Raw genomic sequence first — 57,091 nt, 5'->3', positions numbered from 1 at the left:
TTGGCACTGGCCCTACCCGTCTCGCCCGCCGGACGACGACACCCTCGAGATCTTCCGTGCAGCGGCCGCGATCGTGGCGGATGAGGGCGTGCGCAAGGCCCATGCCCAGGCCGAGGACATGGACGTCCACTGGCGGCTGGAGCGCGGCTGGCCTGGCGCCGTGCTGCAGCAGGCCGCCCGTGACGCCGAACTGGTCGTACTCGGGGCGCGGGGCCACGGCGGGTCCGAGGGCCTGTCAGTGGGCTCCACCGCTGTGCAGGTCTCCGCCCTCGCTGCCCGGCCAGTCATCGTCGTACGGTCAGGCCTACCGCAGGCCGGGGGGCACGGTGGGCGGCTGGTGGTCGGCGTGGACGGCTCGCCGGCCAGTGCGGCGGCCCTCGGTTTCGCCTTCCAGGAGGCCGCGTTGCGGAAGGCGTCGGTGACGGCGGTATGCAGCTGGTGGGACCCGGCAGTGCTCCCCGGCCCGGACCGCGTCCCCTTCACGGATCCACAGGTGATCAGGAGCGAGGCGATGGCGCGGTTCGACCAGGCCGTCGCGCCGTGGCGACGCCAGCACCCCAAGGTGCCGCTGGAAACCGAGTTCGTCGTCGACCCGCCGCGTCAAGCCCTGGTCGATGCCGCCCAAGGCGCCGCCCTGCTGGTGGTGGGCGACCGCGGAATCGGCGCGGTGCCTCAGATGCTGCTCGGTCCGGTCACTCAGGCCGCGCTGCAACAGGCCCCCTGTCCGGTCGCGGTTGTCCCGGTACAGCAGGCCGAATAGCCGGAAGGAACTTCGGAGGAGCGAAGCAGAGGAGGCGCGGCCGGGATCTTTACACGGGGACTGGACCGGAGGACGACACGACAGCCGACGTTGCCGGACGGTCCGCTACACAGATCGGAATGAGGAGAGCTCGATGTCCGCACCGATCGCCATCGGCACCGATGGTTCGGACGAGTCGGCGCGTGCACTCGATTGGGCGGCGGCCGAGGCGGCCTTGCGCGAACGTCCGCTGCACATAGTCCACGCCCTCCAGAGCTGGCCGTCCGCGACGGCGCCCATCGCGCAGGCCGAGATCGCCGAACTCATCACCCGGGCCGGTAGGAAGATCTTGGCGGCCGCCCGCGAACGCGTCCGGGAACGGTGGCCGAACCTCGCGACGACGACCGCTCTGGTGAGCGGGGAGGCCTGGCGGGCTCTGGGCGCTCAGTCGGAGAAGGCTTTCGAGCTGGTGCTGGGAAGTCGTGGTCAGGGCGGTTTCTCCGGACTGCCGCTGGGCTCCACGAGCCTGCGCATGGCCGAACTCTCCACCGTCCCGGTGGTGGTCGTGCGCGGAGACGCAGCCGGTCGCGGCGAGATCCTCGTGGGTGTCGACCCGGTGCGGGATCTCGGCGCGGTCCTCGGCTACGCCTTCGACTCCGCCGCGCTCCATCGTGTCCGGCTCCGCATCGTCCACGCGTGGCAGACGCTCGCGACCTTCCTGGAGGCGGGTTACTCCGACGCCGAGCACGTCGAAGCGGAGCTGAGGAAGGAGGTCCTCAATGCGTGCCGACCACTGCGGGGGCGGTATCCGGGAGTCAACGTCGTCGAAGAAATCGTTCTGGAGCATCCGGTGACCGCGCTGGCCAAGGCCTCGCGCGAGGCCCGCCTGCTGGTGGTCGGTACCCACGACTGGCATTGGAGCTCGCCCCAACTCGGTTCCGTAGGGCACGGAGTCCTGCATCACGCGCAGTGCCCGGTCGCGGTCGTTCCGGCCCGCTGATCTTCAACTCGCGCGTGCGTCGCTCGCCTGGAGGCCCGCAGCCGGTGTGCGGCTCCCGGCAGGGCCTATGTCCCCCGTGCCCCGGGACCTTCGCCCTCTGGTTCTACCAGCGGCGTCCGACCAGCCTCGATTACGAAGGGACATCCTGGAAGGGAGACCGTTCAAGATGAAGCGACCGACAGTGGGGACGGTCATGACCTCCGATGTCGTGACGGTATCGCCCGACGCCTCCTTCAAAGACGTGATCAGCGCTCTCGCCGATCGCGAGATCAGCGGGGTACCCGTCGTGGACGGGGAGGGCCGTGTCATCGGCGTGGTGACCGAGGCTGACCTACTCCGCAAGGCGGCGCCCGGCCAGAGCGGCGAGCCGCACCGGACATCGCGCCTCATGAGGGAACCGCCCAAGGCCACCACGGCCGGAGAGGCCATGAGTTCGCCTGCGGTCACCACGACCGAGGACACCTCGATCGCCGAGGCGGCTCGATCCTTGTGCCGCCGCGGTTTCAAGCGGCTCCCGGTCGTGGACCGCGACGGCCGGCCGGTGGGCATTGTCAGCCGCGCCGACGTGCTGCGCGTCTTCTTGCAGACGGACGCGCAGATCCGCAACGAGGTGACCCACGAGATCGTCGTCCAGAGTCTCTGGCTCGACCCCGCCGAGGTGGAGGTCAGTGTGCGCGACGGCGTGGTCACCCTGCGAGGCCGTGTGCCGCTGGCGAGCCTCGTCCCGATCGCCGAACGCCTCACAGCCTCCGTCGACGGCGTCATCCGGGTGATCAACAAGCTCGACTACGACGAGGACGACAGCGTACGCCCGCATCGGCGTCGCACAGACCTGCGACGCTAGAGACCCGGCGCGGCGGGAGGTGCGAACTGGAAGCCGAGCAATGAATGGCAAAGTCGGGGGCGGCCAGGAAAGATGATCAACGCTGATGCACGAGCGTTTCAAATGCGGTATGCAGGTCGAAGATGTCGCGACGCAGTTCGGTGATGGCGACGTCCAAGTCGTCCAGAGCTGCTTGGACCTGCTGCGCGGCGTAAGGGTCCTGGATGTGAGCTAGCGCATCCTGCAAGCGAAACGCCACGCCGAACAGACGGCGATTGAGCCGGTCGGTCAGGTCGCAGGCGATGTGCTGCGGGTCAACTCCCGGCCGGCGGGCCACTTCGGCAGTGGCGGCCACGGCGCCCTCCGTCTTCCGTACCGCCTCGTACGGCTTGTAGATGGACCCTGGAACTCGTGGTCGTTCAGGCATCGTGAACCGCCTTCCGATGTCCCATTCATCCCTTCATACACCGTTACCTCCTCAACGGGTCAACTTGACTACAATTTGCCCTATTTTGGCGATCTTGAGAGACAGAGATGACACGTGCCAAGCCAATCCCCGTGGCCGGGGACCGACGGAGCTGTTGCCCCTGCGCCAAGGGGGCAGGCTCCAACGGGACGCGTACGAGGGCGCGGCGGGACCACCTACTCCCTGAGGAGGATTGAGGCCGATGCCGGGCGGATTGTTGACGGACCTGTACGAAGTGACGATGGCGGCGAGCTACCTGCGGCGAGGTTTGAGCGGGCCGGCAACATTCAGCTTGTTCGTCCGCAATCTTCCGCCCGGCCGCGGCTTCCTGATCACCTGCGGGCTGGCCGACTGCCTGTCATTCCTGGAGAACTACCGCTTCGCCCAGGACGATCTCGACTACCTCGCGACGGAGCAGCGTTTCGACGACACGGCGCTTCGGGCGCTGGAACGGCTGCGGTTCACCGGTGATGTCCGGGCGGTCCCGGAAGGACGTGTGGTGTTCGCAGGCGAGCCGCTGCTGGAGGTCACGGCACCGATCGCCGAGGCGCAGTTGGTGGAGACCGTCCTGCTGAACCACATCAGCTTCCAGACCACGATCGCCACCAAGGCCGAACGATGCGTGCAGGCGGCCGGTGGTGCACAGGTCGTCGACTTCGCCTTCCGCCGTACTCAGGGAATCGACGCCGCGCTCGCGGTCGCCCGCGCCTCCTACATCGCCGGCTTCGCCGGCACCAGCAATGTCGAGGCCGCCCGCCGGTACGGCATACCGGCCACCGGCACCATGGCCCACTCCTACATCGAGGCGTTCCCCGACGAAGACGCGGCCTTCGCGGCCTTCACCGCCGATTTCCCCGACCGCACCACACTGCTGGTCGACACCTACGACACCATCGGCGGCATCAAGGCGGCCATCCGCGCCGCCCGCCGCGCTGGACAAGCACACCTCGCCGGGATCCGCCTCGACTCCGGAGACCTCGGCGCCCTGGCCGTCCAGGCTCGGCGCCTGCTGGACCGGGAGGGCATGGCGTTGACGCGCATCGTGGCCAGCGGCGGATTGGACGAATACCGGATCGCCCAGCTCACCGCCGCCCGAGCACCCATCGACGTTTACGGTGTGGGCACGAAAATGGGGGTGTCCGCAGACGCCCCCTATGTGGACAGCGCCTACAAGCTGGTGGCTTACGGTGACAGGCCCGTAATGAAATTGTCCGCCGGAAAGGCCACCGCGCCGGGTGCGAAGCAGGTGTACCGAGGAGCGCTGGGCGACCTCGTCACGCTCCTCGACGAACCCGCCCCCGCGGACATGGAGCCGTTGCTCGTCCCCGTCATGGAGTCCGGACGTCGCATCGCCCGCACCGAGTCGCTGCAGGCCGCCCGCGACCGGCGCGCCGCCGACGTCGCCGCACTGCCCGACCAGGTCATCCGGTTCCGCGGTCCCGAAACCGTCACCGTCACTCTCAGCCAGGAGCTCAGGCGCTGCCGCGACCGCCTCCGCGCGGAGCTCACCTCCCGCATGCCGCCCGCGAGACGACCGCGGCGCGGCACGGCATCCTGACCGCCCCCGTGCCTACGAGACACCCGCCGGAGACGTGCGGGGGGACGCGCCCCGTTGCGCCTCCCGCGCATCGGTCCGGCAGCTCTCAGCTCGGAGAACTGGTCGCCGGGTGCTGTTCGATGACGGCGTCCGAGGAAGGGTAGAACGTGCTCGTGTGCCCGTCGTCCCATTCGACGACATAGGGCGGTGCCCCATCCCGGCCGTGCACCTCGGTGATCAACGCCTTGCGGTCCGGTTCCCCGACCTGGTGGCCGCGGACTATCACCCAGTCACCCTTCTTCGCCTTCATCGGAGATCCTCTCGAAATATCGTCCTACCACCAGTCTCATCAGGCGCAGCCGTCCGCGGCAGGGGCGAAGGACTTTCTTTACGTCTTCAAGGGGTCCACTCCGCCGGCGCCCACCCCGGCGCGCCGAGCATGCGGCCTGTCCCGTCCGGTCTCACCGCGCCGCGCCGCTCGTCCGCCTCGCACGTGAGGCGGACTCATTGCCCAGCTGCAGCGTCTGACAAGTGTCTGGCCCTGCGCACGCGGGGATGGTTCGGTCTCCGAAGCGTTGGCCGAGGCACCCGCACGCCCCGCTCGACAACCCGGACGCCGTCACCACCCTGCCGGGCCGCTGCGCGAGGCCGGGGCTGGCGGCGGTGAACAGGGCGGAGGCGGCCGGAAGCATCTGGCCGGGGAAGAAGCCGGGCCGCGGAGGCTGACGACGGGGCCGGTGCCGTAGGCGTCCACGGGCGGCGGAAGAGAAGCCGGGTCCAAGATCGACGCTCGACCCGGAACCGGCGCCGGTGATGTTGCAGCTGTCCAGGCCACCCAACCCGGGGCGCTCCAGGTGGTCGCTAAGGACGTCGCACGCCGTACCCAGCAGGAGCGCACGAGGGCGACCACGAGGGCCTCGTCGCGGCGGCGCGCGAATTGTTCGCCGCCGAGTGGTACTCGGGCACGTCGCTGAACGCGATCTGCGACCGAGCCGGGGTGACGCGCGGCGCCATGTACCACCACTTCAGCCATCTTGTTGTACGCGATGCTCTGGCGGGTGAAGACGTCCACCGGGTTGACCCCCGCCGCCATCACCCGGAGCCGCGCCTCGCCGTACTTCGGCTCCGGTTTCTCGGTCTCGTCCAGTGCGCTCTCGCACAGCCGAGGCCCGCCGGCTAGCGGGCCTCGCGCTGCCGCCATTTCTCGAACAGCGCCCCCGCCTCGTCGGTGGACAGCCCCGGCCATTCGCCGCCCAGCTTCTGATAGTGCTCCTCCTTGTCAGGGGGGCTGCTCGTCGCGCGGCTGCAGGACTCGCCCGGGCATCAAGACATCGAAAGTTCAATACTTATTGTCTGAGTCAAACCGTTCCGGCGGGGTTGCCCGGCCGCAGACCGGGAATAGGGGCTCGAGCAGGGAATATGCGGCATACGAGGGGTTGAAGATGGCGGAGCGCGGCGCACCGGAGGCGGCCGGCGCGCGGATTCCCGACCAGGTGCTGACGACGGCCGCCCGGCTGTTCTCCGAGTTGGGGTACGACGAGGTGACCACGCAGATCATCGCGGACGCCTGCGGCGTCGACGCCGCCGTGGTCGCCGGCGAGTACGGCGGCAAGGGCAGGGTGTTCCTCGCCGTCCTGGAGCGGCTGAGCCGGGAGCGGATGGACTACCTGTCCCCGGCCGCGTCCGCCTTCACCCCGGACGCCGAGGGGATGGTCCGGCTGATCGACCGCTACCTGGACTACTGCCTTGACCACCCGGAGCTGCCATCCATCTGGATGCACCGCTGGATGTCGGACGCCACCGACTTCCCCGACCTGGAGCCGCGGTACGGCACGCCGCCGATCATCCTGATGAGCGAGCTGATGGGCGAGGCGCTCGACGACGAGGTGGACCCGGACCTGTTCACCTGGCAGATCGTCTGGGCGGTTCACAGCTTCACCAGGGGCGGCATCGTCGGGGCGGACGGCGTCCGCCGCCGCGCCGACGATCTCGGCGTCCGGAAACGCTTCCGGCGTTCCCTGCACCAGATGGCACGGCGAGCAGCGGCGCGCTGAAAGACCAGTCGCCCGACAGATTCGCCGCGTCCCGTCCCCTCCCTAGGATCGATGTTCCGGCCGGATCCCGGCCGGCGTCGACCAGCAAGAGCACGGAGTGCGACCTCCGAACCCCAGGAGCCCCCCGGATGACCAACCAGACGCTCGTCTTCGACGAGGTGCAGATCGGCATCGGCCTGCGTCCCCTCGCCCAGCACGGTTACATCGTCGTGGGGGAGGGGATGCTCATGCTCCTCGGCAACCGGCAGGAATCGATTGACCAGGCGCCGCTCGGCGCCATCGTCGCCGCCCCGGTCCGCTTCAGCCGCGGCCAGGTCGTCTGCCTCACCATGAACGGGACCAAGTACAACGTGTCTCCCGGCTGGGGCCGGTACGTGGGCACGCGGCCGCCGATGGGCGCCGGGCGAGAGGTGAAGAAGGCGGCGCAGCACCTCCTCAGCCTCTTCAAGACGTCGCGTGCGCCCTAACCGGCGGCGCGCAGGCGGGACGCCAGATCGCGGAGCTCGCGGTCTTCGGTGATGCGGCGCGGGCGCTGCGATCGCACCTGCGCGGCGGCCGGTCATTCGAGCGCGGGCCGTAGGAGCCGCATCTAGATCTCCCGTTCGCCGGAGCAGGTCGCGGATCTCGTCCGAGCATGCGGGCGATGCGACACCGGACAAGATGCAGACCCGCTGCAACGCGCGAAGTGGGACACGATGACGGTGATGCGGTCGCGATTCTGGACGAGTCCGGCCAGGAGAAGAGGGGCACCGCCACGGTCGGGGCGAGGCGGCACGTCGACCGGCGTCGTACGGTGGGCACCGGGGGTGGCGTCGAGCTGTCGTCGATCGACCCCGAGGCATTGCTCTTCGGGTTCGACCTGGAGGTTCACGGGTGGGGCGCTCGGGAGCCCAACACTCCCCCTCTCCTTCAGCAAGTACGTGACCAACGACGAACTGGACGCCTTGACCCGCGAATACACCGAGGCCGTGATCGGCGCCGACCCGGGTGATGGTGAGACACCAGCGCGGCGACACGGGACCGTCTATACGCCATGGCCGGATGTGCCGCACCGACTCGGGCGGTACAACAGCTTCACCTCCCCGGGCCAGGCCAGACCTCACCTGGGGGAATGCACGGTGTCAGCCGACCGGATCGACGAGCTGGTAAGGGTGGGACGCGACTACGTGGTCGGTCCGGGATGGCAGGATGAGGAGCTGGCGGTGGTCCGCACCTTCTTCGCGGCTTCCGGCCCGGACGGCGCCCGGTCTTCGCCGTCGACGCCCGCCGGCACGGCAACCTCGCAGTTGCGCGGTCGGCGGTCACCGAGGCCGATCAGCGGCTGCGCGCCCACGGGATCGTGGCAGATGCCGAGGACGGCCGGTTCGCCGCCGGGCAGGTGCCGCTGCCGCAATGGCACGAGTTCGCGCACTGGTACCTGACGCAGGCGCCTCACGCGGTCCAACGGATCCTCACGGTCGCGTGCTGTCCGGCCATACCCTCGAACAAGATCCGGCGCGGATTCGTTGACGGCGTACGCATGCCCCGGGTCATGCGGCTGGAGCCCGGCGACGTGATCATGACGGGCGCGCCGCCGGGGGTGGGGCCGGTCCAGGAAGCCGCATGTCGAGCGGCACGAGCAGGTGCGGGTCCGCGCGACCGTCCCGTACCTGAGGACCGTCCGCGAACTGAAGCGCGGCAGCGTGGGCGGACCCATTGACGCCCCGAGAAGACTGGCCTAGCTTTAGGTATCTACATACCTAATTTTCTGCATAAATGCGGAAAGGGCGGCGGGCATGACGAACCTGGCTGCGTACCGGCCCTACTGGCACCCGATCGCCATGAGCGAGGAGGTCACGGACAGCCCCCGGCGCTTCACCCTCCTCGACGAGCACCTTGTCGCCTTCCGCGCGGGAGGGCGCGCCGCCGTGCTGAAGGATCTGTGCATCCATCGCGGCAGCGCGCTCTCCCTCGGGCAGGTCGTCGACGGGCGGATCGAGTGCCCGTACCACGGCTGGCAGTACGACGCCGACGGCGCCTGCGTCAAGATCCCCGCGCTTCCCGAGGGCCATTCGATTCCGCGCAAGGCCCGCGCGCAGGCGTACCAGGTCCGCGAGGAGGCGGGCCTGGTCTGGGTCGCGCTCGACGAACCCGTGGCCCCGTTCCCGGAATGGCCGGAGGCATGCCGGTTCGGTGACGACCGGTACCGCTCCCATGTCGTCGCCGCCTACGACTGGACGGTCGGAGCGGGGCGCGCGGTGGAGAACTTCCTCGACGTGGCCCACTTCCCGTTCGTCCACGAGGAGTTGCTCGGGTTCCGGGAGAGCCCGCTGGTGAGCGAGCACGACATCGACCACGACGAGTTCTCGATGCACTACTTCTACTCGACCGTCCAGGCCAAGCCCGAAGGCGGCCGGGAGAAGGTCTCGCTCGAGTACTTCTACCACGTGCCGCTCACCTGCCATCTCAAGCGGCAGGTCCCCGACGGGCGGTGGCTGTGCGTCTCCCTGCTGCCGTGCCCGGTCAGCGCCGGCACCTCCCGGCTCTTCGTGACGTGCGTGCGCGACGCCGACCTCGACCCCGAGTACGACGCCGTGTACAGCCGGTTCCTCGACGACGTGTTCAACCAGGACAAGGCGGTCGTGTCGAGCGTCCGTCCCGAGGAGATCCCCGTCGACCTCCGCGAGGAACTGCATCTGAAGGTCCCGGACGCGGCCGGTCTGCTGCTGCGCCGCTACCTCGGCAGGATCGATGGGGTCGGAACGGTCGCCTGATTCGGGCCGCCCAGTGGGTTGGCCGCCTAATTTCCCGCATGAGGAACAAAAACTCTTCAACCGAGGAATCAGAGTGGTCGTGCGAGGGGCGGGGCGATGCCGAAGGCGGGACGCAGACGGGGCCCGAGCGACGCCCGGGCGCGGCTCGGCGCGCGGCTGGTCCGGTACTTCCTGGACCCGCTCGGCGACGTCCAGGCCCAGGCCCGCTGCTCGGCCCGATCTCGCCGGCGTCGACTGCTGCCTGATCGACCGCGCCGAGGAGGGCGGGAACTACTCGCGCGCTGTGGGCACGCCGCCCCGGTCGCTAGAGATGCTCCGGCAGATCGGGGTCGGCGAGCGGCCGGCCGAGGCGACAACCACGCCCGCCAGATCCGGATCTTCTCCGGCGACCGCGACCGCAACATCGCCACCCTTAGGAGTCCAACACCAAGATCCAGCACAGGGTCAAGGACGCCGTCGGCACGACCGAGCTGCTCAACAGGCTCGCCACCGAGCGCACCGCGTGGAAGGGCACGGCCGCGACCGGGTCCTGCCGCTCCCGGCGCTCCCTCCGGTGAACCGGAGAATGATCTACCGGTTCAGCCGACTGGTCGATCGCTGACCCGGGGCAGGTCGCATGACAGATGCGTGCCCGGCCGACCCGTCCTAGCGTCGTAACGGCCATCGAGTCTACGGAGGACATCCATGAGCGAAGCCGTTGTGGTCACCGGCGCGTCGAGCGGTATCGGCCGTGCCACCGCTCTCCGGCTCGCGGGGGCCGGCTACCACGTCTTCGCGGGGGTGCGGAAGGAGCCCGACGGGGACGCGCTGGTCGGCGCCGCGAACGGGACCCTGACCCCCCTGATCCTCGAGGTCACCGCCGAGGCCGACGTGCAGGCGGCCGCGGCCAGGGTCGGCGAGTCCGGCCTGCCGCTGGCCGGGCTGGTGAACAACGCCGGCATCGGCACCGCCTGGCCGATGGAGGCGATCCCGCTGGACGAGCTGCGGTGGCAGTTCGAGGTCAACGTGTTCGGGCAGCTCGCCATGATCCAGGAGTTCCTGCCGTCGCTGCGCCGCTCGCGCGGGCGCATCATCAACATCGGGACGGTCGGCGACCGGCTGACCATCCCGTTCGGGGCGCCGCTGACCTCGTCCAAGTGGGCGCTCGCGTCCATCACCGAGGCGCTGCGCATGGAGCTGCGCGCGGACGGGATCCAGGTGGTACTGATCGAACCCGCCACGATCCGCACGACGGCCTCCCACAAGGTGCAGGAGCAGGCGGAGCGGGCGCTGGCGCTCATGGGCGACGAGCACCGCGCGAGATACGAGAAGAGCCTGCGGTCCATGGTGGCGAAGGCCCATTCCAGCGAGCAGGCGGGCAGCGATCCCGACGTCGTCGCCCGCGTCGTGCAGCGGGCGCTCACAAGCGCCAGGCCGTCCACCCGGTATCTGGCGGGCAAGGACTCCCGGAAACTGGCGTTCATGGCGCGCTGGCTGCCCGACCGCGCCTTCGACACGGTCCGCGCCAAGCTCTTCGGACTGCCGACCAAAGCGCAGCCCCCGGCCTGACAAGGGAGTGCGCCGCCGGAGGGGACAGGGCGGAGGACACCGGTCCGTGTCCTCCGCCCTGTCGGCTCAGGCGTCGGTCAGCATGAGCCGATCAGAAGGAGCCGATCAGAACGAGTGGGTCAGCTGCTCGGACCGGCGGGTGATCCACTGCCATTCGGTGAACGCGTCGGCGTCGGCCGGGCCGCCGAAGGCGTCGCCGTTGCCCGAGGCGCCCATCCCGCCGAACGGCGCCCACACCTCGTACGCGATCGTCTGGTCGTTGACATGCACCACGCCGCTGCGCAGCCGGTCGGCGACGGCGGCGCCACGGGACTCCGAGCCGCTGCGGACGGCGGCCGTCAGCCCGTACTCGCCCTCGTTGGCCAGGGCGATCGCCTCCTCGTCGGAGTCGACCGCGATCACGGGCGCGACCGGCCCGAAGATCTCCTCGCCGTACGCGGGCATCGCGGCGGTGACCTGGCCCAGCACGGTCGGTTCGAAGAACGGGCCCTCGTGCCCGCCGCCGGTGAGCAGGGCCGCGCCGGCGGCGACGCTCTCGTCCACGATGCGCTGGACGCGGTCGATCTGCACCTGATTGACGATCGGGCCGAGGTTCACCCCCTCCTCGCGCGCCGGGTCCCCGACCCGCAGGCTCCGCGCGCGGGCGGCGAGCTTTCCGGCGTACTCCTCGGCGACCGAACGGTGCACAATGTGCTTGCCCGCCGTCATGCAGACCTGCCCCTGGTGCATGAACGCGGCGAACGCCCCGGCGGACGCGGCCGCGTCGACGTCGGCGTCGTCCAGCACGATGTAGGCGTTGTTGCCGCCGAGTTCGAGCACGCACTTCTTCAGCAGCGGGGCGGCGGCCTCGGCGACCCTGCGTCCCGTCGGGGTGGAGCCGGTGAAGGAGATCAACGCGGTGCCGGGGTCGGTCACAATCGCCTGGCCCACATCGCCGTCACCGGGCACCACCTGCAGGACGCCGGGCGGCAGCCCCGCCTCCTCGAACAGCTTGGCGAGCAGGACACCGCCCGTGACGGGCGTGTGCGGGTTCGGCTTCAGCACGGCGGCGTTCCCGGCGGCGAGGGCCGGGGCCAGCGTCCGCAGCGCCAGCACGAACGGGAAGTTCCACGGCGTGATGATGCCGACGACGCCGCGCGGGACGCGGCGGCCGATGCTCAGCACACCCGGCGCGGCGGGCAGGACCTCGCCGACCGGGCGGGTTGTCGTCGCGGCGGCGTGCAGCAGGTTCTCGCGGCTCTTGAACAGCTCGAACTCCACCTTGGGCCGGATGCCGCCGGTCTCGCGCAGCAGCCAGTCCGCCAGCTCCTCATGGTGCTCGGTGACCAGCCCGGCGGCGCGGATGAACACCTCCCGCCGCCGCGCGGCGGGCATGCCCGCCCAGCGCGGCTGCGCCTCGTTCGCCGCCGCCGTCGCCCGCGCCACGTCGGCGGGGGTGCCCGTCCCGACCTCGGCGAGGGTGTCGCCGCTCGACTTGTCGAGGACGGGCAGGTCGGCGCCGCCGCCCTCGCACCAGCCGCCGCCAACGTAGATCTTCCCCCGCCACGCCGCGGGCTCCAGGAGCCGGGCCCGGTTCTCGGCCGTGATCGTCATGGCGTCCTCCTTGATCTGAATGGGCGAGGCCGCTTCACGCATCGGCCAGGATGTCCCGCAGCGCGGCGAACGCGCGCCTGGCCTTGGCCACGCCGAACTCGGCGACCAGCAGCAGCACCGCGCGGATCTTCTCCTCGCCCGCCCCGCCGTCCAGCGCGAGCCGGACGTGCTCGCGGAACAGGACCTCCAGCTCCCCGTTCAGCACGTCGGTGGCGATGGTGCACAGCGCACGCTCGGCCATCGTCAGGGTCGGCCTCCCCCATCGCTCCTCGAACTGCTCCCGCAGGAACGCGGCGAAGTGCTCGTCCAGCGCCTCCGCGTCCCGCAGATAGTTGTCCGGTACCTTGACCGGCGCCGCGTCGGCCGCGTCCGCGCCGCCCGCATCGGCGCCCGCCCCGCCGGTCGCCGCCTCGATCTCGCGCAGGCGCATCAGCGCCTCGGCCGCCGTGGGATACCCGGCGTATGGTGCCAGATGGCGGACGGCCTCGCGGATCACCTCCAGTTCCACGCCGTTCGACAGCGCCATCGTCACGTGCGCCTGCAACGGGAACTGGAGACCGCGGGAGCACAGGTCGGCCGCCACGAAGACGATCGCCTTCTCCCTCATCGTCAGGTCCGGCAGCCCCCACGCGTACCGCCCCCGCTTCACGGCCATGGCGCCGAAATCGGCGTCCAGAGCGGTGATCTTGTCCTGCGCCGCGAGCTTCACGATCATGAACTCCTTCGGTAGAAGTGCCCCCGGCCGACGCTAATCCCGGACCGTCGACCTGCGAATCTGTCACGCGACCGGTCTTGTGGGACGGTTTGCCGCCCCGTCCGCCCCGTCCGCCCGCCCGCGGACCAGTCGTCCGACAGATTCGCTCGGCGGGCCCCCTGCGTACGATCGTCGGATGGGCGGACGGCTCGTCGGACGGACCGCGGAGCAGTCGGTGATCGAGCGGCTGCTCGCGCGGGCGCGCGGGGGCGGCAGCGGGGCGCTGGTCCTGCGCGGCGACATCGGCATCGGCAAGACGGCGCTGCTCGACCAGACCGCCGACCGGGCGGGCGGCAGCATGCGGGTGCTGCGCGGGGCGGGGTTCGAGTCGGAGGCGGACCTGCCGTTCGCCGGGCTCCACCTGCTGCTGCGCGGAACCCTCGACGCCATCACGGACATGCCCTCCCGGCAGGCTAGGGCGTTGCGCGGCGCTCTCGGCCTGGAGCAGTCCGCCGAGGAGGATCGGCTCCGCGTCGGATCGGCCGTCCTGTCCATGCTGGCGGGGCTCGCGAAGCCGCGCCCCCTCGTCTGCCTGGTGGACGACGCGCAGTGGCTCGACCCCGGCTCGTCCGCCGTGCTCCAGTTCGTCGCCCGCCGCCTCGGCGCCGAGGGCGTGGCACTCGTGTTCGCCGCCCGCGAGGACTACAACGCCTTCCCCGCCGAGGGCCTGCCCGAGCTCCGGCTCGGCGGCCTGGACGACGCGTCCGCCGCGAGGCTGCTGGCGCGCCATTCCCCCGGCCTCGCACCCCGGGCCCGGGAGCGGCTGCTCGACGAGGCGCGCGGCAACCCGCTGGCGCTGCGCGAGCTGCCCGCGCTGCTGACACCAGAGCAGTGCGCCGACGAGCTGCCGATCCGCCACCTCGGCGTCGCGCCGGGCCCGGTGCCGGACCGCGTCCTGCGCGCCTTCCGCGACCCGATCGCGCGGCTGCCAGCCCGGTCCCGGACGCTGCTGCTTGTCGCGGCCGCCGACGACACCGGCGCCCTCGACGTCGTGCTGCGCGCGGCCGACGAACTCGGGGCCGGGATCGCGGACGTGGACACCGCCGAGGCGGCCGGGCTGGTCGACGCGTCGGACGGGCGGATCGCCTTCCGCCACCCGCTCGCCCGCGTCGCCGCCTACCGGCAGGCGCCGATGGCGCGGCGGCTGGCGGTGCATCGCGCGCTCGCCGACGCCCTGCGCGGGCGGCCCGCGGACGTGGACCGCCGCTCCTGGCACCTGGCCGCGGGCACCACCCGTCCGGACGAGGAGACGGCGGCGGCGCTGGAGCTCGGCGCCGAGCACGTGCGGGCGGAGGGCGGGTACGCCGAGGTGTCGGCCCTGTACGAGCGCGCGGCGCGCTTCTCCCCCGACCCGGGCGAGTCCGCGCGGCGGCTGGCCGCGGCGGCGTCCGCGGCGGCGGACGCCGGGCAGTTCGCCCGCGCCACCACGCTCGCGGCCGAGGCCGAGCCGGACGCCGCCGACCCCACGGCGCTGGCGGGGCTGGCTCGCACCCGCGCCATGGTCGCGATGGCCGAGGGGTATCCGGAGAGCGCGCACCGGCTGCTCACCGGCGCGGCCGACGCCGTCGCCGGCCACTCCCCCGACGCCGCCGTCGCGCTGTACTTCGAGGCGCTCATCCCCGCGTGGACGGGCGGCGACTACGCCGCGATGGCCAGCACGGCCCAGCGCGTGTCGGACCTGGACGTCGCAGGCGGGCCGTCCCCGCTGGTCCGGGCGCTGACGGGGATGGGACGGCTGGCCGCCGAGGAGTCGCCGACGGACCTGTCCTGGCTGCGCGAGCTGATCGGGGGCTCGCGCGACAGCACCCGGGTGCAGGCGCTCCAGGACCGCGCCAGGCTCGCCATCTGGGACCTGGTGGTCGGCGACGACACCGCGTCGTACGCGCGGGCCGCGGCGATCGAGCGCGAATGCCGTGCCCGGCGCGCGGACGGGCTGCTGCCGCTCGCGCTCGCGCTGCTGGCCCGCTCCCAGATGTTCCTCGGGATGCACGCCGATGCGCTGGCCAGCGCCAGGGAGGGGCTGCGCGTCGCCCGCCAGACCGGGCAGCGGCAGTACGCGGCCCTCCAGCTCGGCGTGATGATGTACATCGCCGCCGTCGAGGGCGACGAGGAGCGGTGCCTCGTCCTGGCCGAGGAGATCGGGTCCACGCGCGACACCGCCGCGAACGGCCTGCGGTGCGTCTCGCTGAACCTGCTCGACCTCGCGCTCGGCAGGCCGGAGGCGGCGCTGCGCCGCGCGGCGGAGTTCGGCGTGTTCGGCCCGGCGGCGCGCACCGTCATGGTCATGCACCGCCTGCCGGACCTGCTGGAGGCGGCGGTGCGGGCCGGCTGGGACGACTTCGCGCACGCGGCGGCGGAGAGCGTCCGGGTGTGGGCCGCGCAGACCCCGCAGCCGTGGGCGGAGGCGGTCGCGCTGCGCTGCCGGGCGATGCTCGCCTCGGGCGAGGAGAGCGAGCGGCTCTACGAGCGGGCGCTGCGGGCGCATCTGCGCGGCGGCCGGTCGTTCGAGCGCGCCCGGACGGAACTGCTCTACGGCGAGTGGCTACGCCGCGCCCGGCGCCGCGCGGACGCCCGGCGGCGGCTGCGCTCCGCCGCGGAGATCTTCGACCGGCTCGGCGCCCGGCCGTGGGCGGACCGCGCCCGCGCGGAGCTGCGCGCCGCGGGCGAGGGGCAGGCCGCGGCCGGGCACGCCTGCGGCCCGCTCGACCGGCTCACCCCGCAGGAGCTGCAGATCGTCCGGCTGGCGGGAAGCGGGCTGAGCAACCGGGAGATCGGCGTGCGGCTCGCCCTGAGCCCGCGGACCATCGGCTATCACCTGTACAAGGCGTATCCGAAGCTCGGCGTGGCGTCCCGCGCGGAGCTGTCCCGGCTCGATCTCGGGGGAACCGCCGACAACTGACACTTGATTTTATGTTGATTCAATATCTAGTATCAGTGTCATGGCTTCGGTTGAGGATGTCGCCCGGCAGCTGCTGGCCAGGGCAGAGGAGGCCGGCGCGGGCCCGTTGAGCGCGCTCGGCCTGGAGGAGCTCGCGGCGCTGCACGGGGTGTCCCGGTCGACGCTGCTGCGCCAGATCGGCAGCCGCCGGCGGCTCGACGCCGCGCTCGCCGAACTCGGCGTCGCGGAGGCGCCGCAGCAGCGCGTCGCCGACCGGGCGGTCGCCGCCGCCGCCGAGCTCATCGCCCTGCGCGGGGTCGGCGGCATGACGCTGGAGGACGTGGCCGCGGCCGCGCAGTGCAGCGTCCAGGCGATCCACGCGCAGATCGGCGGCCGCGACAAGCTGCTGATCGCCGTCTTCGCGCGGTACAGCCCCATGGACCGGATGGCCGCCGTGCTGTCGCGCCCCTCGGACGACCTCGCCGCCGACGCGCAGGCGCTCTACCTCGTCATCCTCGACTCCCTCCACGAGACCCCGGCGATCGCCGCGATGGCGGCGGAGGCGCTGGCGAGCCCGCACAGCCCGCTGGCGCGCTACGTCCGCGAGACGTACGTGGTCAAGGGCGTCGGGCTCATCGCGCGGTGGCTGGACGTTCATGTGCGCCGCGGCGTGGTCCGGCCCCTGCCCCACCGCCTGCTCGTGTCGGTCTTCGGGGGGCCGATCACCGCCGAGGCGCTGTCCAGGGCCGCCGCCGGGGAGCGGCCCAGCGCGGACCAGCGAAGAACCACCGCACGAGAACTCGCCGAGTCCTTCGTGCGGGCCGTCCGTCCATGACCACGATGGGAGAACCCCCAATGCGCACCATAAGCGACAACACCTTCCAGCTCGGCGTGTTCGCGCCGAACGTCTGGGGCGGCCTCACCAAGACGACCTCCGAGAAGCGCTGGGACGCCACCTGGAACAACAACGCCGCCATCGCGCGCCTCGCCGACGAGGCCGGGCTGGAGTTCATCCTGCCGCTCGCCCAGTGGGGGATGCTGAAGGGTGCGTCGCCGACCGACGGCCACTCCTACGAGGCCATGTCCTGGGCCGCCGGGATCCTCGCCTCGACCGAGCGGATCACGGTGTTCGCCACCGTGCACACCCCGTTCGTCCACCCCCTGTACGTCGCCAAGCAGGCCATGACCTGCGACCACATCGGCGGGGGCCGGTTCGGCCTGAACATCGTGTCGGGGTCGGCGGCACCCGACTTCCGGATGTTCGGCGTCGAGATGCGCGACCACGACGAGCGCTACGCCTACACCGAGGAGTGGACGACGCTGCTCAAGCGCCTCTGGGAGGAGCCCGAGCCGTTCGACCACCACGGCCGGTTCTTCGACCTCAACGGGGTGTGCGCCCGGCCCGCCCCGTTCGGCGGCGGGCGCCCCATGCTGATCAGCGCGGGCTCGTCTCCGGCGGGCCGCCGGTTCGCCGTCCGGCACGCCGACTCCCTGTTCATGCCGATCCTGACGGCCGACGACCTCGCCGGGCAGATCACCGCCATCCGCGCCGACGCCGGGCGCCCCGTGCCCCTGTACGGCAGCGGCCATCTGATCTGCCGCAAGACCCGGCAGGAGACCGAGGAGTACTACCACCACATCGTCCATGAGAAGGGCGATTGGGAGGCCGCCGAGGAGGTCAGGCGCACCATCTTCGGCAAGGGCCAGAAGTCGATGCCGCCGGAGGTCGCCGACCGCATCCGGGAGCGGATGCTGAGCGGCGGCGGCACCTTCCTCGTCAAGGGCGACCCCGACGACGTCGCGCAGACGTTCAAGCGGTTCAGCGACGCGGGCCTAACCGGCATGGCCGTCGCGATGGTGAACTACCTCGACGACCTGCCCGTCCTGCGCGACGAGGTGCTGCCCCGGCTGGAGCGGCTCGGCCTGCGCGCACCGTTCGCCGGAGCCGGCGATGAGCGTTGACGTCCAGGACTTCAAGGCCGCCCTGTCGCGCTACCTCACCGGCGTCACCGTCGTGACGACCGTGGACGGCGCGGGACGCCGCTGGGGGTTCACCGCCACGTCGTTCAGCTCAGTCTCCCTGGTCCCGCCGCAGATACTCGTCTGCATCGCCCGCTCCGCCCAGTGCTACGAGGCGTTCCTCGACTCCCCCGGGTTCGCCGTGAACGTCCTGAACCGGGGGCAGGAGCAGGTGGCCGAGCGGTTCGCCCAGCGCGGCGGCGACAAATTCGCGGGCCTGCCCTTCGGCACGGGATCGGGCGACCTGCCCGTCCTCGACCACGCGCTGGCCGTCTTCGAATGCGGCACGCGCGACCGCTACCCCGCCGGGGACCACACCATCCTCCTGGGCGAGGTCCACCGCGCGGAGGTCGGCGAAGGCACCCCCACGCTCTACTACAACCGCCAGTTCCGCCCGGCTCTCTGGCCCGATCCCTGACACGGCCGCTGCCTCGTCGACCAGGGCCGCGGTGCGCCCGAGCGTCCCTGTCTCGTGGCTCATCGAGATGGGGACGTCCGCGCCCAGTTCCGCTCGGACGACCGCCGCCGCCTCCAGTGCCGCCCACAGCCGATCGCTGGGGGCCGATCCCAGTGTTCACCGTGTCGCCAGGACCCCGCGCCTGGCGGAAGCGGCGCGGTCCATGCCGCTGGCCTGATCGGTCCAGCCGCTCGGGCGCTACGGCTTGCCGAAGGTGATCGTCCATTGGCCCCGGGCCTGGACGTGCAGGAGTGCCGGGCCGTCGAGCCATCCGTGCGCAACGGAGGCGCCCTTGCCCGACAGCACCCTCTCGTCCTCGTCGAGCCGCTCGGTCAGCGCCGTCAGGGAGAATCCGCGCTTGCCCTGGTGTTCCATGGTGACTGACGTGGGGCCGCCGTGGTAGCGGAAGACGAACGTGCCCCTGGACCCCAACCGACGGGATGCGAACGGCAGGGTGTCCACCGGCTGGAGCCACGCCGACCAGGACCCCACAGCCCTGATCCGCACCTGAACATCCGCTTTCCCATCCGCCGGCACGGGAACGACGGCGCGAACCGAACCTTCACGGCCCAGCAGCGGCATCGCCGGCTGCACCAGGTCGACCCGCTTGTACGCACGGCCATTGACGCGGACGACAAGCACGGCCGGGCCGCACGAATCGGGCCTGCGCAGCTTGACCAGGGCGTCGCCCAGCCCCGTGGCGCGCTGCGCCTCGTCCAGATCGGGTGGCCACGTATCGAACTGGCCCACATTCTTGGCGGCACGGGAGGGCGCTCGCTTTGCATGCCCCCGTCGTACCGCTGGCCCGCGGGCGCCCCGGCGGTTGGTGACGATCGGGGGCGTACCCCCGTTGATTCTGATCGCGTCCGCGGCGCACACGTCGATCATCCGCGGCGCACCCTCAGGCGGCGTCCAGCGGACCCGAGCGGTGGAGGGGCCATGCCGGTCGTCGAAGAAGCACAACGGTCGGGGCGGCGGAGGCACCTCCCCCGCCAGCCGAGCGTCGACTCCGGCCAAGGCGAGGCGGCCGACGTCCAGCGCCCACAACGCTCCAGCCGCGGTCGCGCGGTCGCGGGCACCGTCGATCTCCCGCTTGGCCTGCTCGTAAGCGTCCAGAGCCCGCTCGTAGTCAGCCAGCACCGCAGCGTCGGTACCGTGCTCCTGCGGGACGAATGAGTGCCGTGCGAGGGCCTCGCCGAAATCGGTGATCTCCGCGTGGATCGACTCCAGGTCGTCCGTGCGCCGCCGGAACAGCCGCCCCAGTGCCTTCACCCGTCCACCCTTCCGACCTCGTCCAGACTCGTCGCCAGCACTCGTGTCAGCAGTTCCCCGCGTACCTTTACCACGCCCCGGAGGCTCGTTCGCGTGGACGATCAGTCCGACGGGTAGGGGGCTGGGGTCTGGGGGCTGCGAAGCCGCGCTTCGCACTCGCCCAGCCCGTCCAGTACCCCAGTTGAACCCATGCGCGAAGATGCTGCACATGGGCCGGTGACAGTCGCATTCCCGCCTTCGAGGACGCGCCATGGCACCATGGCGAGGCATGCGGCGCGAATGCGGCGCCTCTAGGAGGGTGGGGCGCGTCACGCATCTGTCGGACGACCTGCCTCGGAAGATGAGCGGGCCTGCCCAGGGGCGGCCCGCCGCCGTGGCGGGGAAGGAAGGGTCACCGACCCGGCCGGATCGCACCGGGGAGAGGTCTTGCGGCCGACCAGTTCGATCCAGCCTTCGTGCTCGGCGATGAGCACGGCGTCGAGCTGCGTCTTCGCATCGAGCTTCCGCATGATCGCCGAGATGTGGTTGCGGACGGTTCCGACCGAGAGGACGAGTTCCGTGGCGATCTCCTTGGCGTGCACTCCCCGCGCCATCAGAGCCAGGACCTCGTGTTCCCGCGCGGTGAGCGGGCCGGTGGCCGGGCCCCCGGCCAGGCGCTCCAGTACCGGGTCGAGGTACGGCACGCCTGTGGCGACGGTCCGGACGGCGATGACGAGATCGGCCGCGTTCGCACTCATCGGCAGCAGCCCCTCGATCCCGGCGTCCATCGCCCGGCGGACCGCACCGCCGGTGGCCCCGGTCGCGACGACGACGACCTTGCAGTCGAGGGCGGCCGCCTTGAGGCGGCGGAGGGCTGCGACGACGCGCACGTCCAGTACTCCCACCAGTCCGAGGACGACGACCGCCGGACGGTGGTGGAGGGCCGCGGTGCACAGGGGCCGTTCCGTGATGGGGGCGACGACCACGTCGAACCCGCCGGCGGCGTTGAATATGGCGGAGAGTCCGTCCAGGAGCAACGGGCGGCTCCCGGCCAGAAGCAGCCTCGTGGCGTCCGCCCGGTACGGGAGCCCCGCCGCGAGAGGCCGATGAGGCGCGGTGACCTCGATGCCGTGCGCGAACCCGACCGAGGTACCAGAATGTGCCGGTGCGGTCGGCGGAACCGGGGAGACGGCCTCAGTACGTGAACCCATGAAACGTCCAATCTGGCCACGGCGAGCCGGACGGCAGGCGGCATGGCAAGGACGAGGCCGCCGCTGACGGGATTGGAAGATGCCTGGAAGTGCTGGAGGGCCGGGACAGGAGAGCCGCACTCGTCGCCTTGCGCATCGCCCGACGGTCACCCTCCCGCCAATAAAGGGCTTTCTTCTACCACCGCAGTATAAAGGGCACCTAGAACATGCCCTCTTTTGCATCTGAAGTGATAGAAATTGTCCGTGATATCCTCCGCTCCGAGCGGCCGCGGGACCGGCCGGGGATGTCGAAAGGCACTGATTCACGGGAGGACTGCATGCGGGCGGACGCGCTGCGCAATCGCGATCGGATTCTGCGGGCCGCGCGCGATGCCCTCCTGAAGCGAGGGCCGGCCGCTTCGATGGAGGAGATCGCACGGCGTGCCGGCGTCGGAATCGCGACCGTCTACCGCCACTTCCCCAGCCGCGGAGACCTCGTCCGGGCCCAGGTCGTCGCCGCGTTCAACGAACTCCACGACATCGCACGGGCGAGCACCCGGGAGGAGGACGAGCCGTTCGAGGCCCTCCGGCGATTCATGCACGGCGCGCTCGACATCGAACTCTGGGCGATTCTGCCGATCATGTCCGGTTGGCTGACGATCGAGGAGATCCTTGCGGAGAACGGCGACGACCCGGTCGACCCCATCCAGGAATTGATGACCAGAGCGCGAACGGACGGTTCGCTGCGCGGGGACGTTGTCCTGGGGGACATCGTGTTCGCCATCACGCGGCTGTCCCGCCCGCTGCCCGGCGACATCGTGCCCGAGGACCGTGCCCTCGCCCATCGGCAGCTCGACGTGTACATCGCCGGGCTGCGGCGCTCCGCGGCCGGGGCGGGCGCAGCGCCGCTGCAGGGCCCCGCGATCAACGTCCGCTGGTTCCGGCAGATCCGGCAGCGCTTCACCGCCGTCCAGGCGGGCCACGTTCGCGTGTCCGATGCCAGGCGCGGGTCCCGCCCCGGCCTGGCGGGCACCCGGTGGCGCGGAACGGCCGGCCGATCCGGCGGCGGACCGGCACCGGCCGCACGGGACTGAGTCCGGGACGCCGGCCGGCGTCCCGGACTCATGGCCGGCGGCTACCCCAGGATGGTGTAGCCGGTGAACTCCGTCGAGGCGACCTTCGACATGGCCGGATGATAGGAGCCGGTGCTCGCGTCGTAGTCGCCGACGACCCGGAGTGTTCCCGTGGACCCGACGACCCAGATGTCCGGCTTGCCATTGCCGTTGGCGTCGGGTGCGGTGGTGAGCAGGGGCGCGTTGGAGGTCTGCCAGCCACTGCCGATCGGGAACCGGTGGTCGGCCCCGACATAACCCGGATAACCGGGCGCGTCGGGGTTGATGAGGTCGTACACGTACAGGCCGCCGGCCGTGTCGAAGCGCACGATCATGTCCACCTGGCCGTCGCCGGTGAAGTCGCCGGGCGCGGCCAGGGTGACGTCGTCCAGGCCGGTGTTGTCGCCCGCGGCGAGCAGGACGGGATCCCGGTAGGAGTCGAGCCGGTAGTCAGGCGACCCGTAGTACAGCCACAGCGCCGTGCCGGTGTTGACCAGCAGGTCCGGGAAGCCCTCGGCGTCGACGGTTCCGTCGCCGTCGGCGTCCAGCGGCCCGTCGACGTCGCCGATGGCCAGGATCTGCCTGACTCCTCCCTTCCAGTGGTCGTTCGCGGGATCGTAGACGGTGAGTTCCTGCTTCCCCACGCCCGTGCAGGAGGTGCAGGCGAACCCGGTGCCGTCGTTAGAATGGATCCACAGCCGGTCGGCGTTCAGGGCGGTGTCCCGCCGCAGCGCGAGCAGGTCCTCATAACCGTCGCCGGTCCAGTCCCCGCGGTGGGTGATCTTCGTTCCGTTCCAGCCGTCCGTACTCGCGGCGTCGGCCACCGGGGAGACGGTGCCGTCACCGTTGCCATAGAAGCGGCGCAGTTCACCGGCCGAGTTCGCACCCCAGATGTCGGCTTTTCCGTCGCCGTTCAGGTCACCTGGCTTGTCCGGGACGCGCGGACCGTTGGCGTAGAAGAGATAGGTCAAGGTGTCGGAGACGTTCCCGGCCCGGTCGTGGCTTCTCACGTAGACCCGGTTGGGGCCGGCGACGGTCGGGGTGAGCTTGACCTCCACCGAGCCACCGGCGGACGCGGGGGCCGCCGTGCGGTGCGTGGAGTCCCAGCTCGTCCAGTACTCGTACTTGACGACATCGTCGACACCGCCGTTGGAGACGGCGAAGGTCCCCTCGGTACGGACCGACCCGGTGCCGGCCGGCCAGCCCCCCGAGCCGTCGGGGAACTGCTGGGACGCCACGCCCGGCGGAGAGCTCGGGCGGAGTGGGTCGAAGACGAACCGGCAACCTGCTATGGGCGTCCACGCCGAATACAGCGAACCGTCGCTGATCCGGACTCTCCACGAGAAGTTGCCGTCGGCCACGTCCAGGTGCGGGATGAGCGTCGTCTTTGGAACCTTCACCCTCGCCACCGTCCCGGAGGTCACCGAAACGGTCTGGTCGAAGATGACACCGGCCCCGCTGTCGTAGTGGTCGTACGGCCACAGCGTGAATTGGGCGCTCACCGTGCCTCCGTCAGGATCGGAGGCCTTCGCGGTCAGGTAGATGTCGGTGTTGCCGACCAGGGCGTAGGGAGGAGCGACATGGCAGCCATCGGTGCTGGGCACCGTGTCCAGTTGCGTCGGTGCGTTCGGGACGGTGTTGTACTCCGTGGAGAGGACGGCCGTGGTGGCGTCGAACTTCTTCCATGTGAAGACGTCGTCCTCCTCCAGGTAGTTGGCGCGCATGCCCAGGGTGATGTTGTTCCACTTGTTGGTGACGGCCTTCTTTGCGGCGGCGGTCACGTCGAAGGCAAGGTTGCCGGCCGGGCAGTTGGCGGCGCTCCAGCCCTTGGACTCGACCTTGTAGTCCAGTTGGTCCGCCCACGTCGGCTGCTTGCTCCAACTTGTGGACGAGCTGATCGCTCCGGTGAGCCAGACCTCCACTTTCTTGTCGGTGCATGACCAGGACCAGACGTTCTTGATCCTGAAAGTGGAGCCCTTGATCACCTTGTTGGTGTTCCACAGGTTGTTGGAGTCCATGCGGAAGAAGGAGCGGGCCAGCCCGTTCGTCTCATTCTCATAGCCGATCCGGGCGAGTTTGGATCCGCCGTCCCAGCCGGCGCCGTTCCAGAACGTGGCATCGGGATACTTCTTGTAGGCGATGGTCCATGCTTCGCGCGCACCGGAGACGAACGGGTCGATGTACACCGGGTAGCGGGTGGCTTTGCCCTTGAGTATCTCGGCGTCCGGGGTAAGGGAGAGCTTGCCGCCCCCTGCCTTGAGTCCCATCCTGGCGTTTCGCGCGCCGTACGGCTGTTCGAACTCGTCGGTCCGCGGCGGTCCGGTCCGCTGAGCGCCCGGCGGAGGCGCGGCCACGGTGCTGTCCCACATCAATGGTGTCGGGGAGGCGAAGACCGTCTGACCGGCGGGGTTCTTGGCGCTCATGTTCCCGTGCTCGTCGGCGCCGACCGTGAGCCCGCTCGTCTTGACACCGAAGGTGATCTCCTTCAACGCCGGGTCGGCAGCCGCTCGCGCGTTCTTCACGACCAGGAGCTGGCCGAAGCCTCCGGAGTTCGCCTGCAGCTTCAGGTCCACGTCTTTCAGCACACCCGGGTAAGTGACGGTGTCGCCCGCCACCACGGGCGCCGGCAGCGGCTTCGGCCAGGTCCAGGACATGGACCGCCCATCCCGGACCACGGTCACCAGCGGACCTGCGCCGCCCCCGGAGAAGCGAACGCCGATCTGTGCGGCCTTGGGCGATAGTGAGCCGTCGCTGTTCTTATGCAGGGTGGTGTCGATCCGCACCAGCTTGCCGCCCTGCCGCACCCACTGCGGCACCACGTAGCTGTCCTGGGTGAACGTGCCGTTCGGATTGGCGAACACCTGTGAGGTCTCGGTCCGCTTCCCCATCACCTCGACCCGCGCACCGCTCTGCCTGGCCTTCGCCAGTGCCGCCGACTCTTCCGCGTTCGTTCCCTGTCGGCCGGTCCCGGACGGCGACAGGGTCTCGGCGGCCGCGTCCACGCGCAGCGGCATGCCGAGCGCTGAGGTCAGAGCCGGGAGAAGTCCTGCGGCAATCCCAAGGGAGAGCGCTGCCGCGATGTTCCTTCGACGTCGCGAAGCGCCTTCCGTCGCGATTCGCACTTTTCTCATACACGTTCCTCTGGAATATTTCAGCCGTAATTTCGAAAAGCATTGAGTCCTGCAGGGACCGCATTTGTAAGGGTGTATACACCGTGCCAGGCCCCGACTCCCGTGGCGTTCGGCCCCCTCATCTGCCAGCCGGAAGGTCTATAGATCGGAGGGGCGAGGTTCTGAATGTGAGGAGGCCTGCGCCACCGGCTGAGCTGTCCGAACTTGGCGTACTCCATCGCGGTCGTGATCTTGAGCGAAGAGATCGTGAAGACCATGTCAACGGCGTTATCCTCGAGCGAGGCGTCGAATCCTTGCTCGTAGATCCTCTCCGATGATCGAACCCCGTACGCGAAGCTCTGAGCGGCGACGCAGGTCGCCCATCCGACGCCGGGAGCTATGCACGAAACCGTCGCCCCCACGGTGACGATCGTGCTCCTGTTCTTCCAGACCCATTTGCCGGCGTTCTCAGCTCCGCGCCCTATTGCCTTACCCGCGTCGGCGCCTATGTCCTTTGCCTTGGCGCCGACCTTCTTGGCCTTGCCCGCGCCACTCTTGATCTTTCCCCAGATTGTGTTGCTCTTCTGCCTCTTCTTGGCCGCGGCGCGCTGCTGCGCCTTTTGCCTTGCCCAGCTTCCGCTATAGCTGACGCTTGTGCCGCCCTTGCTCCAATAAGTGACCGACAGGGACCGCCTGTACACATATCGCCGCCCATTTGAAGGTCTTCCGTAGCTGTAAGTGCTGTGGTGTTTCGTGACGACGTAGCCCCAGCCCCTCTTGCGGCTGTACGTCCAACGGGACTTCTGGCGGCGCTTTCGGTCGTAGTCGGCGTCGCCGCCGCTGAGGTAGCCGCGGTCGGTCGGCCCGATCGGACGTAGTCCGTCGGGGTCCGAGAACGTGACCGGGCTGCCCGCACCGTAGGCGTAGGCGTTCGTCTGGGCGGGATCCTGAGGGTCGATCAGCGGGTCGACGGAGAGGAACGACCCCAGCGCCGGATCGTAGTCGCGGGCGCCCAGATGGGTCAGGCCGGTCGGTTCCTCCACGCCGCCCACGAAGCCGCGGGTGCCGGGCCAGCCGGTGGGCCGCTCGGTGCGGTCCCCTCCGAACGGCAGCTGCCTGCGGCGGATGACGCCCTGGCCGTCGCCGGCCCGGACGGCGGTCAGCGACGTGCCCTGATGGTCGGAGAAGGTGTGGAACAGGCCGGCGGCGGTACGGACCGCGACGGTCCCGCCGCCGTGGGAGTAGTAGCGGGTGAGGCTCTCGGCACCGTTCGAACCGGTCGTCAGCTCGTCGCCCTCCGGAAGGTAGAGGGTCCTCGCTCCGTCGGGGCCGAGGGTGAGCAGCCGCTCGCCGTTCTCGTCGTAGACGTACCTGGTGGTCTTGCCCGCCTCGGTGACGCTCGCGAGCCGGCCTTCGGGGTCCCAGGTCAGGCTCTGCTCCCGGTTCCCGGCCTTGCGGTCCGTCATGTTGCCCGCCACGTCGTAGCCGAAGGCGTCCCGCGTCCCGTCGGCCGCACCGCCCTGGTTGTCCACGGCGGTGACGGCGTGCGGGCGGTCGGCCCCGCCCGCGGGAAGGGTGTAGGTGCGGACGGTGTCCTCGGTCGTGGCGGTGCCGGGGACCGCGTGCCTGGTCTCCTTCTTGCGGTTGCTCACCGCGTCGTACTCGTAGGAGTGCCAGTAGCCCTCTGTGCCGCCCACCACGGAAGCCGAAGGCCCTTCCTCCTGGCAGGCTCCCGCCGTGGTCGTCCATGCCTCTGTGAGCCGCCGCAGCGCGTCCATCTTGAAGCACTGCCTGTCGGTGACCTGGCCGTCGCCCGAGCCGGAGACGGTCGCGATGGAGGTGATGTTCCCCGCGGGGTCGCGGCGGTAGGACGTGTCGTCGACGCGCTGCGGGGCGGTGTCGCGGTCGATGATCTGCTGGACCAGGTCCCCAGTGTGCTCGTCATAGTCCAGCGTTCTGTACGCCTTGGAGCCCAACGATCCGTGCTCGGTGCGTTGTATCCGGCCGTACGAGTCGTACACGGTGCCGCCGACGACGATCGTCTGTCCGGCAGTGGTCCGGCTCGGCAGGCCGCCCTCGCCGTAGACGGTGGTCACCCGCTCGGAGGGCAGCCCGCCGGCCGCCGGGCGCAGCACCCATTCCCGCTGCCCGGTGTAGGTGTTGTAGCCGTAGGAGTAGGCATACGACTCGGTTCCGCCACCGACCGGGATCGTCATGGTGAGAGACGTGGGCTGGTCACGGTCGTTGTAGCCGCCGATGGTGGTCGTGTACGTCTCACCGTGGTCGATGCGGGCGCTCGAGGACAGTTCGCCCTTGAGGAGGGTGTCGTACGTCCAGGTGGCCCGCACGATGGATCCCTGTTTCAGGGCGGTCTTACGTCCGAGGTCGTCGTAGCTGGTCGTCAGCGTCACGCCTCGGGCATCGGTGACGGTGACCGGCTGATCGGTGTCGTCGTAGGTGAAGCGGGCGGTGCCCTTGTCCGGATCCTTCGCGGTAATCTTGCGGCCGCGGGCGTCGTAGGTGTTGGTCCATGTGTTGCCCGCCGGGTCGGTCATCGTGGCGAGTTGGTCGTGCTTCTCATAGCCGTAGGTCGTCTTCTGGGCCGTGCCCGCGGCGGGGTCGGTGTACTGCAGCAGTTCGACGACGCGGTCCCGCGCGTCGGTGACAGTGGTCTGCTTGATTCCGCCCCGGGGCGGAGTCACGGTCACGCGATCGGCGCTGTAGGCGGTCGTCGTGCGCCGTGTTTCCTCCCCGTACTTGCGGCTGATCGCCGCGACCACCTGGCCGAGGCCGTCATGAACGTTCTCGGTCATGTTCGGGATCGTGTTGTCCGACGCCTTGACAAGCGTGCCGGACGGGTTCCCGGAGGTGTAGTAGCCGTTGTAGGTCTTCCACGCGAAACCCCGTGTGTCGTAGAGGGTCTCGCTCACGATCCTGCCGCCGCCGATCGCCGGCACCTGCGACTCCCGCTCGCGCAGCAGCCCGTCATAGATGGTGTAGGCGCTCCGGTAGCTCCCGTCGTGCTGGATCGTCTTGGCCGCGACCACCGTCGGCGATGTCTTGGCCACCGTGTAGGTGTACTGCGCCGACGGCTGGTCGGCGTGGTCGGCCTTGGGCCAGCCCTGCTCCCAGACGCGGACGACCCTGCCGAGCGCGTCGAGTTCGGCGTCGGAACGCCTTCCGTTCGCATCGATCTCTGCCACCGGGGCACCGCGCCGGGGGTCTTCCAGGACGGTGTGCGTGTGGCCGAGCGCGTTGGTCACCGTCGTGCGGGTCGGAGCGGCTCCCGTAGCGGGCGTGTACGCCGTGGTCGTCGTGGTCCCGGATGCGTCGGTGGAGGTCAGTGGCCGCCCGTACCGGTCGTATGTGCTGGTCTCGGTGGTGATGTAGCCCGTGCCTTCGCCGTCCTGCTCGTCCTTGCGGGTGGCGTCGCCCTTGGTCGGGGCCGCGCCGAGCGTGCCGGATCCGTCGTAGTAGGTGCGTTCGACGGAGATCAGATCCCGCGGCAGGTCCGGGTCGTCACCGCACCCCTTGGCGACCGTCCGCACCTCGGACACGTAGTCGAGCATGTTCGCCGCCGTGTTCCGCGCATAGGACGTCGTCACGCAGCGTTCGTCGCCGGACGCGGCGAGGTCGCCGCTGTCGGAGACCGCGATGACCTGGCCGATGGAGTCGAAGGTATTGGTGACCTTGGCACGCCGCCAGCCGCCGTCCGCCTTGAGTTCCCTGGTCGTCTCGCTCGCGGTGCCGACCCTGTACGCGACCTGGTCCGGCAGCCCGGGGCGGGCATGGGTCGCCGTGGCGGCCGAACGCCAGGGTGTGGACGCGGCCGCGTCGACGATCCGGCCGCCGTCCTTGTCGTAGGTCGCCTCCTCGCGGGTCATCCCCGCGAACGCCTCGTGGTCGGCGGCCGTGTTGCCTTCCCCGTCGGCGACCTGGGCGCCATCAATCCCGCGGAAGTAGCGGTGCTCGGTGAGAGTCCTGGCGTCGGAACCCGCACCCACGCGCTCCTGGACTCTGCCGTAGCCGCGCCGCTTGTTGTAGGTGCGCTCCTCGCTCTTCGTGAGCTCGTCGTCGTCCTTCCCCCAGGACAAGCCGTCGAGGTAGGAGAACGACGTGGTCTTCACCGGGGCGCCGCCCACGTTGTCGGACTCCAGCACCTCCTTGACCTCATAGGAGTGGAACCAGTCCTGGTAGGGCTTGTAGTCGGGGGCAGGGGCGTCCGGCGGTGACCACACCACCGGATAGCAGCGGCGGGTGTTGGTCGACGGCGACGGCAGGTCCGCGGCGGAACAGTCCTCGGCGGAATAGGTGACGCCGACGGTGCTGCCCGTCTCGGTCTCGATCCCGTACACCCGGTAGCGCACCAGCGGCGGTACGGGGTCGGTGACGGCACCGTCGACGCGGTTCTTCAACTGCTGGCCCTGAAAAGTCACCGGCGGCAGCGTGACGGGGGTGGCGGCGCCGTGGCCGGTGCGGGTGATGGACGCCAGCCACAGTGCGGGGTCGGTGCCGTCCCCCGGCGAGGGGAACTGGTGGGTCAGCGCCCAGGAGTCGACCTTCTCGTAGGCGGAGCCGACCAGCACTTTGGTCGTGATCGAAGTCAGCCGTTTGCGCGTCCAGAAGGAGGGTGAGTAGCTGGTGCACGCGGCGGCTGTCGTGCAGTACTGGTCGAACGGCACGTCCGGCCAGTTCGCGGCGTGGGCCTTGTCGAAGGTGCCGCAGTCGGTGAGGCAGCGCTCGGAGACGCCGAACTCGGCCACCGCCGCCGCCCCGTTCGCCGCGTACACCGCGTCGGACCGCAGCCCGTAATCGATCCGCTTGAGGTAGCCGCCGCGCACGTACGTGGTGTCGGTGCCCTTCCCGGTGTCCGCGTTGACGTTCAAGCCGTAGCGGTTGGTCTCCTTCTCCCAGAAGTAGGCCATCGCGTTGCCGCTCGGGTCCTCGACGTAGTCGAGGTTCCACCGCCATGCCTGCTGGCACCACGATGCCGCGAAGGTGGCCGCATGGCAGGGCTCACCCGACTGGTTGCCGAAGACCGGGGCCGTCCAGGTGGAGCCGGTCTCCTCCTTGCCGCTCGCCCAGCCGGGCAGCCGGTTGTAGCCGAAGTAGAAGCGCGTGCCGTCCGGCGTGGTCAGCCGCCAGTACTCGCCATTGTCGTCCCCGTTTCCCCGCTGCGTGTCGGCCAGCTTCTCGACCTTGGTGCCGTCGTCGTCCTTGAGACGCCACTGCTTCGTGGCGTCGTCCCTGACCAGTTCCTGGGTCGAGCCGTTCAAGGTGACCGTGGCGTTGTCGGTCTTCCAGCACTGGTCGCCGACCTTGAGCGCCGAGTTGTTGCCGTCGGTCTTGTCGTCGTCGCAGGCCACGTACTGGCGGGTGATCGAGCCGGCCTCCATGGACCAGCCGTCACCGATCCAGTTGGCCTGGTTGTTCGTCGACGCCGTCCGGCCGTCCACCGACTGCGAGGAGTACGACAGGTTCAACTCCGGGTCCAACTCGCTGGGCACTTCGGGGAAGGCCAGGTCGTAGGACCAGGTGAACGCGCCCGTGGAGCCACCGGCGGTCCAGCCTCCGGAGGCGCTCGGCGTCGTCGCCGTGAAGTCGCCGGTCGCACCGGACGCCGCGGACGTGACCGCGAGGAGTACCGTGCCCTCCTCGGCCGCGAACCCGGTCACCGCCGAGCGGGTTCCGGTCACCGGCGCCGCGGCCCTCTCTCCCCTGGCCGGTTTCGGCTCCACTTTCGCGAGTCGCACGGCGGCCGAGAGGGTGCCGGCCTTGGGATCATTGGCCGCCCGGATCAGGGTGCCCGTCCCGCAGCCCTTGGTGCCGGGAGTGGTCAGAGCGCAGGCGGGCAGCTGGCGGAGGTTCAAGCGCGACGCCCAGTCGCCCCCATAGAGGTGCCGGAAGCCCCGGTAGTCGAGCTTCAGGCCGACACCTCCCGGGGTGCCGCCCACGCCGCGCACCGCGAGCAGGACCCCCTGGACACCGGCCTTGCGCGCGGCGTCCTGGCCGAGCACCTGCACCTGCGCCCCGGCGGGCCCCGCTTGGGCGGCGGATCCTCGGCCTCCCGCTGCTTTCCCGATCCACACGGGGAGGGAGCCCGCGACCAGTCTGGTCGCCTGCCCGGCGGTGGCCGGAAGCGCTCCCTGCGCGGTGCCGGGCTTGGGCATTGCCGCCGGTCGCGGCCTCTCCCATGCGTTCCCGGCCGCCTGATCGACACGCCGGAGCGGTTTGTGACGTACCTTCTCGACTCGCACGGGCTTCTCGTCGCGCAATTTCGGGAGCGAGAGGTCGTCGGCCGATGCCGTCCCTCCAGCGATAAGACCCACCAAAAGCGCAAAGAAAAGAAGTGTGGAAAATCCGCGCAGCCGTCGTGCCCGCCGCGAAACTCCGACGATTCTGTCCAGCATCGACCTCTCCCAGGGGAAGCAGCCGCAGGCCCCACCGGGGCCTGGCATCCGGAAACGTATCCGACGCCTTTGGGACAGGGCCATGGCCCGCACCCGTGAAGAACTCACGTCTTCCGCGGGGATTCCACGCACAGCATCGCGATGACCCGGCAGGCGTTCGTTCGTCCGCGCGGCATGGCCCGCTTCCCCACGGCAGCGGACCGGCCGCCTGTCGCACGGCACCGCGTGCGGCAGGCGGCCAGGAGCCGGCGTCCGGTCGGTTACCCGATCGTCACCGTCGCGTTGGAGGTCAGGATCCTGTGGTCGGAGCAGGGCCGGTCACGGTATGCGCCGCAGAAGTCGCCGATCGGATGCGCGTCGGCGTCGTAGGAGATGAGCCGGTCGGCGTTGGCGAATGTCAGGTCGAGTTTCCAGTACTGGCCGCAGGAGTAGTCCGAGATACTTCCCTCCTCGGTGGTCGCCTCCCCCCAGCCGGGGCACTCCTGGGCCTGGTCGTCCAACTCGTGATAGGAGCCGTAGTTGTTAGGGTTACTGGGAGTGTCGACGGCGGGAGAATACCATTTGTTCAACACGGAGGCATTCGGGAAGAGATTGAAGTCTCCGGCGATGATGACGGTGTCACCGTCGGTGCGGAATCCCTCGAGGACGTTGTGCACGTAATCAGCTTGCGGGCCCTTGTACTCCGTCACGATACTGAGATGGGTCGTGCAGAACTTCACCGACGGCTGAGATTTGGGGGGTACACACGTCAACTTGCGTTCCTTGTCCGTCCCGTCGTAGGGCAGGGTGTAGCGCATCGAAACACCCAGCGCATGGCGACTGAAGATCGCCATGCCGTACGCCGTACCGGCACAGAGACCACTAGGCCGCATTGTCTCGAAGCGGGCGAAGTTAGTGGGGTCCTCCGGCCACCCTATCCCGCGCAGTTCCTCGATCAGCGCTCGGTACTGGCTGTAGCACATCTCGTTGACCGACACGAAGTCTGGATTGCGACCGCCGATGGATCCGCGCATGGCCTCGATGATGCCCGTGTTGGTAAGGCCCTTGTGAATGGCATGGCCGGCGATGTTCCAGTGCCATATCTTGTAGTTCGCCGTTGTGGACGCGAACACAGAGTGCGGCGTCAGCATCATCATGGCCGTGATTATGAGCACTACGGCCGTGGCCTGAAACCGGCGCATGCCACCTCCCGAAGCGGGCGTACAAGACGGTTCAGTATGCAAGCAGGCGGTCGCGCGATGTCAAGGAGTCTTCACTCGCGCACGGACCGATCGTGCCACGAAAGAGCATCGACATGACGCCTTATCGAGTATCGGTAGACGCCTTCCCAAGCGCCGAAAAAGCGGCACCTCCGCAGGTCACGGCATCCTGATCGTTTCGGGCGGCATCGGCGCTCTGGACTCCCCGTATGCGCGGGAGTTCGTCATGGAACGAGCCTGGACCGCCGCCGCGCCCCGGGCGAGCCCCATGGCTCGGGATCCGTCCAGAGGCGCCGGTACCCGCCCGTCGCGGCACCCGCGCTGACGTACCCGCCGTGCCGGTTCAGTGCGGCGACCCCGCCTGGGTCGAAGACGGGCAGGTGGGTCACCAGCATGAGCACGGCGACGGCGAGCACGATCGCGGGCGTCCGGGCCAGGCGACCCGGGAGGCAAACCCCAAGGCCCGCAGACGCACTCCCTACAGGACCGGCTCCCTGGACTGGCCTAAGCCGGAAAGGCCGGGAGAACGTGCCGAGCGGAAGTCGATTCTGGTCGACCATCTCTCCGACCGTGTTGCCGACGAACAGCGTGCCGCAGAAAGGCTCGACGCCCATCCCGCAACTTGGAACCGGTAGTGTCGGCCCTCGAATGTCGAGTCGTTGTGCTCGACGTACGTCCACTCCACACGCGAGCGGTCGGCCGTCGAACTTCATGGTCCATTCCTCTGTTGGGACGGGGATCCGGAGTCAGCCGGGCCGCAGGCCAGGGCCGGGGAGGAATCGGCCGGTGCGCCCGTCGGCGGGTTCGCCGTTCTCGGCGACGACCTCGCCGCGCAAGTAGGTGCGGACGACGCGGCCGGTGAGCGTCCGGCCGGCGTAGGGCGTCCAGCCGGCCTTGGAGTGGACGCCGGCGTCGCGGACGGTCCACTCACGGGACGGGTCGACCAGGGCTATGTCGGCGTCGAATCCCGGTGCGATGCGGCCCTTCCGGGGCCACAGCCCGTACAGCCGGGCCGGGACCTCCGCGTACAGTCGCGCGACGTCCTCGTAAGCGATCATCTGCCGGGCGGCCGCGTCGAGGAGCACGGGCATCGTGGTGTCCAGCCCCGGGAGCCCGAAGTGGACGTCCCAGATGCCGCCGGAGGTCTTCTGCTCCCGTGTCGAGGGAGCGTGGTCGGATGAGACATGGGTGAGCAGGCCGTCACGGAGTAGCCGCCACATCTCCCGCTCGTCGGCGTCGTGCCGGGCACGGGCCGGCGGCGTGAACTTGCGGAACGGGCCGTGCTCCAGGACCTCGTCCTCACGGAGCAGCATGTACTGGGGACAGGTCTCGGTGAACAGGCGGGCGCCGCACTCGCGTTCCCGATGCAGGTACTCGGCGACCTCGGGATGGCTCACGTGAGCGACGGCCGCCCGCGCCCCGGCCTTCCGCACGAGCACTCCCGCGACCATCGCGGCGACGACCTCGGCCTCGCGGTTTCGCCACTGCGGGATGAGTCCGCCGTCACCGCGGCCTTCGTCCCGCAGGACGGCGCCGGCGGATTCGGTCAGCGACTCGTCCTCGCAATGCAGCAGACTCACGGCGCCGGCGGCGGAGCTGGCGCGCAGATGCCGCCACAGGGCGGCTGCGTCATGACCGGGCACGCCGTGGGTGGTGCAGGTGAATACCTTGAAGAACGCCGTGCCCGCCTCCCACAGCGGCGCGACCTCCTGCTCCGCGCCCGGCCAGGCGTGCGCGGCGAGAGCGAAGTCCACGTTGGAGCGCCCGCCAAGATGGTCGATCTTCGCCCGGAGGTCCCGGCATGTCCGGACGGGGTTCCCGTGCGCGTGCTCGATGACGGTCGTCGTCCCGGCCGCCGCCGCGGCGCGGGTACCGTGCGGGAAGTCCTCCCGGTCAGTGGCGCCGGGGTCCATGAGATGGACGTGGGTGTCGACGCCTCCGGGAAGCAGGAGCAGCCCGGAGGCGTCGACCGTCCGCTGCGCCGACAGTCCGCCGTTGCTCAGTCCGACGATCCGGCCGTCGCTCACGGCGACGTCGGCGCGGCGGCGGCCCGCGGAGGTGACGACGGTGCCGCCGGCGATCACAAGGTCGAGAAAGGTCACGGAAGCCCTCAGACCCGGTACTCGTCGACGGCGGAAGCATCCAGCCGAATCCCGAAGCCGGGTGTGTCGGACAGCTCGATGTGGCCGTCCACCATCCGCACCGGCTCCTCCATGATCGGCTGCCACCAGGGCTGGTACTCCTGCCACACCGCGTTCGGCACGGCGCAGGCGAGATGCGCCGAGTGCTCCATGAACAGGTGCGGGGTGACGGGCAGCCCGAACGCCTCGCAGACGTGCGCGGCCTTCATCCACTCGGTGACGCCGCCCATGCGCATCAGGTCGGGCATCACGTAGTCGGCGGCCCGGGTGCGGGCGAGCGACAGCAGCTCGTCCTTGAAGTAGTTCGATTCGCCCGTGCACAGCGGCATCGGGATCTTCGCGGCGACGACCGCGTAGTCCTCGACCTGGCCGTGCGGAATGGGCTCCTCCAGCCAGAAGACGTCGTGCTCCTCGAACAGCCGGGCCATGCGGAGGGTCTGCTTGAGGTCCCACGCCTGGTTGGCGTCGATCATGAGTTTCACGTCCGGGCCGATGGCCTCGCGCACCGAACGGACGCGCAGGACGTCCTCGCGCGGGTCGGGCAGCCCGGCCCGCATCTTGACGGCCGTGAAGCCCTGGTCGACCAGGTCCCGCGCCTCCGCGGCGAGCTCGTCCACTGTCCGGTCGAGCCAGAGGCCCTGGCTCGCGTAAGCCTCGATGCGTGTACGGGACCCGCCGAGGAGCTTGTGCACGGGGAGTCCTGCCACCTGTCCGGCGATGTCCCAGCAGGCGGTGTCCAGTGTGGACATCGCCAGGGCGGCGACGCCCCTGCGGCCGATGAACCCGGATGCGTTCGACATCCGCCGCCAGTGGGACTCCATGGCGAGGGCGTCCTCGCCGACGAGGGACTTGGCGAGGTCCTCGATGAAGGCGACGAGGGAGGCGACACGGCCACGGCCGAAGGCGAAGCTCCAGGCCACGCCCTCGTGGCCGTCGCGCGTCCGCACCCGCACCAGGGCCGTGTCGATCGCCGGGATGGGGAACGCCGCGGTGACGAGCGGCCGGTCGAGCGGGATGGACAGGAAGTCCGTGCGGACTTCGGTGACCGTCGTTCCGCGGGTCATGAGGTGCTCCTCTCCTGGGCTGGGCGGCGCCGCCGGAAGGGGCGCGTGAGCGCTGCGAGCAGGCGCTTCAGCAGCGACTGCCCGGCAAGCCCCAGTACGTCGATCGAGTCGTCGACCGGGCGGGCATGCCTCCCGCCGCCCGCGCCCGCCGGGGATGCCGTCGTCTGCGCCGCCGCAGCGGCCCTCGGGTCCGCCACCGGGCGTTCGGCGGTGAGCTGCTCGGCCAGCGCGTCCGCGAACTGGCCGATGATCTTGTTGCCGACATCGGTGATGACGCCGCGTCCGAGCTGCGCGGGTTTCCCGGTGATGTCCAGGTCGGTGTGCACCTGGACCCGGGTGATCCCGTTCTCGCCGGCGAGCCGGACGGTGACCGCCGCTGCGGCGGTGCCGGCGCCGCGGGCGTCCTTGCCCTTGGCCGTGAGCGTCGCCGTGCGCGTCGCGGCGTCCCGGGACGTGAACTCCGCCCGGCCCTTGTAGGTGAGGGTCACGGGCCCGACCTTCGCCTTGACCCGGCCGGTGAAGACGTCGCCGTCCACCGATTCGAGCGTCGCGCCCGGCATACAGGGCGCGACCCGCTCGACGTCGAGGAGGACGGCCCACGCCTCATCCACCGCGACCGGGACTGTGAAGGTGTTCTCAATCCGCATGTCAGCCTCCGTGACCGGCAGCGGCGGTACCCGCCAGCCAGCGATAGGTCAGCAGGACGTTCAGCCTGTGGTTCGACCGCACGAGCGCTGCGAACCGGTCGTTCTCCTCGGCGGCGGCGTCCGGGACGACCTCCGACAGCGGCAGCGGGTCGTCCAGCAGGACCTCGTCGAGAGCCTTCTCGACGCTCGCGCCCTCGTCCCGCAGCCGGGAGACCGATGCGGCGACCTGGTGCAGGTAGTGCAGGTGCCAGGCGATACCAGGCTCGGCGGCGGCGAGCGGCCCGTGCCCGGGGACGAGCGTGTCGACCCGGATGGTCGCCTTCAGCGCCTGGATGGAGCGCGCATAGCCGACCGGATCGCCGGCCAGCAGCATCGGCGGGATGCCGTGGTGGCGGAGGAAGTTGCCGACCCAGGCCACCTTGGCGTCCGGGACGTGGACGACGGTGTCGCCTGATCCATTGCCGGGCCCGAAATGCCACAGATGGACAACGCGCCCACCGAGGTCGATCTCGCAGAAGCGGTCGAAGACCAGGTCGGGCTGCCGCCAGGTGACGACCTCGTCCAGGCCTTCGTCGCCGTACATGCTGCTGAGCCGCAGAGCCTTCTCGTGCTCCAGCGAGATCGTCGCCATCGACGCCTTGTTCAGCCGGGAGGAGACCAGCGCGACGTCGTCGCCGAACGCGGCGTTCCCGAACGTGTGGTCTCCGTGGAAGGTGGTGTTGGCCAAGTACCGGACGGGTTTGTCGGTGAGATCGGCGACGACCTCTTGCAGGTAGCGGCCGACGCCCGGGGTGATGCCTGAGTCGATCACCATCGCGGCGCGGTCGCCGACGATCAGCCCGTTGTTGTCCTTGGGAATCTGGTTGGCCATCAGCGCGTACACGCCATCGGCGAGTTCGGTCGGCTGCAACCTCAGCCCGCGCGGGCTGAGGTTCGGGGGGACGAAGTCCTCCTGTCGTTCGCTCATCTCATGAATCACGGGCAACGGCCAGCAGACCACTTCGCTGTCCTTTCTCCTGGACGCACCTTCCCGCACGCCGGGAAGTGTGTTCTTATTTAGGTATCGATATACGTAAACGCTAGCCTGGTGCTGTCGCGGCCGTCAAGGCCGGTCCAGGACCCGGCCCACAGGAGGTGGCCCGCATGATCCCCACTGCGACGAGGAACAGAGTCCATGTGCTCGCACTCGGCGGAACGATCGCGATGACCTCGCCCGGCGACGGGCACGGCGTACGGCCTGCTCTCGACGCACGTGCCCTGGTGGCCTCCGCGCCCGAGATCTCCGCCGTCGCCGAGGTGGGCTTCGACGCCTTCCGCCCGGTGCCGGGCGCGCATCTGCGGCTCAGCGACATGCAGGCGGTCGCCGCGCGGATCGATGACCTGCTGGACGGCGGCGTGAACGGGGTGGTCGTCGTCCAGGGCACCGACACGCTGGAGGAGACCGCATTCGCCCTGGACCTGCTGTGCGGATCCGATCGCCCGATCGTGGTCACGGGCGCCATGCGCAACCCGACGATGCCCGGCGCGGATGGCCCGGCGAACCTGCTCGGCGCCGTCCGGGTCGCCGCGAGCTCGACGGCGTCCGGTCTCGGCACCCTGGTGGCGATGAACGATGAGATCCACGCGGCGCGCTTCGTGCGCAAGGGGCACACGTCGCGGCCGTCGGCGTTCGGTTGTGCCGGAGTCGGGCCGATCGGGTGGATCGCCGAGGAACGCGTCCGCATTCCGCTGCGCGTGGGGCACCGCGTGCGCGTCGTCCCACTGCCCGGTGCGCAGCCGCCGCCGGTGGCGCTCGTCAGCGTCGCGCTCGGCGACGACGGCCGCGTCCTCGACCGACTGGTCGACCTCGGCTACGCGGGCGTCGTGCTGGCCGCGTTCGGCGCGGGGCACCTGCCGGAGCGGATGGTCGACGCCGCGGCCCGCCTCGCCGACGCGATGCCGGTCGTCCTGACCTCCCGGACCGGAGCCGGAGAGGGGCTCCGCGGTACCTACGACTTCCCGGGCTCGGAGATCGACCTGCTGTCCAAGGGGTTGCTCAGTGGGGGCGCCCTCGACCCCTACAAGATGCGCGTCCTGCTCTCGCTCGCCCTCTCGGCCGGCTGGGACCCCGGGCGGATCGCCGACGCGATCGAGCAACTCTCGGGCTGACCGTTGCGCCGACCTGGGCATTTATGTACCGTGATACAGAAGAAGATACTTATGAGGAGAAGTGAGTGATGGAGCGCTGGATGGCTGAGGACGATCCTGTGACGTGCGCACTCGACGTCAACGGCCGTGCGGAGACGGTCAGCGTCCCGCCGCGGCGAACTCTGGCCGACGCCCTGCGCGACCACGGACTCACCGGAACGCGTCTCGGCTGCGAGCACGGGGTCTGCGGGGCCTGCACGGTGCTGATGGACGGCCGTCCCGTCCGGTCATGCCTGGCGCTGGCGGTACAGGCGGAAGGCTCGCGGATCGAGACGATCGAGGGGGACGCGCCGGAACTCGGCGCGCTGCGCCAGGCCTTCGACACCGGCGGCGCGCTCCAGTGCGGCTTCTGCACTCCCGGTTTCCTGATGCTGGCGGCGGGACTGCTGCGCGACGAGCCGGGCGCGTCCCCCGAACGGGTGCGCGAGGTGATCAGCTCCAACCTGTGCCGCTGCACCGGCGGTGTGCCGATCGTGAACGCCGTCCTCGCCGCCCAGCGGGAACTGGCTGCCCGGCCGTCCACGGGAAGCGCGTCGTGAAGCCGCCACCGTTCGCCTACGCGCGTCCCGCGACGCTGGACGAGGCACTCGACATGATCATTGAGGGCGGCGACGAGGCGAAGTTCCTCGCCGGCGGGCAGAGCCTCCTGCCACTGCTGTCCTACCGGCTCGCCCGGCCCACCCACCTGGTGGACATCGGCCGCCTCCCCGGCCTGGACCGCATCGACCGGACAGGCGGCGGCCTCGCGCTCGGCGGGCTCGTCCGCCACGCCCAACTGGAAGGCGCGGCCGAACTGGCCGGGCCGTGGCGGGCGATCCGCGAGGCGGCCGCGCAGATCGGCCACCTTCCGATCAGGGAGCGCGGAACGATCGGCGGCAGCATCGCGCACGCCGATCCGTCCGCCGAGCTGCCGGTCGTGGCCACCGCGCTCGACGCGGCGTTCGTGCTGCGCTCGGCCGCCGGTACCCGGACCGTCCCGGCGGCGGGATTCTTCACCGGGCCGTTCATGACGGTCATCGAACCGGCCGAGGCGCTGGTGAGCATCGACTTCCCCACCCCGCCGCTGGGACTGCGCAGCGCCTTCGAGGAGTTCACGGCCCGCTCCGGCGACTTCGCGCTCGCCTCAGCCGCGGTCGCCATCGCGACCGGGGAGGACGGCATAGTGCGACAGGTCCGCATCGTGCTGGGTTCGGTCGGGCCGCTCCCGCTCAGAGCGCTCGATGCCGAGGCTTCCCTCGACGGCGTGGCACTGACCCCGGAGGCGGCCAAGCTGGCCGCCCGCGTGGCCGCGGCGGAGACCCACCCGGGGGAAGACGCGTTCGCCGGACCGGAATTTCGCCGTGAGCTCGTCGAGACAGTCGTCGTGCGGGCTCTCACGCGGCTGATGGACCAAGGAGGCAGGCCATGACCGGCATCATCGGCAGCGACGTGCGGAGAACGGCCAACGCGGCGCTCCTCGCCGGCACAGCGCAGTACGTGGCCGACCTTCACCGCGAGGGCGAGGTCCACGTCCGTGTCGTGCGCAGCCCCGTGGCGCACGCGCGGATCACCGGGATCGACGTGACCGAGGCCGCCGGACATCCGGGCGTGGTGACCGTGCTCACCGCCGATGACCTGCCGGACGTCCGGATCCCCATCCGGCTGCCGATGTTCGAGACCCCCGAAGCCAACCGCTTCCTGCAGCCGCCACTCGCGCGCGGGGTCGTCCGGTACGTCGGCGAGCCGATCGCCGCGGTCGTCGCGACCGACCCCTACATCGCCGAGGACGCGGCCGAACTGGTCGACGTCGACCTGGACGAACTGGACCCCGTCACCGACCTCACGGAGGCGCTGACGGCCGAGCCGATCCACCCCGAAGCGGGGACGAACGTAGTCAACACCGTGCCGCTCCGGCACGGCGACGTCGACGCCGCGTTCGACGCCGCCGACATCGTCGTCCGGGAGCGGTTCCGGATGCACCGGCACACCGCGGTGCCGATGGAGACCCGGGGGCTTCTCGCGGAGGTCGACGAGGTCACCGGGCGCCTCACGCTGTGGGGCGGCGCCAAGGTCAAGCACTCGGTCCGGCAGGCCCTGGCGCGGATGCTCGGCATCGAAGCCGAGCGGATCCGGGTCGCGGAGGTGAACGTCGGCGGCGGCTTCGGCGTGCGGGGCGAGGCCTACCCCGAGGACTTCCTGGTCGCCCATCTCGCGCTCCGCCTGCGCCGCCCGGTGAAATGGGTCGAGGACCGCGCCGAGCACTTCGTCGCCACCAACCACGCGCGCGAGCAGGAGCACGAGCTCGAGATCGCCGCGACGTCGGACGGCCGGCTCCTCGCCTTCCGCGACCGGGCCTGGGCCGACCACGGCGGCTACGTCCGGTCGCAGGGCATCCTGCCCGAACTGCTGCCCGCACAGCAGGTCGCCGGCCCCTACCGGTGGGAGGCGTTCTCCGTCGAATCGACCGGCGTCATCACCAACCGCACACCGGTCGGCACCTACCGGGGGCCTGGCATGACCGAGGTGACGTTCGCCCGGGAGCGGTTGCTCGACATGCTCGCCGGCCGTGTCGGGCTGGACCCTGCCGAGCTGCGGCGGCGTAACCTGATCCCGGCCGCGGCGATGCCTTTCACGTTCGCCATGGGCGAAGGATCCGCCGTCCCCGCCATCGTCTACGAGAGCGGAGACTATCCGGCAGCGCTCGACACCCTGCTGGACGCCGCCGACTATGCCCGCCTCAGGCGCGAGGTCACCGCCCGCAGAGCCGCCGGGGAGTGCGTGGGCCTCGGCCTCGCCGTCTACATCGAGATCGGAGCGATCGGACCGTTCGAGGAGGCACGTGTCGTTCCGGGCCCCGCCGGGGGGTTCACCGTCCACATCGGGGCGGGCTCCCTCGGGCAGGGCATCGAGACGGTGTTCGCACAGATCGTCGCGGATGTCCTGCGCGTCCCCGTGGAAGACGTGCGGGTCGCCTTTTCCGACACCGATGATGTGCCCATGGGCTTCGGAGCCTTCGCGAGCCGATCGACGCCGGTCGCGGGGAACGCCGCCCTGCTTGCCGCGCGCGACCTGCGCAACAGGGCCGCCGAGGCGCTGGGCGCCGACGCGGACGCCGTCGAGTTCGGGCAGGGCTCCGTGCACGTCGCCGGAGTCTCGCTTCCGGTCGGGAAGGTGGGCGAGGGACGCGGCCGCTTCGACAAGCCCCACCCGACGTTCTCCTTCGGCGGTGCGCTCTCCGTCGTCGCGGTCGACCGCCCCACCGGGCGGGTGCGGGTGCTGCGCCACATCGTCATGCACGACGTCGGACGGGCCATCAACCCGGCCCTGGTACGCGGTCAGCTCGCCGGGGCCGCGTCCCAAGGGATCGGCGGCACGCTCCTGGAGGAACTCCTCTATGACTCGCAGGGGCAGCCGCTGTCCACGACGTTCGGCGACTACCGGATGCCCACGGCGTCCGAGTTGCCGGACATCGAGACGATCTTGATCGAGCACCGCCCGCCCCAGTCCAACCCGCTCGGCGCCAAAGGCGTCGGCGAGTCGGGGATGGTCGCCACCCCGGCGGCGGTGGCCAACGCGGTGGCGGACGCGCTCGGGGAGGACGCGACGGTCACCCGCCTGCCGCTCACCCCCGGCCGGGTCCGCGCGTTGCTCCGCTGACGCGGCCGGTCACCCGCGGCGTGCGGCCGGAGCTCGACGAGGCGCTCGGGCCGCGCGCCGTGGTTCAGTGCCCGGCCGGCTTGGCGAACTCCTCCCCGCGCAGCGGAACGCCCTTGGCCTGCAGCTCGTCCAGCACGGCCAGTCCCTCCTCCGCCCAAGCGATTTCGGCCCGGGCCTTGAGGACCTCGCCCCGAAAGGCGAGCTTGCGGAAGGCGATGATCGCCTCGTGCTCCTCCTCCGGACGCTGCCCCAACCGCCGGCGCAACAGCGACACACGGCGGGCGTCGATGTCGGCCAGTATCTGCTCCCACTCCCGCAGCGCCCGGGTGAAGTGGTGCAGGTGCGCCTCGAGCTGGCTGCGCGCCGCCTCGTACGTCGACTGCTCGAAATGCGCGACCTTCAAGCGGTAGGGGTCCCGATCGGACTGGTAAGGGATCGGCGCCTGCTCCCACCGCTGAAGCTCGGCCAGGCCCGCCTCATTGATCGAGTAGACCCGCTTCTCCGCCCGCTCGCCGCGCGGCACGACCTCGACCGTGACGAGCCCGTCGCGCTCCATCCGGCGCAACTCCGGATAGATCTGGCTGTGCGGCGCGCTCCACACGTACGCAACGCTCCCGTCGAAGTACTTGACCAGCTCGTACCCGGTCATGGGCTGGGCGGTCAGCGTGGCGAGAAGGGCGTGGCGCAGCGACATCGACGTCCCCGTTAGTGAAATGGACAGTTATCCATAACGGTATCAAGTTACTCATCGGCTCGGCCGTCGGCCGCCGGACGACATTTCGAGATCCCCTTTCATCTGACGTGGGCGCGGATCCCGCTGCCCTGGCGTAACGGCGAGCCGACGGCGTGAAGGCAGCCTCAGCCTCGGCCACGGTCCCACCTACGATTGCCACGCCACTCGGCTCCATGGGCAGCGCCCACAGTGCGAGCCGGCCCCGCGCGCCGACCGCGTCTGCGCGGTCAGCGCCGTCGTCTCTCTGATCGTCTCCTGAACCGGCCGAGCGGACGCGACCGCGCAGTGCACCGGTACCGGGGACGCCTTCGGGGAGCGGACCGGCGGCAGATCGGCCCGCGCATCTACGGGACCGAGGTGTTCCGGCGGCCGCGAGGGGCAGTGATCGTGACGTCCGACCAGGAGGAACAGATGAGCGGGCAGCCGCACGACCGGGTCGGCGCGGACCTGGGCATCCGCTCCGATCTACGCCGACGAGCCGGGAACCGAGGGCTGCGGAGCCGGTGCGGTGACCGGAGCGGTCACCGTGCTGCAGGACGCGACCGGGCGACTCCGGATCGAGCGGGGGCGGCACGACCGGACGAAGCAGGCGCGGCGGGCCAACTCCCGGCTGGCTCTGGTCGCCGAGATCACCACCGTGCTGTCGTCCACCCGGGACGCGAACGAGGTGCTGCGGCTGCTGGTCCGGCCGGCGGTGCCCACGCTCGGTGACTGGGCGGCGGTCGCCCTGCTCCTGCCGGACGGACGCGTCGAACGGGTGGCCGCGACCCACCGCGAGTTCTCCCCCGCCGACATCGCTCACCTTGAAGGGCCGCTACCGCCGCCCAGCACGAACTCTTCCAGGCCATGGACGCCCACAACGTGCCTGACGACCGGCTCGTCGTGGAGGACATCGCGTGAGGTGAGCTCATCGGGCCGTCTGCCAGCAGCATTAGCCCCGGCCTGGGCGGAGCCCAACTCGTACCCCGAGATCCATCATCTCGACGCCACGAACTCGGACCGGGGATGGCGCCTGCGGCTACTTCCGCGAACGCTACGGCCTCCGAAGGCCGCCCACTGCGGCGCGCTGCACTTCGCGAACGTGCTTCGAGTACGGCACCGGCCCGACGGTCGCGCGGATCTGCACCTGCTCGTGCCGTTCGACGTGCGGCTTCCGGGAGCCGCCGTTCGGTTCGCCCCAGGTGAGGACGACCTCGGTACCGGGAACGGCGTGCTCCTCGTCCAGCATGGCCAGGGAAAGGGCCACACCCTCGTTGCCGTTGTATCCGCAGTGGCAGGAAAGGCCCGCCATGCGGCCGTCCTTTCCGCGGACCTCGTCGAAATGCGGGAACCCGTAGAACGCGGTCGGGAACTCGATCGACTTGTACCTGGGGCCCGACCCGAACTGGGAGCCCATCACGCGAAGGACGTCCTCCTTGTTCCAGGCGAGGGTCACCCTCCTGCGGTGCGGTCCGCCGGCCATGCTCTCCAGCGCCGGACGGCCGATGAAGTCGTGGTCGAACTTCAGGAAGCGGTCGTATCCCAGGTTCCAGGGCGTGACGTAGTAGTCCTCGATATCGGACGAGCAGAAGCTGCCGCCGAGCTGCGTGTTCCCCTCCCAGCTCTCCGCGGGGAGCCATTCCCTGAATCCGCGCAGCTCCTCGCCCGTGAAAATGCCGGGGAGCGGGTAGGCGATCCATCCGCTCTCGAAGATCGTGCTGAAGTACGAGCGGGTGCCGCCCTGGACCATCCCGTGTTTCTCCCCCGCGGCGAGGATGGCTGATCGGACGGTGCCGAGCTCGTCATAGGGGCCCGACAGTTCCACGCCCTGATGGCCGGCCATGCCGTGCCGCAACACCAGGACCTGGCTGCCGGAGATCGTCACCCGCGCGGTCCGGAAGAACGGGATCTCCGGCGTCGTCCCCTCCGTGACCTCGTCGAAGATCTTCCCCGCGTTCGGACCGTCCAGCTGGAAGCGGTAGCGGACCCGCCGTCCCTTCGGGTTGTAAGGGGTCGGCGCGTCGCGCTCGATGGAGACGTCGAATCCTCCCGTAACCGCCTGGTATTCGACCCAGTTCAGCACGCTCATTCCGCTGACGAGCTCGAAGTCGTTCTCGCCGAGGCAGTAGACGATGCAGTCCCCGATGATGTGCCCGCGGGGCGTGCACACGACGAGCTGCTTGGCCCGGTCGGGGGTGAAGTCCGCGAAGCTGTTGATGCCGACGCGTGTCAGGAGGCGCAGCGCGTCGGGGCCTTTGAGGAAAAGTTCGGGCATGTGGTGCGACTGATCGAACAGGATCGCGGTCTCCCGCCAGGCCCGCTGCTCGTCCCGCCAGTTGGTGAAGTCCGGAGGGATGAACGCGGCGGTCAGGCTGGTCCGCGCGCGGAAATGCGGGGCGATGGTCTCGTTGTAGAAGTAGTCGACCAGATCGGGGGTCTCGTCGACCAGGTCCTGGAGAGACTTTCCGTTTCCCGTTTCCATTCGAGCTCCTGTTCTCGATATCGCCGCCGGCGGCGGCCGGTCAGAAGACGATCGTCCGGTTCCCGTGCCGGATCACGCGGTCCTGGAGATGCCACAGCACGGCCCGGGCCAGCACCTGGCGCTCGATGTCCGCGCCGCGCCTGGTCAGTTCGGCGACCGTGTCGGCGTGCGAGACGCGGATCACGTCCTGCTCGATGATCGGGCCCTCGTCGAGGTCCTCGGTGACGTAGTGCGCGGTCGCGCCGACGAGCTTGACGCCGCGCTCCTTGGCCTTCTGGTAAGGGCCGGCGCCGATGAACGCCGGGAGGAAGGAATGGTGGATATTGATGATCGGCACCCCGACCTCGTTGATGAACGACCCGGTCAGGATCTGCATGTACCGGGCGAGGACGATCAGGTCGACATTGCCGGCGACCAGCTTGACGATCTCCATCTCGGCGGCCGACTTGTCCCGCCCTCGGGCCGGCACGTGGAAGAACGGGATGCCGAAGAAGCGCACGTCGTCGGCGACGTCGGAATGGTTGGAGATCACCATCGGGACGGTCATCGGCAGTTCGCCGCGCCGCTGCCGCCACAGCAGGTCGAGCAGGCAGTGGTCCGATTTCGAGGCGAGGACGGCGACCCGCGGCGGGACGGAGAGGTCTCGAAGCCGCCAGTGGAGCCCGAGCTCCTCGCCGACAATGGCGGCGAGGTCCTTCTCCAGCGCCGGAATGGTCGCGGCGAGGTCCGCGACATGTACGACGGTCCGCTGGAAGAACGCGCCGCCCTCCGGGTTGTCGCTGTGCTGGTCCAGCGCGACGATGTTCGCGCCGTGGCGGGCGAGCACTCCGGCCAGGGCGGCGACGATTCCGGGTTTGTCGTCGCCGTACACCATGAGGCTCGCGCGGTCCCGCGCAAGCAGGTTCGGGTCGGTGTCCATTCTCTGAACAGGGCTCATTGCGTCACCATCGATTCGTCGTCCCGCACCCATTCGGCCGTCACGCGGATGCCGCCGAAGGTGTAGAAATGCAGTGAGACATCTCCGTGCCGGACGGGGTCGATCTGTTCTTGTAGCCTTTTGATGAAGCGGCCGGGCCCAGCGGTGCCCAGCAGGTTCGTCAACGAGAACCCGTATTTCTGGACGATCCCCGCCGACGACTGCACGCCGAACCGGCGCGCGTACCGCAGGAGTCGCTTCACGCCGGCGGGTCCCGGCACGCCGATTCGGACGGGCGCGTCGACGCCGCGGTACCGGAGTTCGTCCAGCCAGGCCACGACGGGCGCCGGGTCGAACCCGAACTGCGTGATCACGGTCGCGCCGAGCGACTGCCGGTAAAGGGCGGCGTGCTTCTCCTCCAGCGCGCACCATAGGGTGGGCGTGTCGATGTGCGGGTGCCCCTCCGGGTAGCCGGCGACGCTGACGTGCCGGACACCGGACCGCGCCAGCGCGCCCGACCTGATGACCGCCAGCGCGTCCGCGTACGGACCCGCGGGCCGGGCGGGGTCACCGCCGACGACACAGATCTCCTCGGCCGCCCCCACTTCGGCGAGCGCGGAGAGGTACTCCGCCAGCTCCGACTCCGAGCGCAGGCGCCGGGCCGAGATGTGCGGAACGGGACGCAGTCCGCGCTCACGCACGGCCCGCGCCGCCGACACCCGCGTCGCGAGGTCCTCACCGGCGAGGAATGTCACGTTGACCCGTGTCCCCGGCGGAATGAGCCCGGCCGCGTCCACCAATGCCCCGGCGTCCTTGCCCGTCATTTCCAGCGAGAAGCCGTCCGCCAAAGCCGTCCGGCGTCCGCTTCTCTCGGGTTCGATGCTGTCGAGCTCCACCGTCCACAACCTCCTGAAAGCGGCTCGGCTCGACGTTAGGACGGCACGGTTTCCCCGAGCGCGAGATTCGGTATCGCAGAATCACCGCCCGCCGCCCGCATTGGGCACCTACTTTTGTCATGGGCCGGCTCTTTTCGCGGCGCCTGGCCGGTGCGCGGCGCCAGCCGCGACCGTGCTCGTGACCAGCGACGACGTTGACCGTGTCGCCGGTGGCGCGGTAGTTTCCAGGTACTTATCTCGTGACAGATTCGGTCGAGGGGCCGGCCGCTCGTAGGAGGATCGGGATGTCCTCTTCGGAGAGAATGCCTCCGGCATACCCCACGAACGCACTCGACCGCGGCCTCCGGCTCATCCAGCTCGTCCGCGACGAGGGCCGCATCCGGGTGACGGACGCCGCGGAGGAGCTGGGCGTGGCGGCGTCCAGCGCGCACCGGCTGCTCCAGACCCTGGTGTACCGCGACTACCTCGTCCAGGACGAGACCCATGCCTACGTCCCCGGGCCGGCCATGTCGGCCGGGGCGGCGGGCATCGCGTGGAGCCGCGGCCTCCGCCGGACCGCGGCGCCCCACATGAGCCGCCTCGGCGAGTTGGTGGGGAACTCGACGAACCTCGCGATCCGGGTCAGGAGCGAGGTCCGCGTGCTGGCAAGCGCCACCGTGCCCGGCAGCACCTACGACTGGCGCGGGTCGGTCCTGCCCGCCCACCGGACCGCCAGCGGCAAGGCGATGCTGTCGCTGCTGGCTGACCCCGACCTGGAGAGGATGTACCTCGCCGAGGGCGTGAACACCGCGGTCTCGGTCGCGGAGTTCGACCGGCTCATGGACGGGATCGGCTGGGTCAGGCGCACCGGCTGGTCGATCTCCAAGGGCGAGTGCGAGCGGACCATCACCGCGATCGGCATCCCGATCCGGAGCCGGTCGGGCGCGCCGCTCGGCGCGATGACCATCACCACGCATGGCCCCTCGAGCCTGGTGGGGCCGGGACTCGACCGGACCGTCCGGTACATGCGGCAGGCGTGCGCCCGGATCGAGGCGGAGATCGAAGGGGACCCGGAGGCGCCCGCGCCCGGGGAAGCCATCGCCTCCACGGCATGACAGCGGCGGGCGGGGCCCGGTTCGGTCCGGCCCCGCCCGCCGTGAAACGCGATCAGGAGCCGGAGGATCCGGTCTTGCGGACGGGCAGGCTCATGGCCCCGAGGCCGCTGATCGCGACGTCGATGACGTCGCCCGCCGCGATCGGCCCCACCCCGGGCGGCGCGCCCGTCATGATCACGTCGCCCGGCTCCAGCCGCATCAGCCGGGACGCGTGCGCGATGATGCGCGCCACCGGCGTGATCATGTCGGCGGTGCTGACCTTCTGCCGCACCACCGTGCCGATGCGCAGTTCGATGTCGAACGCGTCCGGAGCGCCGGCCTCCTCCGCCGTCGTCAGCCACGGCCCGAGCGGGGTGAACGTCTCGTAACTCTTGCGGCGGGACCGGTCGCCGGTGCCGCGCTCGGTCAAGTCGAGGCCGATGAGGTAGCCGAGCACGTGGGACAGCGCCGTCTCCTCCGGGATGTCCTTGCCGCCTGGGCCGATCACGAGGGACAGCTCGCTCTCGTGGTGGATCTCGCGGCCGGCGGCCAGCGGCGCCTCGGGCAGCAGCACCGGGTCGTCCGGGCCGCTGATCGAGCTCGGCGCCTTGAGGAAGACGTCGAAGTCGAGCAGCCACGCGCCCGTCCCGCTGGTCTCGCGCGGCATGACGGACTCGCGCATCTCGGCGATGTGCGCGGTGTAGTTGGACGCGCACGCGACGATCTTGCCGGGGTTGAGAACCGGGGCGCGGAGCCGCACCTCGTGGAGCGGCCGCGCCGTTCCGCCGCGCGCCGCGGCGGCCAGGCGCGGCCCGATCTGCGCGAAGTCGCGGCACAGCCGGACCCACCAGCCCGCCCCGAACGGCTCACCGGAATGGGGCTCCGGGAGCGCGTCCGTGACGTCGGTGATCGAGGCGTGGTCGGTGCCGACGGCGCCGAGCCGCCAGTCGTCGAAGATCGCAAGCCGCATGGTCTCGCTCCGTTCAGGCGGGCCGGGCCATCCGGGCACCGGCCGGCGGGTCAGGCGGACGTGTACCGGTCGAGGGCGTCCTGGTCCCAGACCAGGCCGTGCCCCGGCCGGTCCGGCGGGACGGCGACGCCGCCGGACACGGTGAGAGTCTCGGCCAGCAGGTCGTCCAGCAGCGGGAAGTGCTCGATGTACGTCGCCGACTTGGCCACCGCCGCCAGCTGGATGTGAAGCTCCGGCAGGAAGTGCGGCGTGACCGGGACGCTCGCCGCCTCGGCGAGGGTCGCGATCCGCAGCCACTCGCTCACCCCGCCGGTGAGCGGCGCGTCCGGCATGAGGATCGCGGCGGCTCCCCGGTCGAGGTACCGCTTGAACTCGAACCGCCCCTGCAGGTGCTCTCCCACGGCGATCGGCACCGGGGACCGTGCGGCGAGCAGCGCGTGGCCGTCGACGTCGTCGGACGGCAGCGGCTCCTCCAGCCAGGCCACGTCGAGCTCGTCCAGCCGGTGGGCGAGCCGCTGCGCGTCGGCGAGGTCGAGACGCTCGTTGCAGTCGACCATGAGCCGGACGTCCGGGCCGACCGCGTCCCGCACCGCCGCGACGCGCCGCACGTCCCGCTCGATGCCGAGGGCGCCGGCCCGCAGCTTGACCGCGCGGTACCCCTCCTCGACGTAAGCGAGCGCGCCCGCGACGAGTTCGTCGTCGCTCATCTGGTGGGTGGCGCGGCCGCTCCCGTACACCGGGACGCTGTCGCGCTGCGCGCCGAGCAGCCGGAAGAGGGGCAGCCCGGCCGCTTGGGCGCGCAGGTCCCAGACGGCGATGTCCAAGGCGGACAGCGCGGGCAGCGCGACACCGCGCCCGACCCGGTGGGTGGCCGCCCACAGCTCGTGCCAGACGCGGTCCCAGTCCAGCGGGTCGAGGCCGGTGAGGCGCGGGCCGAACGTCGTGTCGACGATCGCCCGGGCCCCCTCCGCCCCTCCGGTCAGCGCGTAGGTGAAACCGGTGCCCGTCCGGCCGTCGACGTCGCGGACGGTCACGTGGAGCACCTGCAGGCTGGTGGCCCCCGACCCGCCCCGCGCCGCGCCGAGGGGGACGATGACCAGCCTGGTGGCAACGTTGTCTATCTTCATTGGCCCTGTTCCGATGCGGGCAGGGCGAGGTACAGCCAGCCATCCCTGACGTCGGTGGGGTACACCGCCACCGACTGGCCCCGGCGGTCCGTCCGGGCCCCGGTCGCGAGGTCGTACCGCCAGGCGTGCAGCGGGCAGACGACCTCGCCGCCGTCGACCTCTCCCTCGTTGAGCTCGCCGGCCATGTGCAGGCAGTGACCGGCGAGGGCGTGATAGCCGTCCTCGGTGTGGAAGACGGCTATCCGCTCGCCACCGATGTCGACGGCGACCGCCTCGCCGCGGGGCAACGCGTCGGCGGGAGCGAGCCGCACCCACTCCGCGGCCCGCGCCCTGTCGGTCGCGGTCACGCGCCTTCTCCCAGGTAGTACCTGAGGTACTCGTGCGTGCGAGCCCACGCCGCGGTCGCCGCGACGGGACGGTAGACCTCCGGCCGGAAGTCCTCATGGAAGGCGTGCCCGGCGCCCGGGTAGGTGTAGATCTCGGCCGGCCTGCCGCGCAGCCGGTCGGCGAGTTCGCGGGCGTCGGCGACTGGCACGAGGTGGTCGGTCTCGCCGAAGTGGCCGAGGAACGGGCAGCCGACCTTCTCGGCGGCGTCGATCGGGGACACCGGCTTGTTGTCGCTGAGCTTGCCGTACCTGAGCATGCCGTAGAACGTCACGGCGCAGCTCAGGCCGGGGACGCGGGACGCGGCGAGCAACGCGTACGTGCCGCCGATGCAGAATCCGAGCGCGCCGACGCGTGTGACGCCGGGCTGCTCCTTCAGCCACGCCACGGCATCCGCCATGTCGCCCATCACGGTCTCGTCGGCCAGCGCGCCGACCGCCGTCATGATCTTCTCGGGGCTGCTCAAGTCCGGGGCCTGGCCGCCTTCGCGGGCGTAGTAGTCGAGCACCGCGACGGCGTACCCCGCGTCGGCCAGCCGGCCGGCCTGACGCAGGACGTAATCGTTCACGCCGGCGATGGCCGTGGTCAGCAGGACCGCGGGCCGCTCCCCGCCGTCTGCGCCGACCACGACTCCGCCTGCTCCGTCGGCGTTGAACCGGACCTCGGTGAACCGCTCGTGCCGCATCGGGTCAGCCCTCGCCGCCCATGTCGCGGGTGACGCTCCAGGACGGGCTGGTGCCCGTCACCATGTGCCGGATGTTCTCCTGGCCGAGCGGTTCCTCCCAGAAGAGAGTCCGGCTCACGGCCATCATGGGCATGTCCTGGACGACGTACATCAGCGTGTCCTCGTCCCCCTCGGCGTAGTGCGCGTGGTACGCCCACGACGGGCAGGCGAGGGTGTCGCCCTTCTCCCAGTGGAACTTCGTCCATGTGGACCCGGCCTCCTGGACTGCGGTGTATCCGCTGCCCTGCAGGATGTGGTAGATCGCGACGGAGTTGTGCCGGTGCGGGGGCACCTCCTCACCCGGGTGGACGAGCTGCCAGCCGATGAAGATGAACGGGGACGCGCCGACGAGCTCGCCGGTGTCGCCGTTGACCGTCGTGCAGAAGCGCCGCTCCGCCTCCCGCAGCGGCTCCTCGGCAAGCCGGTCGAGCGTCGCCTTCACGTCGGAGAACTTCCAGAACGCGGGCCGGGTGTCCTGCTTGCGGACGACCTTGAAGTAGTCGTCGGCGTCCAGCACCTTCGCCGTCTCGTTGCTCTCCCGGACCGAGCGCATCTTCGGCAGAAGCTCGCGGTACTCCTCGATGCTGATCGCCCGGCCGGACTTCTCGTCCGCGCCATTGCCCTGTGCGGCCATCGTCTCACCTCGTAGATCGACCTGATTCACTCACTGCTTAGGTAAGTGCTTAGCTAAATAAGGCCACGCGGGTCCCCCGCCTGTCAAGACCGCGGGACGAGCGGACGGGACGGGTCGCGGCCGGGCCGGGGATGGGACGCCGGCGAGGTATGCTCGCCCGGTAAACACGCGGTGACCACGCAAGGGGATCGGTGTCACTACGCCACGCTGCTCTCGCCCTCCTGGCCGCTCAGCCGATGACCGGCTACGAACTCGTCCGGTACTTCGACGACACGGTCGGCCTGATGTGGGCCGCGTCGGACAGCCAGATCTACCCTGAACTGCGGCGGATGGAGGCCGACGGGCTGATCCGCGCGGAGACGATCCCGCGCGGCGAGCGGGCCGAGAAGCGCCTCTACAAGATCACCCCGCGCGGCCGGGCACGGCTGCGCGCCTGGACCGGGGAATCGCTGCCCTACCCGCCGGAGCGCGACGTTCACCGGCTCCAGATCACCTACGGCGAGTTCACCAGCCTCGAGAACGTCCGCAAGCACCTGAACGAGCACCTCGACCACTACACCTGGCGGCGGAACCAGTGGGTGAAGCTGCTGGAGACCATCCGGTCGGAGCAGTTCCCGCTGATGCGCGCACGGCTCGACAAGAGCCGTCCCGAACTGCGCCGCCGCATCATCGCGTTCAAGGCGCTCGCGCTCGAAGGCCAGGTCGCCCACGCCGACGCCGAGATCGCGTGGGCCCGCCGCGGCCTCCAGTTGATCGACGACCTCGACCGCACCGAGGCCGCCGGCACCGGGCCCCGCGACGACTCCTGACCCGGCACCGCCTCAACCGACACCGCCTGACTGACGCCTCGAACAGAGTTCGACGGCGCGTGCGGCGCTGCGCTCGACCTTCCCCGAACGCCAGACTTTGATCACCGTTCGGAGCCGCGGCGGCACACCGGGCATTGACAAATTCAGCAGCCGCTTATTTTATGAACCGCATGAGCGCGGAGGGCAGGCGGCGGCGGGGGCGGCCGCGCAAGGGCGAGGAGCAGGACACGCGGCGGCTGCTGCTCGACGCGGCGCTGGACCTGTTCGCCCGGCAGGGGTACGCGACCACGACCGTGCGGCAGATCGCCAACCTCGCCGGGGTCCACGACAGCGCGATCTACTTCCATTTCGAGAACAAGGACGCCATGTACGCGGCCTTGTTCGACGAGATGGGCCCGCCCTCCCTCGAGGCGCTCTGCCCGGACCTGGACGCGATCGCGGCCACGCCCCCCGACGAGGCCATCCGCGCGCTGGTCGAGCGGCTCCTGCGGGTGTGGCTCAGCCCACGCGGACGGCGCTACGCCGGCGTCATCCTCCGGGACGGCGCCGGCCGGCAGGGCGCCCGCGGGCTGGCCGAGGCCATCGAGGCGGCGCGGCACCGGCTGGCCGGCCCGTTCAAGGCGTGGCAGGCCGCCGGCCTGATGCGCGCCGACCAGCCCGCCGGGCAACTGGTGTGGGAGCTCATGGCCCCCCTCGACGTCATCTGGTTCCTACGCCTGCGTCCCGACGCGTCCGACGAAGAACTCGCGGCCGCCGAACGCCAGGTCGAGGCACACCTGGACTACTTCCTCGCCTGTACCACCATCAAGGAGGAGCGCCCGTGACCGTTCACGACACTCAGGTACTGGTGGTGGGGGCAGGGCCCACCGGATTGACCGCCGCGCTCGAACTGCGCCGGCAGGGCGTCGACTGCATCCTGATCGACCAGCGGACCGAGCCGGCGCGGTACTCGCGGGCTCTCGTCCTGCAGGCGCGGTCCATGGAGCTGCTCGACATGCATGGGCTCACCGAAGGGATGGTACGCGACGGGTACCTGGCCCCGGGGTTCAACTTCGGCGCGGACGACCGCACACCGATCATCGTGGAGATGTACCACACCGGCAGCGGCTTCCCATTCATGCTGACCCTGTCGCAGGAGGAGATGGAGCGAGTCCTCACCGCGCACCTCGAACGGACGGGCGGCGGAATCCGCCGCGGGCTCAAGCTCGTGCGCGCCGAGCAGCGGCCCGACGCGGTGATCGCCGAGGTGACCGACGCCTTCGGCGCGCACAGTACGCTGAGCGCCCGGTATCTGATCGACTGCAGCGGGACGCACAGCGTCCTCAGCGGCGAGTACGGGACGACCGAGCGGAGCAAGCTGTTCGGCGGATCCGCGCTCATCGCGGACGTACTGGTCGAGGGCGACCTGCCGCGCGGGTTCGTCAGCCTGCACACCAACAAGCGCGGCGGCCTGGCGCTGCTGCCGTTCCAAAACGAGTACGTCCGGGTCATCGCCTTCGACATGGGCAAGATGGACGTCCCCCACACGACGCCCCTCGACCTGGCGGACGTCCAGGAGACGGTGGACGCGATCGTCCCCTACCCGCTCCGACTCAGCGACCCGCAGTGGATCACCAGGTTCCACTCGCAGCACCGGCTGCTGGAGACGTACCGCGCGCAGCGGATCTTCTTCGCCGGCGACGCGGCGCACATCTTCATCCCGGTGGCCGCCCAGGGCATGAACACCGGCATCCAGGACGCCTTCAACATCGCCTGGAAGCTGGCGTACGTGTGCCAGGGCCGGGCGCCGGAGTCGCTTCTCGACAGCTACCACGACGAGCGCCACCCCGTCGGCGCGCAGACCCGCAGGATCTCGGACAGGCTCTTCCGGATCTTCATCAGCCAGGCGCGGTCGGCGGCGTACCGGAAGGTCAGCAGCCGAGTACTGTCCACGATCTTCTCCAGGAGGCACGTGCAGAACCGGATGAGCGGCCGCGTCACCCAGACCGGGGTGAACTACCGGCACGCGGCACTGTCGAAGACGCAGCGCTTCGGCGGCGTGCGCAAGGCGGCCCTCAACGCCGGGGACCGGGTCCCCGACCTCGACCTCGCCGACGCGGGCGGGCCCGGCGTCCGCCTCTACAACCTCATGCGCGCACCCGGCTACACGCTGGTCGGCTACGCGTCGTCCTACACCGCCAAGGCGAAGAGGGTCGCGATGGTCGCCGAGCTGACCGCGCTGAAGCACCGCTACGCCGGAGTGCTGCGGTGCCTGATGGTTCTCGGCGAGGGGCTGCCGGAAACGGGCGACGTCCCGACGCTCCTGGACGCGAGGCGCGAGCTGCTCCACAAACTCGGCGCGAGGCCGGGCGACCTCTTCCTGATCCGGCCCGACGGCTACCTCGCCTTCCGCACCAACGCCCCGGACGACCTGGACGGCCTTCTCGCCCCCTGGCTTACCCCCGCGCCCGTCGAGGCACCGACCGCCTGACGGCGATAAGCCGCCGGCGCTCGCGGCCGGCCCCGTGGGCCGCGAGCGCCGGCTCTCAGGGCGCGTAGATCCAGAAGTCGCCGATCAGGGCGGCGCCGGGCGCCGGGAGCGGTCCGGGGACCTGGAGGCACCAGAACGGGTGCGGCTCGTCCCCGTACCGCGCGGCCCAGGCGGCGGTGACTCCGGGGAAGTCGCGCACGTCGGTCACGAAGTACTGAGCGCGGACGGCGTTCGCCATGGACGTGCCCGCCGCCGCGCACAGCGCGTCGGCATGGTCGTAGATCGCGGCGGCCTGGACGTGACCCGCGTGCGCGAGGCCGTCCAGGGCCTGCGACGTTCCCGCGCCGGCGACGGCACCATCCGCCGCCACCCCGAGCAGCCCCGAGGGGAAGAGGAAGTCGCCCGCCCGCACGCACGGGCCGAAGGCGGCGCCGCGCGGCAGCCCGGCGTCGACGACCGCCTTGCGCCGCGCCGTCCCGTCCCGCAGCGCGACGAGGTTGATCTCGACGCGCCCTCCGGCGATCCGGAACCCGGCGGCCGGGACGACGGTGAGGGCGCACGGGACGCCACCGAGGTGCTCGGACCACACCTCCAGGAACTCCGGCAGATCATCGGCGTCGCCGAGGTAGACCTGCGCCTTGACGGCCGCGTCCCACGACGACCCGGCCGCGTCGAGGACCGGGGTGAGCTTGTGGACGATGAGGTGCTCCGTCTGCCGCCGGATCGGGCTCGCGCCCCAGCGCATCCCCGCGGGGACCGCGGCGCGCGGGTCGAGCGACTCACCGCCAGCGCTCGCCATCTGGCCGGACACGAAGACGAAGTCCCCGCACGCCACCGCCGGGGCGACGCCCTGCCAGCCGCCGGCCTCGGACCCGGGCGGGCGGACGGCCTCGGCATCGTGCCCGGCGTCGGGGCGGACGGCGATCAGCCCCGCGGACACCGAACTCGTCGCGGCGAAGCAGCGGTCCACGATGACCGACGTACTGGCCGGGATGTGGTCGCCGCAGACGTGCCGCCGGGCCCGGTGGTAGGGGTTGACCGCTTCCGGGCTCGCATAGAACTGGTCGACGCGCACGCCCCGCGACCAGTCGGTGCCGAGGTCGCCGAGCAGCCGCCGCATCTCCGCGAGGACGAACTCGCCCTCCCGCCGGAGCCGCGACTCCCCGAGCCCGGGCGTGCTCCCGTCCATCGCACCGGTGGACGGGTCGACGGCCTCTAGTCCCGTGACGAACACCCACCGCCCTGCGGCGACGGCGGGGGCGTAGCGGACGCCCGTCCCGGCGAGGTCCGGCACGACGGTCTTCACGACGCCGGTCATGCGCCCTC

At 70.5% G+C, this 57,091-nt stretch carries 48 protein-coding genes and 1 pseudogene (1 of these 49 cut by a window edge); 23 read left to right on the top strand and 26 right to left on the bottom strand.

All coding sequences use genetic code 11. The features are described from left to right. The 3 genes from ETD96_RS00735 to ETD96_RS00725 all read left to right on the top strand — a co-directional run. On the top strand, positions 1–760 hold the 3' portion of the coding sequence (locus tag ETD96_RS00735) for a universal stress protein (RefSeq protein ID WP_138632337.1). 125 nt of this gene lie to the left of the window's left edge; 760 of the gene's 885 nt are visible here — the last part of the coding sequence; the start codon falls outside the window, past its left edge; its stop codon occupies positions 758–760. Positions 761–893: 133 nt separating this feature from the next. Next, the gene (locus ETD96_RS00730; protein ID WP_138632334.1) at positions 894–1,739 is read left to right on the top strand and encodes a universal stress protein; all 846 of its coding nucleotides are present in this window, start codon (positions 894–896) and stop codon (positions 1,737–1,739) included. A gap of 193 nt (positions 1,740–1,932) precedes the next feature. After that, positions 1,933–2,583: a CBS domain-containing protein gene (locus tag ETD96_RS00725; RefSeq protein ID WP_205719039.1), complete on the top strand. Its 651-nt coding sequence runs from the start codon at positions 1,933–1,935 to the stop codon at positions 2,581–2,583. 76 nt (positions 2,584–2,659) lie between these two features. Here ETD96_RS00725 and ETD96_RS00720 read toward each other — a convergent pair whose 3' ends face one another. Next, positions 2,660–2,917, bottom strand: coding sequence for a histidine kinase (locus tag ETD96_RS00720; RefSeq protein ID WP_171068782.1), 258 nt, complete (start codon positions 2,915–2,917; stop codon positions 2,660–2,662). Between the two features lie 313 nt (positions 2,918–3,230). On the opposite strand from ETD96_RS00720, the gene ETD96_RS00715 reads away from it, so the two are divergent. Beyond that, positions 3,231–4,586: a nicotinate phosphoribosyltransferase gene (locus ETD96_RS00715; RefSeq protein ID WP_138632325.1), complete on the top strand. Its 1,356-nt coding sequence runs from the start codon at positions 3,231–3,233 to the stop codon at positions 4,584–4,586. 85 nt (positions 4,587–4,671) lie between these two features. On the opposite strand, the gene ETD96_RS00710 is transcribed toward ETD96_RS00715, so the two are convergent. Further along, positions 4,672–4,875, bottom strand: coding sequence for a DUF1918 domain-containing protein (locus ETD96_RS00710; protein WP_138632322.1), 204 nt, complete (start codon positions 4,873–4,875; stop codon positions 4,672–4,674). Between the two features lie 618 nt (positions 4,876–5,493). Here ETD96_RS00710 and ETD96_RS48015 point away from each other — a divergent pair. The 3 genes and pseudogenes from ETD96_RS48015 to ETD96_RS00695 form a co-directional block, all read left to right on the top strand. Beyond that, a pseudogene (locus ETD96_RS48015) lies at positions 5,494–5,745 on the top strand (helix-turn-helix domain-containing protein); the annotation flags it as partial. 262 nt (positions 5,746–6,007) lie between these two features. Then, a complete protein-coding gene (locus ETD96_RS44325) occupies positions 6,008–6,619 on the top strand; it encodes a TetR/AcrR family transcriptional regulator (protein WP_171068781.1) in 612 nt (203 codons plus the stop codon). A 128-nt stretch (positions 6,620–6,747) separates the two neighbouring features. Continuing rightward, positions 6,748–7,086: a hypothetical protein gene (locus tag ETD96_RS00695; protein ID WP_138632316.1), complete on the top strand. Its 339-nt coding sequence runs from the start codon at positions 6,748–6,750 to the stop codon at positions 7,084–7,086. A gap of 695 nt (positions 7,087–7,781) precedes the next feature. On the opposite strand, the gene ETD96_RS44320 is transcribed toward ETD96_RS00695, so the two are convergent. Beyond that, positions 7,782–8,030 carry a hypothetical protein gene (locus tag ETD96_RS44320; RefSeq protein ID WP_171068780.1) on the bottom strand — a complete coding sequence of 83 codons (249 nt, stop codon included), beginning with the start codon at positions 8,028–8,030 and terminating at the stop codon, positions 7,782–7,784. Positions 8,031–8,394: 364 nt separating this feature from the next. Between ETD96_RS44320 and ETD96_RS00685 the strand changes: the two genes are divergently transcribed. The 3 genes from ETD96_RS00685 (at position 8,395) to ETD96_RS00675 (ending at position 10,920) form a co-directional block, all read left to right on the top strand. Next, positions 8,395–9,372, top strand: coding sequence for an aromatic ring-hydroxylating oxygenase subunit alpha (locus ETD96_RS00685; protein WP_138632310.1), 978 nt, complete (start codon positions 8,395–8,397; stop codon positions 9,370–9,372). Then, positions 9,350–9,973, top strand: coding sequence for an FAD-dependent monooxygenase (locus tag ETD96_RS48010; protein WP_138632307.1), 624 nt, complete (start codon positions 9,350–9,352; stop codon positions 9,971–9,973). The genes ETD96_RS00685 and ETD96_RS48010 overlap by 23 nt, the downstream gene beginning before the upstream one ends. Before the next feature lie 83 nt (positions 9,974–10,056). After that, positions 10,057–10,920, top strand: a complete 864-nt coding sequence (locus ETD96_RS00675) for an SDR family oxidoreductase (RefSeq protein WP_138632304.1) — start codon at positions 10,057–10,059, stop codon at positions 10,918–10,920. Positions 10,921–11,025: 105 nt separating this feature from the next. Here the strand turns inward: ETD96_RS00675 and ETD96_RS00670 are convergent, their stop codons facing one another. Continuing rightward, entirely contained in the window at positions 11,026–12,513 is a 1,488-nt protein-coding gene (locus ETD96_RS00670; RefSeq protein WP_138632301.1) for an aldehyde dehydrogenase family protein, read from the bottom strand. 34 nt (positions 12,514–12,547) lie between these two features. Then, a complete protein-coding gene (locus tag ETD96_RS00665) occupies positions 12,548–13,228 on the bottom strand; it encodes a carboxymuconolactone decarboxylase family protein (protein WP_205719037.1) in 681 nt (226 codons plus the stop codon). A gap of 175 nt (positions 13,229–13,403) precedes the next feature. Between ETD96_RS00665 and ETD96_RS00660 the strand changes: the two genes are divergently transcribed. From ETD96_RS00660 to ETD96_RS00645, 4 genes are read left to right on the top strand one after another with little or no spacing between them, the layout of a single operon-like run. Further along, positions 13,404–16,166: an ATP-binding protein gene (locus ETD96_RS00660; protein WP_138632298.1), complete on the top strand. Its 2,763-nt coding sequence runs from the start codon at positions 13,404–13,406 to the stop codon at positions 16,164–16,166. Between the two features lie 40 nt (positions 16,167–16,206). Further along, positions 16,207–16,980, top strand: a complete 774-nt coding sequence (locus ETD96_RS00655) for a TetR family transcriptional regulator (RefSeq protein ID WP_138632295.1) — start codon at positions 16,207–16,209, stop codon at positions 16,978–16,980. A 20-nt stretch (positions 16,981–17,000) separates the two neighbouring features. Next, complete coding sequence (locus tag ETD96_RS00650; RefSeq protein WP_171068778.1) at positions 17,001–18,107, top strand: LLM class flavin-dependent oxidoreductase; 1,107 nt, start codon at positions 17,001–17,003, stop codon at positions 18,105–18,107. Further along, positions 18,097–18,582 carry a flavin reductase family protein gene (locus tag ETD96_RS00645; RefSeq protein WP_138632289.1) on the top strand — a complete coding sequence of 162 codons (486 nt, stop codon included), beginning with the start codon at positions 18,097–18,099 and terminating at the stop codon, positions 18,580–18,582. The genes ETD96_RS00650 and ETD96_RS00645 overlap by 11 nt, the downstream gene beginning before the upstream one ends. Positions 18,583–18,819: 237 nt before the next feature. Here the strand turns inward: ETD96_RS00645 and ETD96_RS00640 are convergent, their stop codons facing one another. Together ETD96_RS00640 and ETD96_RS46370 are read right to left on the bottom strand one after the other, a co-directional pair. Next, a complete protein-coding gene (locus ETD96_RS00640) occupies positions 18,820–19,893 on the bottom strand; it encodes a hypothetical protein (protein WP_138632286.1) in 1,074 nt (357 codons plus the stop codon). Positions 19,894–20,201: 308 nt separating this feature from the next. Next, positions 20,202–20,909, bottom strand: coding sequence for a response regulator transcription factor (locus ETD96_RS46370; RefSeq protein WP_240807046.1), 708 nt, complete (start codon positions 20,907–20,909; stop codon positions 20,202–20,204). A gap of 491 nt (positions 20,910–21,400) precedes the next feature. Here ETD96_RS46370 and ETD96_RS00630 point away from each other — a divergent pair, with 491 nt between their 5' ends. Continuing rightward, positions 21,401–22,156, top strand: a complete 756-nt coding sequence (locus ETD96_RS00630; RefSeq protein ID WP_138632283.1) for a TetR/AcrR family transcriptional regulator — start codon at positions 21,401–21,403, stop codon at positions 22,154–22,156. Positions 22,157–22,197: 41 nt separating this feature from the next. Here ETD96_RS00630 and ETD96_RS00625 read toward each other — a convergent pair whose 3' ends face one another. The 8 genes from ETD96_RS00625 to ETD96_RS00590 form a co-directional block, all read right to left on the bottom strand. Further along, on the bottom strand, positions 22,198–25,188 hold the full coding sequence (locus tag ETD96_RS00625; RefSeq protein WP_205719036.1) for an FG-GAP repeat domain-containing protein: 2,991 nt from the start codon (positions 25,186–25,188) through the stop codon (positions 22,198–22,200). A 137-nt stretch (positions 25,189–25,325) separates the two neighbouring features. Beyond that, a complete protein-coding gene (locus ETD96_RS00620) occupies positions 25,326–31,454 on the bottom strand; it encodes an RHS repeat domain-containing protein (RefSeq protein ID WP_138632280.1) in 6,129 nt (2,042 codons plus the stop codon). 500 nt (positions 31,455–31,954) lie between these two features. Next, positions 31,955–32,830 (bottom strand): endonuclease/exonuclease/phosphatase family protein, encoded by an 876-nt coding sequence (locus tag ETD96_RS00615; protein WP_138632277.1) that lies wholly within the window; start codon positions 32,828–32,830, stop codon positions 31,955–31,957. Between the two features lie 287 nt (positions 32,831–33,117). Continuing rightward, positions 33,118–33,309, bottom strand: a complete 192-nt coding sequence (locus ETD96_RS00610) for a hypothetical protein (protein WP_138632274.1) — start codon at positions 33,307–33,309, stop codon at positions 33,118–33,120. A 330-nt stretch (positions 33,310–33,639) separates the two neighbouring features. After that, on the bottom strand, positions 33,640–34,995 hold the full coding sequence (locus ETD96_RS00605; RefSeq protein ID WP_138632271.1) for a dihydroorotase: 1,356 nt from the start codon (positions 34,993–34,995) through the stop codon (positions 33,640–33,642). A gap of 8 nt (positions 34,996–35,003) precedes the next feature. Continuing rightward, positions 35,004–36,098 carry a mandelate racemase/muconate lactonizing enzyme family protein gene (locus ETD96_RS00600; RefSeq protein WP_138632268.1) on the bottom strand — a complete coding sequence of 365 codons (1,095 nt, stop codon included), beginning with the start codon at positions 36,096–36,098 and terminating at the stop codon, positions 35,004–35,006. Continuing rightward, on the bottom strand, positions 36,095–36,745 hold the full coding sequence (locus ETD96_RS00595) for an SRPBCC family protein (protein ID WP_138632265.1): 651 nt from the start codon (positions 36,743–36,745) through the stop codon (positions 36,095–36,097). The genes ETD96_RS00600 and ETD96_RS00595 overlap by 4 nt, the downstream gene beginning before the upstream one ends. Before the next feature lies 1 nt (position 36,746). Next, entirely contained in the window at positions 36,747–37,712 is a 966-nt protein-coding gene (locus tag ETD96_RS00590) for an MBL fold metallo-hydrolase (protein WP_205719035.1), read from the bottom strand. Between the two features lie 209 nt (positions 37,713–37,921). Between ETD96_RS00590 and ETD96_RS00585 the strand changes: the two genes are divergently transcribed. From ETD96_RS00585 to ETD96_RS00570, 4 genes are all read left to right on the top strand, one after another. Then, positions 37,922–38,893: an asparaginase gene (locus tag ETD96_RS00585; RefSeq protein WP_205719034.1), complete on the top strand. Its 972-nt coding sequence runs from the start codon at positions 37,922–37,924 to the stop codon at positions 38,891–38,893. 80 nt (positions 38,894–38,973) lie between these two features. Then, positions 38,974–39,471, top strand: a complete 498-nt coding sequence (locus ETD96_RS00580) for a (2Fe-2S)-binding protein (RefSeq protein ID WP_138632255.1) — start codon at positions 38,974–38,976, stop codon at positions 39,469–39,471. Beyond that, complete coding sequence (locus tag ETD96_RS00575; RefSeq protein ID WP_138632252.1) at positions 39,468–40,340, top strand: FAD binding domain-containing protein; 873 nt, start codon at positions 39,468–39,470, stop codon at positions 40,338–40,340. Before ETD96_RS00580 ends, ETD96_RS00575 begins: the two co-directional genes overlap by 4 nt. Beyond that, positions 40,337–42,568: a xanthine dehydrogenase family protein molybdopterin-binding subunit gene (locus tag ETD96_RS00570; RefSeq protein WP_138632249.1), complete on the top strand. Its 2,232-nt coding sequence runs from the start codon at positions 40,337–40,339 to the stop codon at positions 42,566–42,568. Before ETD96_RS00575 ends, ETD96_RS00570 begins: the two co-directional genes overlap by 4 nt. Positions 42,569–42,632: 64 nt before the next feature. Here ETD96_RS00570 and ETD96_RS00565 read toward each other — a convergent pair whose 3' ends face one another. From ETD96_RS00565 to ETD96_RS00545, 5 genes are all read right to left on the bottom strand, one after another. Continuing rightward, positions 42,633–43,262 carry a PadR family transcriptional regulator gene (locus tag ETD96_RS00565; RefSeq protein ID WP_138632246.1) on the bottom strand — a complete coding sequence of 210 codons (630 nt, stop codon included), beginning with the start codon at positions 43,260–43,262 and terminating at the stop codon, positions 42,633–42,635. A gap of 504 nt (positions 43,263–43,766) precedes the next feature. Further along, positions 43,767–44,096 carry a hypothetical protein gene (locus ETD96_RS00560; RefSeq protein ID WP_138632243.1) on the bottom strand — a complete coding sequence of 110 codons (330 nt, stop codon included), beginning with the start codon at positions 44,094–44,096 and terminating at the stop codon, positions 43,767–43,769. Positions 44,097–44,334: 238 nt separating this feature from the next. After that, a complete protein-coding gene (locus ETD96_RS00555; protein WP_138632239.1) occupies positions 44,335–45,762 on the bottom strand; it encodes an aminomethyltransferase family protein in 1,428 nt (475 codons plus the stop codon). Positions 45,763–45,802: 40 nt separating this feature from the next. Then, positions 45,803–46,699 (bottom strand): formyltetrahydrofolate deformylase, encoded by an 897-nt coding sequence (gene purU, locus ETD96_RS00550; RefSeq protein WP_240807036.1) that lies wholly within the window; start codon positions 46,697–46,699, stop codon positions 45,803–45,805. Further along, complete coding sequence (locus ETD96_RS00545; protein WP_205719033.1) at positions 46,696–47,574, bottom strand: methylenetetrahydrofolate reductase; 879 nt, start codon at positions 47,572–47,574, stop codon at positions 46,696–46,698. The genes purU and ETD96_RS00545 overlap by 4 nt, the downstream gene beginning before the upstream one ends. Before the next feature lie 302 nt (positions 47,575–47,876). Between ETD96_RS00545 and ETD96_RS00540 the strand changes: the two genes are divergently transcribed. Further along, positions 47,877–48,668 carry an IclR family transcriptional regulator gene (locus ETD96_RS00540; protein WP_171068777.1) on the top strand — a complete coding sequence of 264 codons (792 nt, stop codon included), beginning with the start codon at positions 47,877–47,879 and terminating at the stop codon, positions 48,666–48,668. A gap of 52 nt (positions 48,669–48,720) precedes the next feature. Here ETD96_RS00540 and ETD96_RS00535 read toward each other — a convergent pair whose 3' ends face one another. The 5 genes from ETD96_RS00535 to ETD96_RS00515 are packed head-to-tail and all read right to left on the bottom strand — an operon-like array spanning position 48,721 to position 52,486. Beyond that, a complete protein-coding gene (locus ETD96_RS00535; protein WP_138632233.1) occupies positions 48,721–49,617 on the bottom strand; it encodes a fumarylacetoacetate hydrolase family protein in 897 nt (298 codons plus the stop codon). Between the two features lie 50 nt (positions 49,618–49,667). Next, the gene (locus ETD96_RS00530) at positions 49,668–50,744 is read right to left on the bottom strand and encodes a mandelate racemase/muconate lactonizing enzyme family protein (RefSeq protein WP_138632230.1); all 1,077 of its coding nucleotides are present in this window, start codon (positions 50,742–50,744) and stop codon (positions 49,668–49,670) included. Beyond that, positions 50,741–51,091: a Rieske (2Fe-2S) protein gene (locus tag ETD96_RS00525; RefSeq protein ID WP_171068776.1), complete on the bottom strand. Its 351-nt coding sequence runs from the start codon at positions 51,089–51,091 to the stop codon at positions 50,741–50,743. Before ETD96_RS00525 ends, ETD96_RS00530 begins: the two co-directional genes overlap by 4 nt. Next, on the bottom strand, positions 51,088–51,813 hold the full coding sequence (locus ETD96_RS00520) for a dienelactone hydrolase family protein (protein WP_138632224.1): 726 nt from the start codon (positions 51,811–51,813) through the stop codon (positions 51,088–51,090). Before ETD96_RS00520 ends, ETD96_RS00525 begins: the two co-directional genes overlap by 4 nt. Before the next feature lie 4 nt (positions 51,814–51,817). Next, a complete protein-coding gene (locus tag ETD96_RS00515; RefSeq protein ID WP_138632221.1) occupies positions 51,818–52,486 on the bottom strand; it encodes a cupin domain-containing protein in 669 nt (222 codons plus the stop codon). Positions 52,487–52,677: 191 nt separating this feature from the next. Here ETD96_RS00515 and ETD96_RS00510 point away from each other — a divergent pair, with 191 nt between their 5' ends. The 3 genes from ETD96_RS00510 (at position 52,678) to ETD96_RS00500 (ending at position 55,765) form a co-directional block, all read left to right on the top strand. Continuing rightward, complete coding sequence (locus ETD96_RS00510) at positions 52,678–53,295, top strand: PadR family transcriptional regulator (protein ID WP_138632219.1); 618 nt, start codon at positions 52,678–52,680, stop codon at positions 53,293–53,295. Between the two features lie 170 nt (positions 53,296–53,465). Continuing rightward, positions 53,466–54,119, top strand: coding sequence for a TetR/AcrR family transcriptional regulator (locus tag ETD96_RS00505; RefSeq protein ID WP_171068775.1), 654 nt, complete (start codon positions 53,466–53,468; stop codon positions 54,117–54,119). Continuing rightward, complete coding sequence (locus ETD96_RS00500) at positions 54,116–55,765, top strand: FAD-dependent monooxygenase (RefSeq protein WP_171068774.1); 1,650 nt, start codon at positions 54,116–54,118, stop codon at positions 55,763–55,765. Before ETD96_RS00505 ends, ETD96_RS00500 begins: the two co-directional genes overlap by 4 nt. A gap of 55 nt (positions 55,766–55,820) precedes the next feature. Here ETD96_RS00500 and ETD96_RS00495 read toward each other — a convergent pair. Continuing rightward, a partial coding sequence (locus ETD96_RS00495; protein ID WP_240807034.1) for a RidA family protein occupies positions 55,821–57,091 on the bottom strand: 1,271 nt, incomplete at its 5' end.

The sequence above is a fragment of the Actinomadura geliboluensis genome (assembly GCF_005889745.1).
Classification (GTDB): domain Bacteria; phylum Actinomycetota; class Actinomycetes; order Streptosporangiales; family Streptosporangiaceae; genus Spirillospora; species Spirillospora geliboluensis.
The sequence above is the reverse complement of the archived record's forward strand: the minus strand, read 5'-3'. Positions and strand labels throughout refer to the sequence as shown.

Excerpts from the sequence above, each read along its gene's own strand:
- ETD96_RS00730 (WP_138632334.1), top strand. The coding sequence starts at position 894 with ATGTCCGCACCGATCGCCATCGGCACCGATGGTTCGGACGAGTCGGCG.
- ETD96_RS00725 (WP_205719039.1), top strand. The coding sequence starts at position 1,933 with ATGACCTCCGATGTCGTGACGGTATCGCCCGACGCCTCCTTCAAAGAC.
- ETD96_RS00715 (WP_138632325.1), top strand. The coding sequence starts at position 3,231 with ATGCCGGGCGGATTGTTGACGGACCTGTACGAAGTGACGATGGCGGCG.
- ETD96_RS00710 (WP_138632322.1), bottom strand. The coding sequence starts at position 4,875 with ATGAAGGCGAAGAAGGGTGACTGGGTGATAGTCCGCGGCCACCAGGTC.
- ETD96_RS44325 (WP_171068781.1), top strand. The coding sequence starts at position 6,008 with ATGGCGGAGCGCGGCGCACCGGAGGCGGCCGGCGCGCGGATTCCCGAC.
- ETD96_RS00695 (WP_138632316.1), top strand. The coding sequence starts at position 6,748 with ATGACCAACCAGACGCTCGTCTTCGACGAGGTGCAGATCGGCATCGGC.
- ETD96_RS00685 (WP_138632310.1), top strand. The coding sequence starts at position 8,395 with ATGACGAACCTGGCTGCGTACCGGCCCTACTGGCACCCGATCGCCATG.
- ETD96_RS48010 (WP_138632307.1), top strand. The coding sequence starts at position 9,350 with ATGGGGTCGGAACGGTCGCCTGATTCGGGCCGCCCAGTGGGTTGGCCG.
- ETD96_RS00675 (WP_138632304.1), top strand. The coding sequence starts at position 10,057 with ATGAGCGAAGCCGTTGTGGTCACCGGCGCGTCGAGCGGTATCGGCCGT.
- ETD96_RS00670 (WP_138632301.1), bottom strand. The coding sequence starts at position 12,513 with ATGACGATCACGGCCGAGAACCGGGCCCGGCTCCTGGAGCCCGCGGCG.
- ETD96_RS00665 (WP_205719037.1), bottom strand. The coding sequence starts at position 13,228 with ATGATCGTGAAGCTCGCGGCGCAGGACAAGATCACCGCTCTGGACGCC.
- ETD96_RS00660 (WP_138632298.1), top strand. The coding sequence starts at position 13,404 with ATGGGCGGACGGCTCGTCGGACGGACCGCGGAGCAGTCGGTGATCGAG.
- ETD96_RS00655 (WP_138632295.1), top strand. The coding sequence starts at position 16,207 with ATGGCTTCGGTTGAGGATGTCGCCCGGCAGCTGCTGGCCAGGGCAGAG.
- ETD96_RS00650 (WP_171068778.1), top strand. The coding sequence starts at position 17,001 with ATGCGCACCATAAGCGACAACACCTTCCAGCTCGGCGTGTTCGCGCCG.
- ETD96_RS00645 (WP_138632289.1), top strand. The coding sequence starts at position 18,097 with ATGAGCGTTGACGTCCAGGACTTCAAGGCCGCCCTGTCGCGCTACCTC.
- ETD96_RS00630 (WP_138632283.1), top strand. The coding sequence starts at position 21,401 with ATGCGGGCGGACGCGCTGCGCAATCGCGATCGGATTCTGCGGGCCGCG.
- ETD96_RS00625 (WP_205719036.1), bottom strand. The coding sequence starts at position 25,188 with ATGCCGCTGCGCGTGGACGCGGCCGCCGAGACCCTGTCGCCGTCCGGG.
- ETD96_RS00620 (WP_138632280.1), bottom strand. The coding sequence starts at position 31,454 with ATGCCCAAGCCCGGCACCGCGCAGGGAGCGCTTCCGGCCACCGCCGGG.
- ETD96_RS00615 (WP_138632277.1), bottom strand. The coding sequence starts at position 32,830 with ATGATGATGCTGACGCCGCACTCTGTGTTCGCGTCCACAACGGCGAAC.
- ETD96_RS00600 (WP_138632268.1), bottom strand. The coding sequence starts at position 36,098 with ATGACCCGCGGAACGACGGTCACCGAAGTCCGCACGGACTTCCTGTCC.
- ETD96_RS00595 (WP_138632265.1), bottom strand. The coding sequence starts at position 36,745 with ATGCGGATTGAGAACACCTTCACAGTCCCGGTCGCGGTGGATGAGGCG.
- ETD96_RS00590 (WP_205719035.1), bottom strand. The coding sequence starts at position 37,712 with ATGAGCGAACGACAGGAGGACTTCGTCCCCCCGAACCTCAGCCCGCGC.
- ETD96_RS00580 (WP_138632255.1), top strand. The coding sequence starts at position 38,974 with ATGGCTGAGGACGATCCTGTGACGTGCGCACTCGACGTCAACGGCCGT.
- ETD96_RS00570 (WP_138632249.1), top strand. The coding sequence starts at position 40,337 with ATGACCGGCATCATCGGCAGCGACGTGCGGAGAACGGCCAACGCGGCG.
- ETD96_RS00565 (WP_138632246.1), bottom strand. The coding sequence starts at position 43,262 with ATGTCGCTGCGCCACGCCCTTCTCGCCACGCTGACCGCCCAGCCCATG.
- ETD96_RS00560 (WP_138632243.1), bottom strand. The coding sequence starts at position 44,096 with ATGTCGGCGGGGGAGAACTCGCGGTGGGTCGCGGCCACCCGTTCGACG.
- ETD96_RS00555 (WP_138632239.1), bottom strand. The coding sequence starts at position 45,762 with ATGGAAACGGGAAACGGAAAGTCTCTCCAGGACCTGGTCGACGAGACC.
- purU (WP_240807036.1), bottom strand. The coding sequence starts at position 46,699 with ATGAGCCCTGTTCAGAGAATGGACACCGACCCGAACCTGCTTGCGCGG.
- ETD96_RS00540 (WP_171068777.1), top strand. The coding sequence starts at position 47,877 with ATGCCTCCGGCATACCCCACGAACGCACTCGACCGCGGCCTCCGGCTC.
- ETD96_RS00535 (WP_138632233.1), bottom strand. The coding sequence starts at position 49,617 with ATGCGGCTTGCGATCTTCGACGACTGGCGGCTCGGCGCCGTCGGCACC.
- ETD96_RS00530 (WP_138632230.1), bottom strand. The coding sequence starts at position 50,744 with ATGAAGATAGACAACGTTGCCACCAGGCTGGTCATCGTCCCCCTCGGC.
- ETD96_RS00520 (WP_138632224.1), bottom strand. The coding sequence starts at position 51,813 with ATGCGGCACGAGCGGTTCACCGAGGTCCGGTTCAACGCCGACGGAGCA.
- ETD96_RS00515 (WP_138632221.1), bottom strand. The coding sequence starts at position 52,486 with ATGGCCGCACAGGGCAATGGCGCGGACGAGAAGTCCGGCCGGGCGATC.
- ETD96_RS00505 (WP_171068775.1), top strand. The coding sequence starts at position 53,466 with ATGAGCGCGGAGGGCAGGCGGCGGCGGGGGCGGCCGCGCAAGGGCGAG.